This window comes from Mycobacterium sp. PS03-16 (genome assembly GCF_004570325.1).
GTDB lineage: Bacteria > Actinomycetota > Actinomycetes > Mycobacteriales > Mycobacteriaceae > Mycobacterium.
This window is the reverse complement of record NZ_SPQO01000004.1, coordinates 169,459-224,882: the sequence shown is the minus strand read 5'-3', so window position 1 is coordinate 224,882 and position 55,424 is coordinate 169,459. Positions and strand designations below refer to the sequence as shown.

57 protein-coding genes and 2 tRNA genes (2 of these 59 only partly in view) are annotated in these 55,424 nt (G+C 71.0%); 28 read left to right on the top strand and 31 right to left on the bottom strand.

What is annotated here, in order from left to right; all coding sequences use genetic code 11:
* Together recG and E4P42_RS05615 are read right to left on the bottom strand one after the other, a co-directional pair.
* Window positions 1-2,022, bottom strand: the 5' portion of a protein-coding gene (gene recG / locus E4P42_RS05620) for an ATP-dependent DNA helicase RecG (RefSeq protein WP_135123870.1). Its footprint begins 204 nt before the window's first position; 2,022 of the gene's 2,226 nt are visible here — the first part of the coding sequence; its start codon is at window positions 2,020-2,022; its stop codon lies beyond the left edge, outside the window.
* Window position 2,023: 1 nt separating this feature from the next.
* The gene (locus E4P42_RS05615) at window positions 2,024-3,634 is read right to left on the bottom strand and encodes a DAK2 domain-containing protein (RefSeq protein WP_135123868.1); all 1,611 of its coding nucleotides are present in this window, start codon (window positions 3,632-3,634) and stop codon (window positions 2,024-2,026) included.
* 224 nt (window positions 3,635-3,858) lie between these two features.
* Between E4P42_RS05615 and rpmB the strand changes: the two genes are divergently transcribed.
* The 3 genes from rpmB (at window position 3,859) to E4P42_RS26925 (ending at window position 4,820) form a co-directional block, all read left to right on the top strand.
* The gene (gene rpmB / locus E4P42_RS05610; RefSeq protein WP_135123866.1) at window positions 3,859-4,053 is read left to right on the top strand and encodes a 50S ribosomal protein L28; all 195 of its coding nucleotides are present in this window, start codon (window positions 3,859-3,861) and stop codon (window positions 4,051-4,053) included.
* A 46-nt stretch (window positions 4,054-4,099) separates the two neighbouring features.
* A complete protein-coding gene (locus E4P42_RS05605; RefSeq protein WP_135123864.1) occupies window positions 4,100-4,459 on the top strand; it encodes a hypothetical protein in 360 nt (119 codons plus the stop codon).
* 82 nt (window positions 4,460-4,541) lie between these two features.
* Window positions 4,542-4,820, top strand: a complete 279-nt coding sequence (locus E4P42_RS26925; protein WP_167759368.1) for a hypothetical protein — start codon at window positions 4,542-4,544, stop codon at window positions 4,818-4,820.
* 6 nt (window positions 4,821-4,826) lie between these two features.
* Here the strand turns inward: E4P42_RS26925 and E4P42_RS05595 are convergent, their stop codons facing one another.
* Together E4P42_RS05595 and E4P42_RS05590 are read right to left on the bottom strand one after the other, a co-directional pair.
* Window positions 4,827-5,510, bottom strand: a complete 684-nt coding sequence (locus E4P42_RS05595) for a uracil-DNA glycosylase (RefSeq protein ID WP_135123862.1) — start codon at window positions 5,508-5,510, stop codon at window positions 4,827-4,829.
* Between the two features lie 25 nt (window positions 5,511-5,535).
* Window positions 5,536-6,492 (bottom strand): thiamine-phosphate kinase, encoded by a 957-nt coding sequence (locus tag E4P42_RS05590; RefSeq protein ID WP_135123860.1) that lies wholly within the window; start codon window positions 6,490-6,492, stop codon window positions 5,536-5,538.
* A 99-nt stretch (window positions 6,493-6,591) separates the two neighbouring features.
* Between E4P42_RS05590 and E4P42_RS05585 the strand changes: the two genes are divergently transcribed.
* On the top strand, window positions 6,592-6,834 hold the full coding sequence (locus E4P42_RS05585; protein ID WP_209305700.1) for an Lrp/AsnC ligand binding domain-containing protein: 243 nt from the start codon (window positions 6,592-6,594) through the stop codon (window positions 6,832-6,834).
* Between the two features lie 49 nt (window positions 6,835-6,883).
* Complete coding sequence (locus E4P42_RS05580; RefSeq protein WP_135123952.1) at window positions 6,884-7,417, top strand: DUF3515 domain-containing protein; 534 nt, start codon at window positions 6,884-6,886, stop codon at window positions 7,415-7,417.
* On the opposite strand, the gene E4P42_RS05575 is transcribed toward E4P42_RS05580, so the two are convergent.
* From E4P42_RS05575 to E4P42_RS05565, 3 genes are read right to left on the bottom strand one after another with little or no spacing between them, the layout of a single operon-like run.
* Window positions 7,414-8,529, bottom strand: a complete 1,116-nt coding sequence (locus E4P42_RS05575) for a D-alanine--D-alanine ligase family protein (RefSeq protein WP_135123858.1) — start codon at window positions 8,527-8,529, stop codon at window positions 7,414-7,416. The genes E4P42_RS05580 and E4P42_RS05575 overlap by 4 nt on opposite strands.
* Window positions 8,530-8,587: 58 nt before the next feature.
* A complete protein-coding gene (locus tag E4P42_RS05570) occupies window positions 8,588-9,691 on the bottom strand; it encodes a cystathionine gamma-lyase (RefSeq protein ID WP_135123856.1) in 1,104 nt (367 codons plus the stop codon).
* A 6-nt stretch (window positions 9,692-9,697) separates the two neighbouring features.
* The gene (locus E4P42_RS05565; RefSeq protein WP_167759371.1) at window positions 9,698-10,678 is read right to left on the bottom strand and encodes an NAD(P)H-dependent glycerol-3-phosphate dehydrogenase; all 981 of its coding nucleotides are present in this window, start codon (window positions 10,676-10,678) and stop codon (window positions 9,698-9,700) included.
* Window positions 10,679-10,772: 94 nt separating this feature from the next.
* Here E4P42_RS05565 and cofC point away from each other — a divergent pair, with 94 nt between their 5' ends.
* From cofC to E4P42_RS05550, 3 genes are all read left to right on the top strand, one after another.
* Complete coding sequence (gene cofC / locus E4P42_RS05560; RefSeq protein ID WP_135123854.1) at window positions 10,773-11,429, top strand: 2-phospho-L-lactate guanylyltransferase; 657 nt, start codon at window positions 10,773-10,775, stop codon at window positions 11,427-11,429.
* Window positions 11,430-11,489: 60 nt separating this feature from the next.
* Window positions 11,490-13,652, top strand: coding sequence for an RNA degradosome polyphosphate kinase (locus E4P42_RS05555; RefSeq protein WP_135123852.1), 2,163 nt, complete (start codon window positions 11,490-11,492; stop codon window positions 13,650-13,652).
* A gap of 69 nt (window positions 13,653-13,721) precedes the next feature.
* On the top strand, window positions 13,722-14,648 hold the full coding sequence (locus E4P42_RS05550; RefSeq protein ID WP_135123850.1) for a bifunctional NUDIX hydrolase/histidine phosphatase family protein: 927 nt from the start codon (window positions 13,722-13,724) through the stop codon (window positions 14,646-14,648).
* Between the two features lie 57 nt (window positions 14,649-14,705).
* Here the strand turns inward: E4P42_RS05550 and E4P42_RS05545 are convergent, their stop codons facing one another.
* From E4P42_RS05545 to leuC, 3 genes are all read right to left on the bottom strand, one after another.
* A complete protein-coding gene (locus E4P42_RS05545) occupies window positions 14,706-15,401 on the bottom strand; it encodes an HU family DNA-binding protein (RefSeq protein WP_135123848.1) in 696 nt (231 codons plus the stop codon).
* A gap of 201 nt (window positions 15,402-15,602) precedes the next feature.
* A complete protein-coding gene (gene leuD / locus E4P42_RS05540; protein ID WP_135123846.1) occupies window positions 15,603-16,196 on the bottom strand; it encodes a 3-isopropylmalate dehydratase small subunit in 594 nt (197 codons plus the stop codon).
* Between the two features lie 9 nt (window positions 16,197-16,205).
* A complete protein-coding gene (leuC, locus tag E4P42_RS05535) occupies window positions 16,206-17,651 on the bottom strand; it encodes a 3-isopropylmalate dehydratase large subunit (protein WP_135123844.1) in 1,446 nt (481 codons plus the stop codon).
* Window positions 17,652-17,730: 79 nt separating this feature from the next.
* Here leuC and E4P42_RS05530 point away from each other — a divergent pair, with 79 nt between their 5' ends.
* The gene (locus E4P42_RS05530; RefSeq protein ID WP_135123842.1) at window positions 17,731-18,432 is read left to right on the top strand and encodes an IclR family transcriptional regulator; all 702 of its coding nucleotides are present in this window, start codon (window positions 17,731-17,733) and stop codon (window positions 18,430-18,432) included.
* Between the two features lie 101 nt (window positions 18,433-18,533).
* Here E4P42_RS05530 and E4P42_RS05525 read toward each other — a convergent pair.
* The 5 genes from E4P42_RS05525 to E4P42_RS05505 all read right to left on the bottom strand — a co-directional run bounded on the left by E4P42_RS05525 (window position 18,534) and on the right by E4P42_RS05505 (window position 22,370).
* Window positions 18,534-18,606 (bottom strand) — tRNA-Glu (locus E4P42_RS05525).
* A 94-nt stretch (window positions 18,607-18,700) separates the two neighbouring features.
* Window positions 18,701-18,772: transfer RNA gene (locus E4P42_RS05520), tRNA-Gln, on the bottom strand.
* Between the two features lie 145 nt (window positions 18,773-18,917).
* Window positions 18,918-20,402, bottom strand: a complete 1,485-nt coding sequence (gene gltX / locus E4P42_RS05515) for a glutamate--tRNA ligase (protein ID WP_135123840.1) — start codon at window positions 20,400-20,402, stop codon at window positions 18,918-18,920.
* A complete protein-coding gene (locus E4P42_RS05510) occupies window positions 20,399-21,184 on the bottom strand; it encodes a fumarylacetoacetate hydrolase family protein (protein WP_135123837.1) in 786 nt (261 codons plus the stop codon). The genes gltX and E4P42_RS05510 overlap by 4 nt, the downstream gene beginning before the upstream one ends.
* A 16-nt stretch (window positions 21,185-21,200) precedes the next feature.
* Complete coding sequence (locus E4P42_RS05505) at window positions 21,201-22,370, bottom strand: S9 family peptidase (protein ID WP_245233900.1); 1,170 nt, start codon at window positions 22,368-22,370, stop codon at window positions 21,201-21,203.
* A 126-nt stretch (window positions 22,371-22,496) separates the two neighbouring features.
* Here E4P42_RS05505 and E4P42_RS05500 point away from each other — a divergent pair, with 126 nt between their 5' ends.
* On the top strand, window positions 22,497-23,687 hold the full coding sequence (locus tag E4P42_RS05500) for an MFS transporter (protein ID WP_135123835.1): 1,191 nt from the start codon (window positions 22,497-22,499) through the stop codon (window positions 23,685-23,687).
* Between the two features lie 30 nt (window positions 23,688-23,717).
* Here E4P42_RS05500 and E4P42_RS05495 read toward each other — a convergent pair whose 3' ends face one another.
* On the bottom strand, window positions 23,718-24,155 hold the full coding sequence (locus E4P42_RS05495) for a MarR family winged helix-turn-helix transcriptional regulator (protein ID WP_135123833.1): 438 nt from the start codon (window positions 24,153-24,155) through the stop codon (window positions 23,718-23,720).
* A 63-nt stretch (window positions 24,156-24,218) separates the two neighbouring features.
* Between E4P42_RS05495 and E4P42_RS05490 the strand changes: the two genes are divergently transcribed.
* Together E4P42_RS05490 and E4P42_RS05485 are read left to right on the top strand one after the other, a co-directional pair.
* Complete coding sequence (locus E4P42_RS05490; protein ID WP_135123831.1) at window positions 24,219-24,542, top strand: antibiotic biosynthesis monooxygenase; 324 nt, start codon at window positions 24,219-24,221, stop codon at window positions 24,540-24,542.
* 28 nt (window positions 24,543-24,570) lie between these two features.
* Window positions 24,571-25,845 carry an amidohydrolase family protein gene (locus E4P42_RS05485; protein WP_135123829.1) on the top strand — a complete coding sequence of 425 codons (1,275 nt, stop codon included), beginning with the start codon at window positions 24,571-24,573 and terminating at the stop codon, window positions 25,843-25,845.
* Here E4P42_RS05485 and E4P42_RS05480 read toward each other — a convergent pair.
* The 3 genes from E4P42_RS05480 to serA are packed head-to-tail and all read right to left on the bottom strand — an operon-like array spanning window position 25,787 to window position 28,965.
* Complete coding sequence (locus E4P42_RS05480) at window positions 25,787-26,359, bottom strand: hypothetical protein (protein WP_135123827.1); 573 nt, start codon at window positions 26,357-26,359, stop codon at window positions 25,787-25,789. The two genes, E4P42_RS05485 and E4P42_RS05480, sit on opposite strands and share 59 nt — an antisense overlap.
* Complete coding sequence (locus E4P42_RS05475) at window positions 26,360-27,370, bottom strand: 3-isopropylmalate dehydrogenase (RefSeq protein ID WP_135123825.1); 1,011 nt, start codon at window positions 27,368-27,370, stop codon at window positions 26,360-26,362.
* Window positions 27,371-27,378: 8 nt separating this feature from the next.
* Complete coding sequence (gene serA / locus E4P42_RS05470; protein ID WP_135123823.1) at window positions 27,379-28,965, bottom strand: phosphoglycerate dehydrogenase; 1,587 nt, start codon at window positions 28,963-28,965, stop codon at window positions 27,379-27,381.
* A 22-nt stretch (window positions 28,966-28,987) separates the two neighbouring features.
* Between serA and E4P42_RS05465 the strand changes: the two genes are divergently transcribed.
* Window positions 28,988-30,493: an NAD(P)/FAD-dependent oxidoreductase gene (locus E4P42_RS05465; protein WP_135123820.1), complete on the top strand. Its 1,506-nt coding sequence runs from the start codon at window positions 28,988-28,990 to the stop codon at window positions 30,491-30,493.
* Window positions 30,494-30,558: 65 nt separating this feature from the next.
* Here E4P42_RS05465 and ilvC read toward each other — a convergent pair whose 3' ends face one another.
* Genes ilvC through E4P42_RS05450 form a run of 3 tightly spaced genes read right to left on the bottom strand, consistent with a single transcriptional unit; the run spans window position 30,559 to window position 33,981 of the window.
* Window positions 30,559-31,560, bottom strand: a complete 1,002-nt coding sequence (gene ilvC, locus E4P42_RS05460; RefSeq protein WP_209305704.1) for a ketol-acid reductoisomerase — start codon at window positions 31,558-31,560, stop codon at window positions 30,559-30,561.
* A 46-nt stretch (window positions 31,561-31,606) separates the two neighbouring features.
* Window positions 31,607-32,113: an acetolactate synthase small subunit gene (gene ilvN / locus E4P42_RS05455; protein ID WP_135123816.1), complete on the bottom strand. Its 507-nt coding sequence runs from the start codon at window positions 32,111-32,113 to the stop codon at window positions 31,607-31,609.
* Window positions 32,113-33,981, bottom strand: coding sequence for an acetolactate synthase large subunit (locus E4P42_RS05450; RefSeq protein WP_135123814.1), 1,869 nt, complete (start codon window positions 33,979-33,981; stop codon window positions 32,113-32,115). The genes ilvN and E4P42_RS05450 overlap by 1 nt, the downstream gene beginning before the upstream one ends.
* A 324-nt stretch (window positions 33,982-34,305) precedes the next feature.
* On the opposite strand from E4P42_RS05450, the gene E4P42_RS05445 reads away from it, so the two are divergent.
* Window positions 34,306-34,647: a PH domain-containing protein gene (locus E4P42_RS05445; protein ID WP_209305703.1), complete on the top strand. Its 342-nt coding sequence runs from the start codon at window positions 34,306-34,308 to the stop codon at window positions 34,645-34,647.
* Window positions 34,648-34,659: 12 nt separating this feature from the next.
* Here E4P42_RS05445 and E4P42_RS05440 read toward each other — a convergent pair whose 3' ends face one another.
* Entirely contained in the window at window positions 34,660-35,496 is an 837-nt protein-coding gene (locus E4P42_RS05440) for a DoxX family protein (RefSeq protein WP_135123810.1), read from the bottom strand.
* 127 nt (window positions 35,497-35,623) lie between these two features.
* Here E4P42_RS05440 and E4P42_RS05435 point away from each other — a divergent pair, with 127 nt between their 5' ends.
* The 3 genes from E4P42_RS05435 (at window position 35,624) to E4P42_RS05425 (ending at window position 38,556) form a co-directional block, all read left to right on the top strand.
* The gene (locus tag E4P42_RS05435) at window positions 35,624-36,745 is read left to right on the top strand and encodes a sorbosone dehydrogenase family protein (protein ID WP_167759367.1); all 1,122 of its coding nucleotides are present in this window, start codon (window positions 35,624-35,626) and stop codon (window positions 36,743-36,745) included.
* Between the two features lie 78 nt (window positions 36,746-36,823).
* The gene (locus E4P42_RS05430; protein ID WP_135123808.1) at window positions 36,824-37,606 is read left to right on the top strand and encodes an SDR family NAD(P)-dependent oxidoreductase; all 783 of its coding nucleotides are present in this window, start codon (window positions 36,824-36,826) and stop codon (window positions 37,604-37,606) included.
* Complete coding sequence (locus E4P42_RS05425) at window positions 37,603-38,556, top strand: phosphotransferase family protein (RefSeq protein WP_135123806.1); 954 nt, start codon at window positions 37,603-37,605, stop codon at window positions 38,554-38,556. Before E4P42_RS05430 ends, E4P42_RS05425 begins: the two co-directional genes overlap by 4 nt.
* Here the strand turns inward: E4P42_RS05425 and E4P42_RS05420 are convergent.
* Window positions 38,553-39,848 (bottom strand): acyl-CoA dehydrogenase family protein, encoded by a 1,296-nt coding sequence (locus E4P42_RS05420; RefSeq protein ID WP_135123804.1) that lies wholly within the window; start codon window positions 39,846-39,848, stop codon window positions 38,553-38,555. The genes E4P42_RS05425 and E4P42_RS05420 overlap by 4 nt on opposite strands.
* Window positions 39,849-39,860: 12 nt before the next feature.
* Window positions 39,861-40,682 carry an enoyl-CoA hydratase/isomerase family protein gene (locus E4P42_RS05415; RefSeq protein ID WP_135123802.1) on the bottom strand — a complete coding sequence of 274 codons (822 nt, stop codon included), beginning with the start codon at window positions 40,680-40,682 and terminating at the stop codon, window positions 39,861-39,863.
* 183 nt (window positions 40,683-40,865) lie between these two features.
* On the opposite strand from E4P42_RS05415, the gene E4P42_RS05410 reads away from it, so the two are divergent.
* The 4 genes from E4P42_RS05410 to E4P42_RS05395 are packed head-to-tail and all read left to right on the top strand — an operon-like array spanning window position 40,866 to window position 45,094.
* Window positions 40,866-41,945, top strand: a complete 1,080-nt coding sequence (locus tag E4P42_RS05410) for an LLM class flavin-dependent oxidoreductase (protein ID WP_135123944.1) — start codon at window positions 40,866-40,868, stop codon at window positions 41,943-41,945.
* Window positions 41,942-43,111, top strand: coding sequence for a sulfotransferase (locus E4P42_RS05405; RefSeq protein WP_135123800.1), 1,170 nt, complete (start codon window positions 41,942-41,944; stop codon window positions 43,109-43,111). Before E4P42_RS05410 ends, E4P42_RS05405 begins: the two co-directional genes overlap by 4 nt.
* Before the next feature lie 7 nt (window positions 43,112-43,118).
* A complete protein-coding gene (locus tag E4P42_RS05400) occupies window positions 43,119-43,883 on the top strand; it encodes a sugar phosphate isomerase/epimerase (protein WP_135123798.1) in 765 nt (254 codons plus the stop codon).
* A 2-nt stretch (window positions 43,884-43,885) separates the two neighbouring features.
* A complete protein-coding gene (locus E4P42_RS05395) occupies window positions 43,886-45,094 on the top strand; it encodes a DUF1214 domain-containing protein (protein ID WP_135123796.1) in 1,209 nt (402 codons plus the stop codon).
* Window positions 45,095-45,097: 3 nt separating this feature from the next.
* On the opposite strand, the gene gatB is transcribed toward E4P42_RS05395, so the two are convergent.
* The 4 genes from gatB to gatC form a co-directional block, all read right to left on the bottom strand.
* Complete coding sequence (gene gatB, locus E4P42_RS05390; RefSeq protein ID WP_135123794.1) at window positions 45,098-46,600, bottom strand: Asp-tRNA(Asn)/Glu-tRNA(Gln) amidotransferase subunit GatB; 1,503 nt, start codon at window positions 46,598-46,600, stop codon at window positions 45,098-45,100.
* Between the two features lie 123 nt (window positions 46,601-46,723).
* Window positions 46,724-47,755 carry an ATP-dependent 6-phosphofructokinase gene (locus tag E4P42_RS05385; protein WP_135123792.1) on the bottom strand — a complete coding sequence of 344 codons (1,032 nt, stop codon included), beginning with the start codon at window positions 47,753-47,755 and terminating at the stop codon, window positions 46,724-46,726.
* Window positions 47,756-47,858: 103 nt separating this feature from the next.
* Window positions 47,859-49,346, bottom strand: a complete 1,488-nt coding sequence (gene gatA / locus E4P42_RS05380; protein ID WP_135123790.1) for an Asp-tRNA(Asn)/Glu-tRNA(Gln) amidotransferase subunit GatA — start codon at window positions 49,344-49,346, stop codon at window positions 47,859-47,861.
* Window positions 49,343-49,642, bottom strand: coding sequence for an Asp-tRNA(Asn)/Glu-tRNA(Gln) amidotransferase subunit GatC (gene gatC / locus E4P42_RS05375; RefSeq protein ID WP_135123788.1), 300 nt, complete (start codon window positions 49,640-49,642; stop codon window positions 49,343-49,345). Before gatC ends, gatA begins: the two co-directional genes overlap by 4 nt.
* A 96-nt stretch (window positions 49,643-49,738) precedes the next feature.
* On the opposite strand from gatC, the gene E4P42_RS05370 reads away from it, so the two are divergent.
* Window positions 49,739-50,398 (top strand): amino acid-binding protein, encoded by a 660-nt coding sequence (locus E4P42_RS05370; protein WP_135123786.1) that lies wholly within the window; start codon window positions 49,739-49,741, stop codon window positions 50,396-50,398.
* A 4-nt stretch (window positions 50,399-50,402) separates the two neighbouring features.
* On the opposite strand, the gene E4P42_RS05365 is transcribed toward E4P42_RS05370, so the two are convergent.
* Complete coding sequence (locus E4P42_RS05365) at window positions 50,403-50,657, bottom strand: hypothetical protein (protein ID WP_135123784.1); 255 nt, start codon at window positions 50,655-50,657, stop codon at window positions 50,403-50,405.
* Between the two features lie 154 nt (window positions 50,658-50,811).
* On the opposite strand from E4P42_RS05365, the gene E4P42_RS05360 reads away from it, so the two are divergent.
* The 6 genes from E4P42_RS05360 (at window position 50,812) to E4P42_RS05335 (ending at window position 55,066) form a co-directional block, all read left to right on the top strand.
* Window positions 50,812-51,381, top strand: a complete 570-nt coding sequence (locus E4P42_RS05360) for a hemerythrin domain-containing protein (RefSeq protein WP_245233896.1) — start codon at window positions 50,812-50,814, stop codon at window positions 51,379-51,381.
* A gap of 95 nt (window positions 51,382-51,476) precedes the next feature.
* Window positions 51,477-52,085 carry a DUF4178 domain-containing protein gene (locus tag E4P42_RS05355; protein WP_209305699.1) on the top strand — a complete coding sequence of 203 codons (609 nt, stop codon included), beginning with the start codon at window positions 51,477-51,479 and terminating at the stop codon, window positions 52,083-52,085.
* A gap of 11 nt (window positions 52,086-52,096) precedes the next feature.
* The gene (locus E4P42_RS05350) at window positions 52,097-52,600 is read left to right on the top strand and encodes a DUF2617 family protein (protein WP_135123780.1); all 504 of its coding nucleotides are present in this window, start codon (window positions 52,097-52,099) and stop codon (window positions 52,598-52,600) included.
* Complete coding sequence (locus E4P42_RS05345) at window positions 52,597-53,028, top strand: DUF4247 domain-containing protein (protein WP_135123940.1); 432 nt, start codon at window positions 52,597-52,599, stop codon at window positions 53,026-53,028. The genes E4P42_RS05350 and E4P42_RS05345 overlap by 4 nt, the downstream gene beginning before the upstream one ends.
* A gap of 35 nt (window positions 53,029-53,063) precedes the next feature.
* On the top strand, window positions 53,064-53,519 hold the full coding sequence (locus E4P42_RS05340) for a DUF350 domain-containing protein (RefSeq protein ID WP_135123937.1): 456 nt from the start codon (window positions 53,064-53,066) through the stop codon (window positions 53,517-53,519).
* Entirely contained in the window at window positions 53,516-55,066 is a 1,551-nt protein-coding gene (locus E4P42_RS05335; protein ID WP_135123778.1) for a polyamine aminopropyltransferase, read from the top strand. Before E4P42_RS05340 ends, E4P42_RS05335 begins: the two co-directional genes overlap by 4 nt.
* Here E4P42_RS05335 and ligA read toward each other — a convergent pair.
* Window positions 55,063-55,424, bottom strand: the end of a protein-coding gene (ligA, locus tag E4P42_RS05330) for an NAD-dependent DNA ligase LigA (RefSeq protein ID WP_371286986.1). 1,762 nt of this gene lie beyond the right edge of the window; 362 of the gene's 2,124 nt are visible here — the last part of the coding sequence; its start codon lies beyond the right edge, outside the window; it ends in the stop codon at window positions 55,063-55,065. The two genes, E4P42_RS05335 and ligA, sit on opposite strands and share 4 nt — an antisense overlap.

Genomic DNA, 55,424 nt, shown 5'->3' with positions numbered 1-55,424 from the left:
CCGGCGCTCGGCGAGGTCGAGGTCGGCGAGCGCGAACCCGTCGAGCGTGCCCGCGACCGCCTTGAGCCGCGCCCCGGCCCGGGACCCCTCCGGCAACCGGGTGGCCAACAGGCAGAGGCTGGGATGACTACCGCGCCCGATCCGTCCGCGCAGCTGGTGGAGTTGGCTGATGCCGAACCGGTCGGCGTCCATCACCACCATGACGGTCGCGTTCGGCACGTCGACGCCGACCTCGATGACGGTGGTGCACACCAGCACGTCGATCTCCCCCGCCCGGAACGCCGACATGACGGCGTCCTTCTCGTCACCGGACAGCCGGCCGTGCATGAGCCCCAGCCGCAGCCCGGCGAGCGGTCCGCTGCGCAGCTTCTCCAGCAGTGCGATCACGGTGACCGGTGGCGGGCCCTGCTCGTCGGTGGCCGGCTTGTCGGTCTCGTCGATGCGGGAGGCCACGACGTAGGCCTGCCGGCCCGCCCGCACCTCCTCGGTGATGCGGGCCCATGCCCGGTCCAGCCATGTCGGGTGCTGGGAGACGAAGATGGTGTTGGTCGTGATCGGCTGACGGCCCCGGGGCAACTCCCGCAGCGTGGAGGTCTCGAGGTCACCGAACACCGTCAGTGCGACGGTGCGCGGGATCGGCGTCGCGGTCATCACCAGCAGATGCGGTGTCACACCGCCGCGGGCCTTGTCGCGCAACCGATCTCGTTGCTCGACGCCGAACCGGTGCTGTTCGTCGACCACGACCATGCCGAGGTTGTCGAACTCGACCACGTCCTCGAGCAGGGCGTGGGTGCCGACGACGATGCCGGCCTGTCCGGTCGCGATCTCGGTGCGCACCTGCTTCTTCTGCCCGGCGGGCATGGAACCGGTCAGCAGCGCCACCCGCGTCGCCGTCTCCGCGGCACCGAGCTCCCCGGCCATGGCCAGCGGGCCCAGGATCTGGCGGATCGAACGGTCGTGTTGGACCGCAAGCACTTCGGTCGGCGCCAGCAGTGCGCACTGGTAACCCGCGTCGACGACCTGGAGCATCGCCAGCATCGAGACGATGGTCTTACCCGAACCCACCTCCCCCTGGAGCATGCGGTTCATCGGACGGGTGCCCGCCAGCTCGGCCGACAGCACGTCCAGCACCTCGCGCTGCCCGTTGGTGAGCTCGAAGGGGAGGCGTTCCCGCATCGCCGCGAGGAGGCCGCCACTGCGCGGCGGCGCCGGCGGACCGGTCTGGGTGAGCTCGCCGTGGCGGCGGGATACCAGCGCCCATTGCAGACCGATCGCCTCGTCGAAGGTCAGCCGCTCCCGGGCGTCGTCGCGCTGACGCGCGTTCTCGGCCAGGTGGATGTTGCGCAGCGCGGCGTCCTCTGACGCCAAACCATGCTCGCGCACAACAGACTCCGGCAGCGTCTCCGGCACCGGGTCGAGGACCCGGAGCACCTGGCGGACGCAGGCGTAGATGTCCCAGCTCTGCACCTTGGCGCTGGCCGGATAGATCGGGAAGAACTCCTTCTCGAACGCCGCCAGGAGGTCCGCACCGGTGGCGTCCGCGGAGTCCGCGATCGTCCGCAGCGATTTCGTGCCGATGGTCTTACCGGCCGGCGATCCGAGGACGAGGAATGCCGGATGGTTCAGCTGCAGGGTCTCGCGGAAGTACTTCACCTCACCGGAGAGCATCAGCCGCGTGCCGACGGGCAGCTTCGGGATCATCCAGTCGGCGTTGAAGAACGTGGCGGTGACGGTCGGGACGCGGTGGCGCAGCGTGACCCGCAGCCACTTGCGGGGCCGCTTGCCCGGGAGCGACTTCATGTCCCCCACCTTGGTGGCCGCGATTTCGTCGACGAACGTGACGTGGTCGCCCTCTTCGAGGTCGAGGCTCTCCCCCTCGCCCCGCACCGTCATGCCGTCGCTGTACTTGCGCGGGTAGTGCCGCAGCAGGTCGTTGACGGTGTGGATGCCGAACTGCTCGGCCAGCGGCTTCGCCGATTTCGCGCCGATGACCATGTCGAGGCGGTCGGTCAGCGTGGCCATGTCACTCGACTCCGATCAGCAGCGCGTCACCGCGGTGGCCGGTGTGGTAGGTGACCAGTTCGGTGCCCAGGTGGCGGGTGTGGACGTGCTCACGCAGAACGTCGCCGACGGCCTCGTCGACGCCTTCGCCCGTCAGCACCGTGACCAGTTCGCCGCCCGAGATCAGCAGCAGGTCGATCAGGCCCGCCGCGGCCGCGCACACGTCGGGCCCGACGATCAGCACTTCGTCGCCCGAGATTCCCAGCCCGTCGCCCGGGGCGCAGGTGCCCGCCCACGTGAGCGCCTCCTCGGTGGCGACGCGGACCGTGCCGTGCCGGGCGCCGGCCGCTGCCCGCGCCATTGTGTAGCCGTCGTCGACGGCCTGACGCGCGCGGTCGTGCACGGCCAGCGCGGCCAGCCCCTGCACCATCGAGCCCGCGGGCACCGGAACCACGTCGATGCCCCAGCCGATCGCCGCGGTGCAGCCGGCCACCAGTTCCTCGGCGGCGACGTATCCGTTGGGCAGCACCATGACCTGCCCGGCGCCGGTGTCGACGAGGGCGCGCAGCAGGTGTTTGGCGCTGACCGGGCCGTCCCGGCCGGCCCGCAGCACGTGCGCCCCCTCACCCGCGAAGAGATCCGCCGCGCCCGGACCGTCGACCACGGCCAGCACGGCGCGGTCGGTGGTCCAGCTGCCCTGCGGCCGGGCGGTGGCCCCGTGCAGTGCGGTGATCTGGATCCGGCTGGGCGTGCCGACCACGAGTCCGGCCTCCACCGCGGCGCCGGCGTCATCGGAGTGGACGTGCACCGAATAGTGGCCGACTTCGGTCTCACCGGCGGCCGCGATGGCCACCGAATCGCCGAGCTGGTCGAGCCGTTCCCGCAGCGTCTCCACACCGCCGGCGTCACACCCGGTCAGCAGGTACATGACCTCGAACTGCGGTGACGTCCCGGCGGCGGGGTGTGCGAGCGGCGCGGCGGCCTCATACCTGGTGCGCCGGGGCGCCGCGCCGGTGAGAACCCGGGTGAGCGCGTCCAGAAGCACGAGCAGCCCGCGGCCGCCCGCGTCGACGACGCCCGCGTCGGCCAGCACCGACAGCTGGGCGGTGGTCTGGTCGAGCGCCACCGCAGCGGCGGCGCCGGCCTCGGCGACCACGTCGGTGAGCGCGGCGCCGTCGGCGGCGGCGCGTTCGGCGGCGCCGGCCGCTGCCGCCAGCACCGACACGATGGTGCCGGGTTTGCTGTCGGCCAGCGAGGCGACCACCAGCTCGCCCCCGCGGTGCAGCGCCACACCGAAGCCCGCGGCGTCGACGCCGCCCGGTCCGGTCGAGGCGGTGGTGTCGGCGAGGCCGCGCAGGATCTGCGACAGGATGACGCCCGAATTGCCCCGGGCCCCGTGCAGGGCGCCGGTGGCCAGCGCCGCGGCCACCGCGGCGGCGTCGTCGGCCTCGGCACACGCCTCGCCCTCGACCCAGGCCGCGCGCATGGTGAACAGCATGTTCGTGCCGGTGTCCGCGTCGGCGACCGGGAACACGTTGAGGCCGTTGATCTCGTCGGTGTGGGCGATGAGGTCTTCGACGGCGGCATGCGCCCAGCCGCGCAGCACCGCCGCGTCGAGTCGCCCAGCCGCCATCTCACCTCCCGCCCCGCGCGCCGCTCGTGCGCGTAGCCTAACGACCGCCACGGACACCGCCGCGCCCCGACGGCCGGGCTGTGGACCACCGGTCCGCACCGGTTCGCGCCGTTTTGGCGATCCCCCACCAGGCCGGTATCCTGGTCAGGTTGTCGGGTCGAGCGCCGCGCTGGTCGCGGAGAGTACGGCCCGGGCCCCAGAGACTGATCCGAGGAGTTCTAGATATGGCCGCCGTGTGCGACGTCTGCGGAAAGGGCCCCGGCTTCGGCAAGTCGGTGTCGCACTCTCATCGCCGCACCAACCGCCGGTGGGATCCGAACATCCAGACCGTGCGTGCCGTGACCCATCCGGGTGGCAACAAGAAGCGCGTCAACGTCTGCACCTCCTGCCTGAAGGCGGGCAAGGTCAGCCGCGGCTGACGCCCCCACCTGTTTGCCTGTCATGACGCCCGGGTAGCCGGGCGTCATGATTTTGCGTGCGAAGACGACATCGGCGCTGACCGCGGCCGTGGCCTCGCTGGCACTGCTGGCCACCGCCTGCGGCGGGTCGGACGACGGTGGCGAGACCTCGACGACGTCTGAGACCACCACCTCCACCACCTTTCCCACGGAGACCGGCACCGAGACCTCCCCGTCGGTGACGGTGAGCATCCCCACCGAGACGTCGGCGCCGGGCGCCACCTCACCGGGTCCGGAGGCGCCGCCCACCACCGGCGACGGCGACGTCACCGTGCAGATCCCCTCCCCGCCCGCGATCCCGGCGCCGCCGGCGATTCCGGCACCCCCGCCCATCCCGTCCCCGCCGCCGATACCCGGCGTGGGCTGACATCGGTTTCGTGGGCGCAGGCCCGGGTACCGCACCGGATGACCGGACATCCGGGTCCGGCCCCAGAGGAAGGGGTGCCCGCATGAACGCGACGACCTCCACGCCGAGGCGTCTGGTCTCCCGGTCCGCAGTCTTCGCCGCGGGCCTGAGCCTGGCGATCGCGTGGCCGCTGACGGCCTGCGGCGACAGCGGCGAGGGTGACACCGAGACGACCGCCCCGGAGACCAGCGAGACCACCGAGCCGGCGGAGACCTCGGAGAACGACGGCACGATCGAGATCCCGTCGCCGAGCATCAGCATTCCGTCGCCGAGCATCAGCGTTCCCGAGCTGCCGGACGTCACGGTCAGCCCGGCGCCCTGACACCGCCTACGGCAGCCGCCAGTCGATCGGCTCGGCGCCCATCTGCGCCAACAGCTCGTTGGCGCGGCTGAACGGCCGGGAACCGAAGAAGCCGCGCGAGGCCGACAGCGGCGACGGATGCGGTGACTCGATCGCCACACAGGCGTTGCCGGTCAGCATCGGCTTGAGCGTGGCGGCGTCGCGGCCCCACAGCACCGCCACCATCGGCTGCTCACGCGCGACCAGCGCGCGGATCGCGCACTCGGTGACCGCCTCCCAGCCCTTGCCGCGGTGGGAGGCGGGGGTGCCGGGACGCACGGTGAGCACCCGGTTGAGCAGGAGCACCCCGCGCTCGGCCCATGGCGACAGATCCCCGGAGCTCGGTGCGGGATGGCCGAGGTCGGCGGTGTACTCGGTGAAGATGTTGGCCAGGCTGCGCGGCAGCGGACGGACGTCGGGTGCCACGGAAAAGCTCAGGCCGACGGCGTGGCCGGGCGTCGGATACGGGTCCTGCCCGACGATGAGCACGCGCACCCGGTCGAACGGAAACGAGAACGCGCGCAACACGTTCGCACCCGCGGGCAGGTAGCGCTGCCCGGCGGCGAGTTCGGCGCGCAGGAACTCCCCCATCCGCGCCACCTGATCGCGCACCGGCGCCAGCGCCTGCGCCCAGCCGTCTTCGACGAGTTCCTCCAGAGGGTGTGCGGTCACGGCACGCCAACTTAGCGGGTCGGGTTCAGAACGACTGCCATCCCCGGTGCCCGGCCCAGTCGCCGCCGTCGACGAGGACGTCGGGCGGGCCGTCCACCACGCGTCCGATCGCCCGCCACCCCTGCGGTGGCGCCCCCGGGAACGTCGCGACCAGCGCGTGGTCCTCACCGCCGCCGAGCACGAGCTCCCACGCGTCCACCCCGGCGACGTCCGCCGCCGGTCCCACGGCGGCGTGGTCGTCGCGCAGCCCGTCCCGCCGGACGTCGATCCGGCATCCGGAGGCGTCGGCGATGTGGCCGAGGTCGGCCAGCAGGCCGTCGGAGACGTCGGTCATCGAGGTGGCACCGGCCTGCGCCGCCGCCGCCCCCTGCCCGTAGGGCGGGACCGGCACGAGGTGCCGTGCCCGCAGCGTCTCGAACCCTTCGATGGCTTTGTCCCACATGAGAAATCCGGCCGCGGACCGGCCGAGCTCACCGGCCACCGCCACCACGTCGCCGGGCCGCGCCCCGTCGCGGCGCACCGGTGCCCGGCCGGCCAGATCACCCAGCACCGTCACCGAGACCACCCACTGCGGCGCGGTCACCAGATCGCCGCCGACGATGCCCGCCCGCAGCGAGCGAGCCTCGTCCCACATCCCCTCGGACAGCTCCAGCGCGGCGGTGGCCGCGGTGTCGGCGGGCACACCGAACGCGACGACGAACGCGGTGGGCGACGCGCCCATCGCCTCCACGTCGGCGGCGTTCTGGGCGATCGCCTTACGGCCGATGTCATGCGGAGTGGACCAGTCCCGCCGGAAGTGCCTGCCCTCGACGAGCATGTCGGTGCTGACGACGGTGCGGCCGTCGGCGAACGCCAGCACGGCCGCGTCGTCGCCGGGTCCCACGGCCACCGACGCCGGTTGCGCGCGCCCCCGGGTCAGCGCCTCGATCACCGCGAATTCGCCCACCTCGGCCAGGCTCTCGGCGGGTTCGCGGGGCCCCATGTCGCCTCCATCCGGCGGTCGTCACGACGCGCAGCACCGGCTCGACCTGCGGTACGTTTGGTCCCCGGAGTCTATGGGGTGGGACGGAGGCGAGCACACGTGGTCGAGGCGTTCATGCTGATCCAGACCGAGGTGGGCCGTGCCGCGGTGGTCGCCGCGCAGCTGGCCGGCCTGCCCGGCGTGCGGTCGGCGGAGTACGTCACCGGCCCGTACGACGTCGTGGTGCGCGTGGGCGCCGACACCCTCGATGACCTGCAGTCGGCCGTCGTGCCGAGCGTCCAGCAGGTCGGCGGGATCACGCGGACGCTGACCTGCCCGATCGCGAACGGTGCGCACCCCTAGGGTTGCTCGTGTGAATCCCGATGTCCGCGACGGACCACCGCGAGCGCTGATGATCGCGGCGATCCTGGTGGCCGTCGCCGCCCTGGTGGTGGTGCTCGGGATCGCCGCCGTCCGCCAGGGCAGCCCGGAGCAACGGCCGGTCGCGATCGCCGCGGTGCCCGCGCCCCGGGCCGACGGGCCCGAGTGCCGGGCGCTGCTGACCGCCGTTCCGGACCTGCTCGGCGACTTCCGGCGCGCGCCGACGGCCGAGCCGACCCCCGCGGGCGCGGCGGCGTGGCAGGCCGGGCCGGACACCGAGGCGATCATCCTGCGGTGCGGGCTGGACCGCCCCGTGGACTTCGTGGTCGGGGCTCCGCTTCAGGTCGTCGACGCGGTCTCGTGGTTCCGCGTCGGCGAGGAGGCCGCCCCCGGCAGCAGGCAGGAGCCCGAGCAGACCCGCAGCACCTGGTATGCCGTCGACCGCCCCGTGTACGTCGCGCTCACACTGCCGCGCGATTCCGGGCCGACGCCGATCCAGGTCATGTCGCGGGTGCTGGCCGACACCATGCCGGCCCGCCCACTGGACCCGGGCCCGCCCCGCTAGCGCAGCCCGGTCCCCCGGGCCACCGCGGTGTCGACCATGGCCGCGAGCAGTGTCGGGTAGTCAACACCGCTGGCCGCCCACATCCGCGGATACATCGAGATGGTGGTGAAGCCGGGCATGGTGTTGATCTCGTTGACGACCGGCCCGTCGTCGGTGAGGAAGAAGTCGACCCGGGCCAGCCCCTGACAGTCGATGGCGCGGAACGCCCGGATCGCCAGGCGGCGGATCTCCTCGGCGACGTCGTCTTCGATCTTGGCGGGCACGTCGAGTTCGGCGCCCTCCTCGAGGTACTTGGTGGCGAAGTCGTAGAAGCCGTCCTCGCGGCCGCGCACCCCGGCCACGCGGATCTCGCCGACAATGCTCGCCTCGACCCGGCCGTCCGGGTACTCCAGCACGCCGCATTCGAGTTCCCGGCCGGGCACCGCGGCCTCGACGATGACCTTGGGGTCGTGCCGGCGGGCGGCCTCGACCGCGGCCGGCAGCTCGTCCCAGGTCGACACCCGGCTCACCCCGATCGACGAACCGCCGCGCGCCGGTTTGACGAACACCGGCAGGCCGAGCCGTTCGCGGTCGTCGAGACCGACCGTGGCGGTCCCGGGCCGCAGGACGACGTGGTCGCCGACCGGGAGCCCCTCGGCGACGAGCAGCTTCTTGGTGAACTCCTTGTCCATCCCGGCCGCGCTGGCCAGCACCCCGGCCCCCACGTACGGCACGCCGGCGAGTTCGAGCAGGCCCTGGATGGTGCCGTCCTCACCGTAGGGGCCGTGCAGCACGGGGAACACCACGTCGACCGAGGCGAGGACCTGGCCGGCGGCGGTGTGATCGAGCGAGACGAGCTCGCCGTGGCGGCCCGGGTCGGCGGGCAGCGCCAGCGCGGTGCCCGCCGCCGCGTCCACCTCGGGCAGCCGGCCGTCGGCGATCGCCAGCGCGTCCGGGCTGCCGTCGGTGAGCACCCACGATCCGCCCGGGGTGATACCGACCGCGACCACCTCGAAGCGTTGCGGGTCCAGGTTGCGCAGGATGCTGCCTGCGGAAACGCAGGAGATGGCGTGCTCGGAGCTGCGCCCGCCGTACACGACGGCAACGCGGGTGCGCTGGTTGGGGGCAGTCACAATCTGGAGAGGCTACCGTCCCGTTCGGTCAGGGCACGATTCGATGACGCGCCCGCGGTCAGCTCAGCGCCGCGTCCAGGTCCGCGATCAGGTCGTCGGTGTCCTCGATGCCCATCGACAACCGGGCGAACCCCTCCGGGACCGGATCCCCCCAGCGCGCCCGGCGGTCGATCGACGTGTGGATACCGCCGAAGCTGGTGGAGGCGACCAGCAGCGCGCTGCGCTCCACCAGCGCGTGCACTGCGGCCGCGTCGGCGAGTTCCATCGACACCAAACCGCCGAACCGCTTCATCTGCCTGCAGGCGACCGCGTGCGCCGGGTCTTCGGGCAGACCGGGATAGCGCACCCGCCGCACCGCCGGGTGCCCGCGCAGCAGCATCGCGACCGCCTGGGCGTTCTGGCACTGCCGCTCGAACCGCAGACCCGCGCTGCCGAGGCTGCGCAGCACCAGCCACGCCTCGAACGCCCCGAGGACCGGCCCGGCCAGCAGCCGGTCACGTTCCAGCCCGGCCATCAATTCGGGGTGGCTCCCGGCGACGTAACCGGCGATCAGGTCACTGTGACCGGACAGTGCCTTGGTGGCACTGGCCACCACCAGGTCGGCCCCCAGCGACAGTGGTTGCTGGCCCAGCGGTGTGGCGGTGGTGTTGTCGACCACGAGCGTGGTTCCCCGCCCCCGGCAGGTCATCGCCAGCCGGTGCAGGTCCACCACATCCAGGCCGGGGTTCGCCGGCGTCTCGGCCAGCACCACGTCGGCGTGCCCGGCCGCCTCGCACATTGCGTCGGCGGCCGCCTCGATCACCGTGACGCCATGTGGAGCAAGGTATTCCGCGGCATAGCGGCGCACCTGGTAGTAGCCGTCGGCCGGCACCACCAGGCGCGAGCCGGGCCGGGTCAGCACCCGCAGTGCGCAGGTGACGGCGGCCATGCCGGAGCCGAACACCAGGGCGCCGGACGCGCCCTCCAGGTCGGCGAGCGCCGCTTCGAGGCGCCGCCAGGTGGGATTGGAGCCCCGGCCGTAGGTGTCCAGCGGCTCGGCCTCGTCCGGCGACAGGTGGTAGGCCGAGACGGGCACCGGTGGCGAGCTCACCGGCTCGCCGGGAACCGCTTGCGCGGCAGTGGCTTTCACGCTGCGCGTCGAGTCGCCGTACGAGCCCGCCACGTCGCGCTACTCCGGTTTGGTGCTGCGGCCCAGCAGCAGCGAGATCGCTTCGTCGACCGACAGCCCCTTGTGGCATACCCGGTTGACCGCGTCGGTCAGCGGCATCTCGACGTCGTAGCTGGCGGCCAACGCGAGCACCGACCGGCAGGAGGTGACGCCTTCGGCGACGTGACCGCCGGCCGCGGCCAGCGCGGAATCCATGGTGCCGCCACGGCCCAGCCGCTCCCCGAAAGTGCGGTTGCGCGAATGCGGCGAGGTGCACGTCGCCACCAGGTCGCCGACCCCGGCGAGCCCGGCCAGCGTCGCGGGGTTCGCGCCGAGGGCCAGGCCCAGCCGCATGATCTCGGCGAGCCCGCGGGTGATGATCGCGGCCACCGTGTTCTCGCCCAGGCCGACGCCGACGGCCATGCCGCAGGCCAGCGCGATGACGTTCTTGCAGGCACCGCCGATCTCGGCGCCCACGACGTCGGGATTGGTGTAGGGCCGCAGGTACCCGGTGGCCAGGGCGCGCTGCAGGGTGACGGCGCGACCCGAGTCGTTGCAGGCGACCACGGTGGCGGCGGGCTGTTCCTCGGCGATCTCACTGGCCAGGTTCGGGCCGGTGATCACCGCCACCCGCGCCGGGTCGACGCCGGTGACCTGCCCGATCACCTGGCTCATCCGCATCAGCGTATCGAGTTCGATGCCCTTGGCCAGGCTGACCAGCGTGGCGTCGTCACCGATCAGTCCCTTCCACGACTCGAGGTTGGCCCGCAGCTGCTGGGCGGGGACGCCGAGCAGGACCGTGCAGGCACCGGTGAGCGCCTCGGCGGGGTCGCTGGTCGCGCGCACGGTGGCCGGCAGCGCGACGTCGTCGAGGTAGCCGCTGTTGCGGTGGGTGTCGTTGATCTCGGCGGCCACCTCAGGCCGGCGAGCCCACAGCGTCACCGAGTTGCCCGCGTCAGCGAGCACTTTGGCCAATGCGGTGCCCCACGCACCCGCACCCATCACCGCCGCAGCCACCACGGCTTCACCCTAGCGCGCAGGCCCGTTGCACCCGACGCCGTCGGCCGATCGACCGCGGGCTGGCAGGATGACGCACATGCGCGGCACCACGAGCACCGACGCCGCCCGGCCCGGAACGGACGCGGACGTGGCGGTGGTGATCGCCGTCAAACGGCTGGCCGCCGCGAAGACGCGGCTGGCGCCGATCTTCTCCTCGACGACCCGGGAGTCGGTGGTGCTGGCGATGCTCGTCGACACGATCTCCGCGGCCGCTCAGGTCGCCGCGGTCACCGTCGTCACCCCGGATCCCGTCGCCGCCGGGGCCGCCCGCGACCTGGGCGCCCAAGTCCTCCCCGACCCCACCCCCGACGGCCACCCCGACCCGCTGAACAACGCGATCGGTGCGGCCGAGGCCGCACTGCGCGCATCGGTGCCGAATGTCGTTGCCCTGCAGGGCGATCTGCCGGCTCTGCGACCGGGCGAACTGCACGAGGCGATCACCGCGGCCCGGTCCCACCCGCGCAGCTTCGTCGGCGACCGGCACGGCACCGGCACCGCCGCCCTGTTCGGGTTCGGGACCGGGCTGGCGCCGCTGTTCGGACGCGATTCGGCTCGGCGCCACCGGCATTCGGGGGCGGTCGAGCTGACCGGGGCCTGGCCCGGGCTGCGGTGCGACATCGACACCCCCGACGATCTGACGGCCGCGCGCCGGCTCGGCGTCGGCCCACGCACCGCGGTGGCCATCGAGGCGTAAAGGTGAACAACTCGGGTACGCGGTGGCAGGGCGCCCGCAGGATAGGGAAGGATCGAATCCATGACCGAAGCCGAGGCCGACATCAGGACGGAGGACGCCGAACGGGTGTCCGGTGATCCGGCGCCGGAGGCGCCACCCGCCGCTCCTCCTGCCCTGACCGCCCCCGCGATCGTCGACGCGCTGCCCGAGGACCGCTACCTCAACCGCGAGCTGAGCTGGCTGGACTTCAACGCCCGGGTGCTCGCGCTGGCCGCGGACACCTCACTGCCTCTGCTGGAACGGGCCAAGTTCCTCGCGATCTTCGCGTCGAACCTCGACGAGTTCTACATGGTGCGCGTGGCGGGCCTCAAACGCCGCGACGAGATGGGGCTGTCGGTGCGGTCGGCCGACGATCTGTCGCCGCGCGAACAGCTGCGCCGGATCAGCGAGCGCACCCAGCAGATCGCCTCCCGGCACGCGCGGGTCTTCCTCGACTCGGTCCGCCCGGCCCTGGGCGATCAGGGCATCGTGATCGTCACGTGGGCCGAACTCGACGACGCCGAACGCGCCCGGCTGTCGACCTACTTCCACGAGCAGGTCTTCCCCGTACTGACCCCGCTGGCGGTCGACCCGGCCCACCCGTTCCCGTTCGTCAGCGGGCTCTCGCTCAACCTGGCGATCACCGTCCGCCAACCCGAGGACGGCGGTCAGCACTTCGCCCGGATCAAGGTGCCCGACAACGTCGACCGGTTCGTCGAACTCGGCGCCACCGATGCCACGGTGCGCTTCCTGCCGATGGAGGAGCTGATCGCGGCGTTCCTGCCGGTGCTGTTCCCGGGGCTGGAGATCGTGGAGCATCACGCCTTCCGGATCACGCGCAACGCGGACTTCGAGGTCGAGGAGGACCGCGACGAGGATCTGCTGCAGGCGCTGGAACGGGAGTTGGCGCGCAGGCGGTTCGGCTCCCCGGTGCGCCTCGAGGTGTCCGATGACATGACCGAGAGCATGCTCGAGCTGCTGCTGCGTGAACTCGACGTGTTCCCCGGGGACGTGGTGCAGGTGCCCGGACTGCTCGACCTGTCGGCGCTGTGGCAGATCTACGCCGTCGACCGGCCCGCGCTCAAGGACCGGCCGTTCGTGCCGGCCACCCCACCGGCGTTCGGCGAGCGCGAGACGCCCAAGAGCATCTTCGCGACCCTGCGCGACGGGGACGTGCTGGTGCACCACCCGTACGACTCGTTCTCCACGACGGTGCAGCGCTTCATCGAACAGGCCGCCGCCGACCCGAATGTGCTGGCGATCAAGCAGACCCTGTACCGGACGTCGGGTGATTCGCCGATCGTCAACGCGCTCATCGACGCCGCCGAGGCCGGGAAGCAGGTGGTGGCGCTCGTCGAGATCAAGGCCCGCTTCGACGAGCAGGCCAACATCAAGTGGGCCCGCGCACTGGAGCAGGCCGGCGTGCACGTGGTCTACGGGCTCATCGGTCTGAAAACCCACTGCAAGACCGCGCTCGTGGTGCGCCGCGAGGGTTCGGTGATCCGGCGTTACTGCCACATCGGCACCGGCAACTACAACCCGAAGACCGCGCGTCTGTACGAGGACGTCGGTCTGCTGACCGCCGCGCCGGACATCGGCGCCGACCTCACCGATCTGTTCAATTCGCTGACCGGATACTCCCGCAAGGTCTCCTACCGCAACCTGCTGGTGGCGCCGCACAGTGTGCGCAAGGGCATCATCGAGCGCATCGAGCGCGAGGTGGCCGCCACCCTTGACGGCGCCGAGGGCCGGATCCGGCTGAAAGCCAACGCCTTGGTCGACGAGCAGGTGATCGACGCGCTGTACCGCGCGTCGCAGGCCGGCGTGCGCGTCGAGGTGGTGGTGCGCGGTATCTGTGCGCTGCGCCCCGGAGCCGAGGGCTTCTCCGACAACATCGTCGTGCGGTCGATCCTCGGCCGGTTCCTGGAACATTCGCGGGTGATCCACTTCCGAGGCATCGACGAATTCTGGATCGGCAGCGCCGACATGATGCACCGCAATCTCGACCGCCGCGTCGAGGTGATGGCGCAGGTGAAGGATCCGCGGCTGACCGCGCAACTCAGTGACATCTTCGAATCCGCGATGGATCCGGCGACCCGCTGCTGGGAACTCGGTCCCGACGGACACTGGACCGCCTCACCGCAGGAAGGGCACACGGTCCGCGACCACCAGGTGTCGCTGATGGACCGCCGCCGCCATCAGTGACCGCACCGCGCCGGCCCACCCGCGGTACGGCGTGTGATGGTCATTCCGAGATGATGTGCAGGAGTTGACGTGTCCAAGAATCCGGAGCCGTCCAAGAAGGCGGTGCTGGCGGCCGGCGCGGTGCTGTGGCGGTCCGACGGCGCGGACGCGCCCCCCGAGGTCGCGGTCATCCACCGCCCGCGCTACGACGACTGGTCGCTGCCCAAGGGCAAGGTGGACCCCGGGGAGACCGAGGCGGTGACCGCCGTGCGTGAGATCGGCGAGGAGACCGGGTTCTCCTGTGTGCTGGGACGTCGGCTGGTGTCGGTGTCCTACCCGGTCGAGCAGGGGTTGAAGAAGGTCCGGTACTGGGCCGCCCGCGCGGGTGACGGCACGTTCGAACCCAACGACGAAGTCGACGAGCTGATCTGGCTGCCGGTGCCGGAGGCGATCAAGCGGGTGGGGTACCCGCACGACCGGAAGGTGTTGCGACGGTTCGCCAAGCTGCCGGCCGACACCCGCACCGTGCTGGTCGTGCGCCACGCGACGGCGGGGAGCCGGTCGCGGTTCCGCGGCGATGACCGCCTGCGGCCGCTGGACAAACACGGACGGGCGCAGGCCGAGTCACTGGTCGGCCAGCTGCTCGCCTTCGGCGCCGACACGCTGTACGCCGCCGACCGCCTGCGCTGCGTGCAGACCGTCGAACCGCTGGCCGAGGAGCTGGGCCAGACGGTGCGCACCGACGAGGCGCTGACCGAAGAGGCCTACTCGAAGGACAAGAAGGGGACGCGGCGCCGGCTTCTGGACATCGTCACCGAGTCCGGCGCGGCCGGCCGGACCCCGGTGATCTGTTCACAGGGCAAGGTGATTCCGGACCTGATCGCCTGGTGGTGCGACCACGAGGGCGTCAAGCCCGATACGTCGCGCAACCGCAAGGGCAGCACCTGGGTGATGTCGCTGGCCGACGGCCGGCTCGTGGCCGCCGACCACATCGGCAGCCCGCTGGCCGGCAAGTAGACGCACCGGACCGCCGCGGGTCGAGCAGACCCCGCGGCGGTCGACGGTGTCACCGGACTACTTGCGGCCCTTCTTGGCCGGCGCCTTACGCGCCGGCGCCTTGCTGGCCGTCTTCTTCGCGGCAGTGCTCGTGGCCTTCTTGGCCGGCGCCTTGGTCGCGGCCTTCTTCGCCGGAGCGGTCTTCTTGGCGGCGGCCGTGGTCTTCTTGGCCGGCGCCGTCTTCTTGGCGGCGGCCGTGGTCTTCTTGGCCGGCGTCGTCTTCTTGGCGGCGGCCGTGGTGGTGGTCTTCTTGGCCGCGGTCTTCTTCGCCGGGGCCTTGGTGGCCGCCTTCTTCGCCGGCGCCGTCTTCTTCGCGGCGGCGGACGTGGTGGTCTTCTTGGCGGCGGTCTTGCGGGCCGGCGCCTTCTTCGCGGTGCGCTTGGCCGGGCCGGCCGCCACGCCGCGCTTGACCGCCGGGCCCTCGGCGGCGAGCCGCTGGGAGCCGGCGATGATCGCCTTGAACTGAGCGCCGGGCCGGAACGCGGGGACCGACGTCGGCTTCACCTTGACCGTCTCACCCGTACGGGGGTTGCGCGCGACGCGGGCTGCGCGCCGGCGCTGTTCGAACACACCGAAACCGGTGATGGTCACACTCTCGCCCTTGTGCACCGCGCGCACGATGGTGTCCACGACGTTCTCCACCGCGGCGGTGGCCTGCCGGCGGTCGGTGCCCATTTTGGTTGTCAGTACGTCGATGAGCTCCGCTTTGTTCATCCAAACCTCCGAGACCAGTGGTCCTCGTTGGACCGACTAGTGGACACGGTAAACCCACTGACCATTGATTTCCAAGAGCCACGCGCGGTTTCAGCGGTAGCTGGCGAACTTTTCGGCAATTCGCTTGCCTCCCTTAACGACCTGCCGGGCGCTCGGGAACGGGGTGTGGAGGCGGCGATTTCGCCGCCTCCACCGTCGAGATCAGGCCGGCAGCGTGCGCGGTTTCCAGCTCGGCCTGCGCCGCTCGTAATCTTCGATGTCGGCGAGTTTCCGCAGCGTAAGGCCTATATCGTCGAGCCCTTCAAGCAGCCGCCACGCGGTGTAGTCGTCAATCTTGAACGGCACCACGACCGTTCCCGCGACAATGTTTCGATCTTGAAGGTCGACAGTGAGTTCCAGCCCCGGGTTCTGCTCGATGAGTTTCCAGAGCAGTTCCACATCGTCCTGGTTCACTTCCGCGGCCAACAACCCCGCTTTGCCGGAATTGCCGCGGAAGATGTCGGCGAACCGGGACGAGATCACCACCCGGAACCCGTAGTCCATCAGCGCCCAGACGGCGTGCTCGCGCGAGCTGCCGGTGCCGAAGTCCGGTCCGGCGACCAGAACCGAGCCCTTGTCGAACGGCGGCAGGTTCAGCACGAAGGACGGGTCGCTGCGCCAGGCGGCGAACAGACCGTCCTCGAAACCCGTTCTAGTCACCCGCTTCAGATAGACGGCGGGGATGATCTGGTCGGTGTCGACGTTGGACCGGCGCAGCGGCACGCCGATTCCGGTGTGGGTGCGAAAGGCGTCCATCGGGTCTCCTCAGCGGGTCGGGACGGCGGCCAGATCGGCCGGGGAGGACAGGGTGCCGCGCACGGCGGTGGCGGCGGCCACGGCAGGCGAGACGAGATGCGTACGGCCGCCCTTGCCCTGGCGCCCCTCGAAATTGCGGTTCGACGTCGACGCACAGCGCTGCCCCGGCGAGAGCTGATCGGGATTCATGCCCAGGCACATCGAACAGCCGGCCTGCCGCCACTCGGCCCCCGCGCCGGTGAAGATCTCGTCGAGGCCTTCGGATTCGGCCTGCGCGCGCACCCTCATGGAGCCGGGCACCACGAGCATCCGGACACCGTCGGCGACACGACGGCCGCGCAGCACGTCGGCGACCACGCGCAGATCCTCGATACGCCCGTTGGTGCACGACCCGACGAACACGGTGTCGACCGCGACGTCGCGCATCGCCGTACCGGCCTCGAGACCCATGTACGCCAACGCCTTTTCGGCGGCCTGACGCTCCCCCTCGTCGACCATCAGCTCCGGGTCGGGCACCGCGCCGGCCAGCGGCACACCCTGGCCGGGATTGGTGCCCCACGTCACGAACGGGCTCAGCTCCGCCGCGTCGAGGTAGACCTCGGTGTCGAATTCGGCCCCCGGGTCGGTACGCAGTTCGCGCCACGCGGCGACGGCGGCATCCCAGTCGGCGCCCGTCGGGGCGTGCGGCCGGCCGCGCAGGAACTCGAACGTGGTGTCGTCCGGCGCCACCATGCCGGCACGGGCGCCGGCCTCGATGCTCATGTTGCAGATCGTCATCCGGCCCTCCATCGACAGCGATTCGATGGCACTGCCCCGGTATTCGATGACGTGGCCCTGGCCACCGCCGGTGCCGATCTTGGCGATCACGGCCAGGATGATGTCTTTCGCGCTCACCCCCGGCGGCAGTTCCCCGTCGACGTTGACCGCCATGGTCTTGAACGGACGCAGGGCCAGGGTCTGGGTGGCCAGGACGTGTTCGACCTCCGAGGTGCCGATGCCCATGGCCAGCGCGCCGAAGGCGCCGTGGGTGGAGGTGTGGCTGTCCCCGCACACGACCGTCATGCCGGGCTGGGTCAGCCCGAGTTGCGGTCCGATGATGTGCACGATCCCCTGTTCTGCGTCGCCCATCGGGTGCAGCCGGATGCCGAACTCCGCGCAGTTGCGGCGCAACGTCTCGACCTGGGTGCGAGACACCGGGTCGGCGATCGGCTTGTCGATGTCGACGGTGGGGACGTTGTGATCCTCGGTGGCGATCGTGAGATCCGGCCGGTGCACCGGTCGGTTGGCCAGCCGCAGACCGTCGAAGGCCTGAGGGCTGGTCACCTCGTGCACGAGGTGCAGGTCGATGTAGATCAGGTCCGGTTGGCGCGCAGCGCCTTCTCCGGGGCCGGGAACGACGACGTGGTCGTCCCACACCTTCTCTGCCAGGGTGCGTGGCGTGGCGGGCTGTGCCATTACCTTCTCGCTTCTTCGGGTTCCTCGGCCTGCGACGTTGCGCTGGCATTCTCACATTTCGGGACGTTAGTATCTCCCTGTGAGACAGGATAGCGGCATCGGCGTGCTCGACAAAGCGGTGGGCGTACTGCACACGGTGGCGGAGTCGCCCTGTGCGCTGGCGGAATTGTGCGAACGCACCGGGCTGCCCCGCGCCACCGCGCACCGCCTGGCCGCGGGCCTGGAAACACACCGGCTGCTGGCCCGTGACGCCGACGGCCGGTGGCGGCTCGGTCCCGCGCTGACCGAATTGGCCGGCCACGTCAACGATCCGCTGCTGTCGGCCGGCGCGCTGGTCCTGCCGCGGCTGCGCGAGATCACCGGGGAGAGCGTGCAGCTCTACCGCCGGGAGGGCACCGCCCGCGTCTGTGTGGCGGCTCTGGAACCGCCCGCGGGCCTTCGTGACACCGTGCCGGTGGGCTCCCGGATGCCGATGACGGCGGGCTCCGGCGCCAAGGTGCTGCTCGCCTACGCCGACGCCGCGACCCAGCAGGCGGTCCTGCCGACGGCGATGTTCACCGACCGCACGCTGGCCGAGGTGCGCAAGCGCGGCTGGGCCCAGAGCGCCGCCGAGCGTGAGCCGGGGGTCGCCAGCGTCTCCGCTCCGGTGCGCGACGGCCGCGGGGCCGTCGTCGCGGCGATCTCGGTGTCTGGTCCGATCGACCGGATGGGCCGACGGCCCGGCGCCCGCTGGGCGGCCGATCTCCTGGCGGCGGCCGAGGCGATGACCCGGCGTCTGTGACCGTGCGCCCGGCGGCCGTGACGAAGATCTCGCCATCTCGGGCGCCGAAGCCGGAGACGCAAAAGGCGCCTGTCCGACGGACCAGGCGCCTTGTCGCGTTGTACCCCCGATGGGATTCGAACCCACGCTACCGCCGTGAGAGGGCGGCGTCCTAGGCCGCTAGACGACGGGGGCTAGAACTTCCGGGAGGTCAGCATAGCTCAGCCGAACACGCTGACCTAATCGCCGGGACGGGCCCCGGCGCCTGGTGACGCCGGTGCTCGCACAGCTGGGGTACCAGGACTCGAACCTAGAATGGCTGAACCAGAATCAGCTGTGTTGCCAATTACACCATACCCCATTGGCCGCCTGTCACCGCAGGTCACAGACGCTTTCCGGGCCGGATACGCGATGAGGATCGCCCTCGCGCACCGTTCCGGGGCCGACGTGCACACTACCAAAGATTTCCGGCCGCTTTCGCCACGGTACCTCGACCCGGCCCGTGCTCAGCCCGCGGACGCCGCCGCATGGTCGCGTCCGGCGCGCAGCCGTCCCAGGCTGCGGTCGCGGCCCAGCAGTTCGAGCGACTCGAACAGCGGCGGGCTCACCGACGCGCCGGTGGCCGCGACGCGCAGCGGACCGAACGCTTTGCGCGGCTTGAGCTCGAGGCCCTCGAGCAGCGCCTGTTTGAGCGCCTCCTCGATCGCCGTGGTGGTCCACTCCCCGACCGCCTCGAGGGCGGCCAGCGCGGCGTCGAGCACCGGCACCGCGTCGGCCTTGAGCTCCTTGGCGGCGGACCTCTCGTCGAGGGCGAACGACGCCTCGTCGAGGAACTTGAGCAGATCCCAGGCGTCACCGAGCACCACGATGCGGGTCTGCACCAAGCGGGCGGCCTCGGCGAAATCGGCGTCGTCGAGGCCGGTGTCGTGGCCGTGGGCGACGAAGTAATCCCGCAGCCGGGCGGTGAAGTCGGCCTCGTCGAGCATCCGGATGTGCTCGGCGTTGAGCGCGTCGGCCTTCTTCTGGTCGAAGCGCGCCGGATTGGAGTTGACGTCGGCGACGTCGAAGGCGGCCACCATTTCCTTGATGCTGAACACGTCGCGGTCGTCGGCGATGCCCCAGCCCAGCAGCGCGAGGTAGTTCAGCAGGCCCTCGGGAATGAACCCGCGGTCGCGGTGCAGGAACAGGTTCGACTGCGGATCCCGTTTGGAGAGCTTCTTGTTCCCGTCGCCCAGGACGCTCGGCAGGTGCGCGAACTCCGGCACCCGCTCGGCCACCCCGAGGCGGATCAGCGCCTGGTACAGGGCGATCTGGCGCGGCGTGGACGGCAGCAGATCTTCACCGCGCAACACATGGGTGATGTTCATCAGCGCGTCGTCGACGGGATTGACCAGCGTGTACAGCGGCTCACCGGTCCCGCGGGTCAGCGCGAAGTCGGGGATCGAGCCCCCGGCGAACGTGGTCTCCCCCCGCACCAGGTCGCGCCAGGTGATGTCCACATCGGGCATCCGCAAGCGGATCACCGGGTTACGGCCCTCGGCACGGTACGCCGCGCGCTGCTCATCGGTGAGGTCGCGGTCGAAGTTGTCGTAGCCCAGCTTGGGGTTTCGTCCGGCGGCCACGTGCCGCGCCTCGACCTCCTCGGCGGTGGAGAACGCCTCGTAGGCCTCCCCCGCCGCCACCAGCCGCGCCACCACGTCGGAGTAGAGCTCCCGGCGCTGCGACTGCCGGTACGGCGCGTAGGGCCCGCCGACCTCGGGACCCTCGTCATAGTCGAGCCCCAGCCAGCTCAGGGCGTCGAGCAGCGCCAGATAGCTTTCCTCGCTGTCGCGCTGGGCATCGGTGTCCTCGATGCGGAACACGAACGCCCCACCGGTGTGGCGGGCGTAGGCCCAGTTGAACAGCGCGGTGCGGATCAGGCCGACGTGCGGCGTGCCGGTCGGCGACGGGCAGAAGCGGACCCGGACGGTTTCCGGCGACGCGGCGGTCATGACTTTCCTTTGCGTACAACGGGATTGGACAACGTGCCGATACCCTCGACGGTGATGGCGACGGTGTCGCCGTCCTCGATCGGCCCCACGCCCTCCGGTGTGCCGGTGAGGATCAGGTCACCGGGCAGCAGGGTCATCACCGCCGAGACCCACTCCACGATGGCGCCCACGTCGTGCATCATCAGCGAGGTCCGGCTGTGCTGCTTGAGCTCCCCGTTCACCTCGGTGCGCAGATCCAGATCGGCCGGATCGAGGTCGGTGGCGATCCACGGGCCCACCGGGCAGAAGGTGTCGTGGCCCTTGGCCCGGACCCACTGGCCGTCCGCCTTCTGCTGGTCGCGGGCCGACACGTCGTTGGCGATGGTGTACCCCAGGATGTTCTCGGCCGCGCGCGCCGCGGGCACGTCCTTGCACGGCCGTCCGATCACCACGGCCAACTCACCCTCGAAGTGCACCGGGTTCGCGTTGGCAGGCAACTGGATCGGCACGTTCGGCCCGACGATCGCGGTGTTGGGTTTGAGGAAGATCACCGGGTCGGGGAAGTGCCCGCCGCCCATCTCCTCGATGTGCGCGGCGTAGTTCTTCCCGATCGCCACCACCTTGCTGGCCAGGATCGGCGCGAGCAGCCGGACGTCGGCGAGCGGCCACGACCGGCCGGTGAAGGTGGGGGTGCCGAAGGGATGCTCGGCGATCTCCTTGACCACGGTCTCGGGATCGTCGGGCGCTCCCTCGATGCTGACAAAGGCCACCCCGTCAGGGCTGGCGATTCGACCAAGGCGCATGGCTGCCAGCCTAGTGTCAGCCGCCTGCGCCCCCGCCGAGCGCGGTGCGCAGGAACGCGGTGGAGTCCGGCAGCGACGCCAGCACCGTGCCGCCGTGGTCCTGATCGGGGTAGACCCGCAGCGTCACGTCCTGGCCGTTGGCGGTCAGTTCGTCGGCGAAGCTCAGCGTCGAGTTCGGCGGGACGTCGCGGTCGCGCAGGCCGACTCCGAGCAGCAGGGGCCGGTCATAGCCGTCGGTCGGGATGCCGAGGTACCGGTCGAGCGCGTCGGCGGCGCCGGGCAGCGAGGTCAGCGGCGCGCTGAAGAAGTCCGCCGGGGTGCGGGCGCGCAGCGCCTCGTCGAGCGCCGGTGTGCACAGGGTTTCGGCCAGCCGCGCGGCGTCCCGCCCGGCCGGGGTGAGCACGCCGTCGACGTCGAGCTCGGGGTGCGCCTCTGCGAATCCGGCCACGATGTAGGCGGCGTAGCTGTTGGCCGCGGGGCCGAGCTCCGGCGGCAGCACCATGTCGGGGCCGGCGTGCTTGACCACCCGCTCGATGTTGGCGGGGGTCCCGGTGGCCACGACCCCGCGGTAGTCCAGCCCGCTGCCGCGGCTGAACTCGGTGGCCCAGCGCGCGCCGCTGACCGCCGCGGCACCGCCCTGGGACTGGCCGACGATGGCCCACTTCGCCGACAGCGGCACCGCCAGGCCGTGCGCGGCCACCACGGAGTCGACGAGGGCGCGCGCCGAGGCGACGCTGTTGAGGTAGCTCATCAGCCCCGGGGTGCCCAGGCCGGTGTAGTCGGTACCGACGACGGCGTAGCCCTGCTCCAGCCAGTGCGTCAGGTACTCGTCGTCCCGGGGGCTGCGCGGCAGCGCCGAGGGCGTGCAGTCGTCGCCGAGCCCGACGGTGCCGTGCGCCCAGGCGATCACCGGCCAGCCGCCCCGCGGAGCCTCGCCCGGCGGGACGAACACCGCCGCGGTGCTCACCGCGGGCCGGTCGTGCTGGTCGACGGTGGCGTAGGCGATGCGATAGGCATGCCCCGCGCCGCGGACCCACAGCGGGCGCGCCAACGGCACCTCGGTGATCAGCGTGCCCGCCGGGGGCCGCGCGCCGTCGTAGGAGCGGGCGTCGAGCCCCGACCAGTCGGGCGTGGCCGCCACCGCCGGCACCGGCGGTGCGGCCACCGCCAGACCGCCCGCGAGCATCACCGCCGCCACGCCACGCACCATCCGTGTCCCGATCACGGCCGCCACGGTACGCAGCACGATCGACGCTCTCGGATGCTGAGACGATGGTTCAAGTATCTGAGATGGACGTGTCACCATGGAGCGATGGAGGCAACCGGCATCGGCACGCTACGGCGGTGGTCGATGCTGATGCTCGCCCTCACCTCGACGATGTGTGCCAACGTCTTCATCAACGGTGTGGCGTTCCTCATCCCGACGCTGCACACCGAGCGCGGCCTCGACCTCGCGCTGGCCGGCCTGATGTCGTCGATGCCGAGTTTCGGCATGGTGGTGACGCTGATCGCGTGGGGCTACGTGGTGGACCGGTTCGGCGAACGTCTCGTGCTGACCCTGGGTTCGGTGCTCACCGCGGCGGCCGCCTTCGCCGCGGCGGCCGTCGACTCCCTCCCCGCCGTGGGAGCTCTGCTGTTCCTCGGCGGAATGGCCGCCGCGAGCAGCAATTCGGCCAGCGGCCGTCTGGTGGTCGGCTGGTTCCCGCCCGACAAGCGCGGTCTGGTGATGGGTATCCGGCAGACCGCGGTGCCGCTCGGGGTGGGCCTGGGGGCGTTGGTGATTCCGCGGGTCGCCGAGAGCCACGGCGTCTCCGCGGCACTGCTGTTCCCCGCCGTCGTGTGCGCGATCTCGGCCGCGCTCTGCCTGATCGGCGTCCTGGACCCACCACGCCCGCCGCGTGCCCAGGCACCGGCCGAACACCTGGCCAATCCGTACCGCGGGGCCGCCGTGCTGTGGCGGATCCACGCCGCATCCGTGCTCCTGGTGATACCGCAGGCGGTGATCTGGACCTTCACGCTGGTGTGGCTGATGGCCGAACGACAGTGGTCCGCGGCGTCGGCCGGCGCCCTGGTCACCGTCGCCCAACTCCTCGGCGCCGGTGGCCGGATCGCCGCCGGGTACCTGTCCGACCGGGTCGGGCGCCGGCTGCGGCCGATCCGCTGGATCGCCTCGGCCGCCGCGCTGACGCTGGCCCTGCTCGCGGTGACCGATGCGTTCGGTTCCCCGGTGGCCGTGGCGCTGATGGTCGTCGCCTCGATGATCACGGTGTCCGACAACGGGTTGGCGTTCACCGCGATCGCCGAGATCGCCGGTCCGTTCTGGAGCGGCCGGGCACTGGGCACCCAGAACACCAGCCAGCACCTCGCCTCGGCCGTATCGGCGCCGGTGTTCGGCGGGCTGATCGGCGTGGCCGGGTATACCGCCGCGTTCGGCGTGCTGGCGGTGCTGCCGCTGATCGCACTGCCCCTGGTTCCGGTGCATTCCGAACCCGACCCCGTCTGACCGACCGGCCGGGCATCGCCGCGAAAGGTCTCAGTCGCAACGACCTTCGAGGTTGTCCGCACACCGGGCCAGCAGCCGGGCCAACTGTATGCGCGCCCGGGCGGTGAGCCCGGCGAGCATCTCGTCCTCCACGGCGAGCACCGCGCTGTGCGCGGCGCCGAGCCGACGGCGACCGGCCGGCGTCAACGCCAACGCCCTCGCCCGCCCGGGCATCTGCGTCGGGGAGTCGTCCACCCACCGCGCGGCGCGCAGATCCGAGAGCACGCCCTGTAACGACTGGCGCGTCACGAAACACAGCCTGGCGAGCTCCGCGCCCGAGGCGTCCGGATGGTCGGCCAGCGCGCGCAGCACGGCGTACTGCGACATCGACAGGCCCGTCGGCCGCAACGCCGCATCGCAGCGCCTCCGAAGCGCCTGCTGCACCCGCTTGACGCCGTATCCGACACCGCTCTCCACCTCCGCGGACATGTCAGGAACCTTACACAGTGCTACGGTCTGCGTGTAAGGAACCTGACATAGAAGGGGACAGCGATGACCACGATCGTCCGACACAGCCCGGTCGCCACCCTGATCAACGTCTTCACCGTCGAACCACACCGCGCCCGGGAACTCGCCGATCTGCTCGACCGCGCGACCGAGGACGTGATGCGCCACATCGCCGGATTCCGGTCGGCCAACATCCACGTCGCGGTCGACGGGACCCGCGTCGTCAACTACGCCCAGTGGGACAGCGCCGAGGAGTACCGGGCGATGCTGTCCGACCCGGTCGCCCGCGACCACATGGCCAGGGCCGCCGAGCTCGCACTCGGATTCGATCCGCACCTGTACACAGTCGACTCGGTGCACGCCCCGTAGCGACCGGCCACGCGGTAGGTTGGCCGCGATGCGACGCCTACTGCTGCACCACGCCACCCTCATCGACGGCACCGGCGCCGAACCTCTGACCGACGCCGCGGTCCTGATCGAGGACGGTCAAATAACCTGGGTGGGCACGCTTTCCGATGCGCCCACGACCGACGCACCCCGCGTCGACGTGGGCGGTCACACCATCTGCCCCGGGTTCTTCGACTGTCACGTCCACTTCACCCTGCCCGGCGCAGGCGTCCCGCCACTGGACCTCGCGCTGCGTCCACCGTCCTACCGCCACTTCGAGCTCATCGAGCGGCTGCGCACCACGCTGCACAACGGGGTCACCACGGCGCGCGATCTCATGGGGATCGACGCCGGGGTCCGCGACGCGGTGGCCGACGGCCTCATCCCCGGCCCGCGACTGCTGGTGGCCGTCGACATGATGAGCCAGAGCTGCGGACACGCCGACTTCCGCCTGCCGTCCGGACTGGACCTCACGCCGTTGATCGGTGGGTCACTGGTCGACACCGTCGACGAGGCACGCCGGCGCACCCGCGAACTCATCGCGGCGGGCGCCGACGTCATCAAGGTAGCCTCCAGCGGCGGGGTCAGCTCGCCCAGCGATCAACCGGACTGGCTCGGCATGCGGACCGAGCTGATCGCCGCGGTGGTCGCCGAGGCAACCGCCCATGGGCACAAGCGAGTCGCGGCGCACGCGATCGGCCGCGTGGGGATCGAAGCGGCCGTCGACGCGGGCGTCACCAGCATCGAGCACGGCTACGCACTCGATGACACCCTGCGCCGCCGGATGGTCGACGCCGGCATCTTCCTGGTGCCGACCCTGCTCGAGACGATGGCGGAGGTGACCTCCTCGCCGGCCGGCCGCGAGAAGAGCGCCCACTGGCACGGTCTCGCGCACGAGTCGATCGCCGCGTCGGCAGCGGCCGGGGTGAAGATCGCCGTCGGCACCGACGCCGGGCTGGGCCCCCGGCACGGCAGCAATCTCGCCGAGCTCGGGTTGCTGGTCCGCTTCGCCGGTCTGACACCGATGCAGGCCATCGTGGCGGCCACCGCGACCTCGGCCGAGCTGTGCGGGCTGTCGGACCGGCTGGGCACCGTCGAGGCCGGTAAGGTCGCCGACCTCGTCGTCGTGGCGGGCGATCCGCTCACCGACATCGACGCGCTCGCCGAACCGGCCAACATCCTGCTGGTCCTCAAGGACGGTGCGGTCGCCGTGGACCGCGCCGGCCTCATGCCCGGCGCGGCAGCACCAGCAACGCCGCGGCCAGAAAGCACAGTGCCCCGGTGAACGTGCCGGTGTTGGCCAGCAACGCATCCGCGGTCACGCCGGTGGGTCTGACGAAGGCGCCCACCGCGGAGACCCCGAACGCCACACAGCCGATCATGTTGATCCACTGCGCCTGCCAGTCCCGCGACCGCGCCGCGACCAGCCCGGCGCTCGCGCTCACCGCCACGATGCCCAGTGCCCCGCTGACGAGGAACGCCGCCGAACCGGTCGCGTCCGGCGCCCACACCAGCCGCCGCTCGGCGGCGACCGCGTGCGCCCACACCGCCGCGCCGGTGCTCACGTTGAACAGCAGCGTGCCCATGAACTGGGTGGCCGCCGAGAGCCATTCGGCCCGCGGCCGGTCCCGCGACCGCGACAGCTGAATCCACGCCGCGCTGGTGAAGAAGAAGGAGCCGGCGAAGCACAGCACGTTGGCCGCGCCGGCACCGGCGAGCGGGGCGAAGCCCGGCGCGGTCGCCAGCGCGAACAGCGACGAGCCGATCGCGAACAGCCAGCACTGCCGCGCCGGCGTCACCTACAGCAGACCGGCGATCCGGTCACCGATCGCGGAGGTCGACATCTTCTCGTCACCGCGGCTCGACAGGTGCTCGGCCACCGCCTTGTCCACCCGCGCCGCCGCCTCGTGGTCGCCCACGTGCGAGAGCAGCAGTGCCACCGACATGATCGCCGCCGTCGGGTCCGCCAGCCCCTGCCCGGCGATGTCGGGCGCGCTGCCGTGGACGGGTTCGAACATCGACGGGTTGGTGCGGGTGGCATCGATGTTGCCGCTGGCGGCCAGCCCGATGCCGCCGCACACCGCGGCGGCCAGATCGGTGACGATGTCGCCGAACAGGTTGTCGGTGACGATCACGTCGAAGCGGCCCGGATCGGTCACCATGTGAATGGTCGCGGCGTCGACGTGCTGGTAGGCGACCTCGACGTCCGGATATCCGGCGGCCACCTCCTGCACGGTGCGCCACCACAGCGCACCGGCGAAGGTCAGCACGTTGTTCTTGTGCACCAGCGTCAGGTGTTTGCGGCGCTGCTGCGCGCGCCGGAACGCGTCGTCGACCACGCGGCGCACCCCGAAGGCCGTGTTGAGGCTCACCTCGGTGGCGACCTCGTGCGGGGTACCGACCCGGATCGCACCGCCGGTGCCCGTGTACGGGCCCTCGGTGCCCTCCCGCACCACGACGAAGTCGATGGCGGGATCGCCGGCGAGCGGGCTGGCCACCCCGGGGTAGAGCCGGGCCGGGCGCAGGTTGATGTGGTGGTCGAGTTCGAACCTGATGCGCAGCAACAGGCCCCGCTCGAGCACCCCGCTGGGCACCGACGGGTCGCCGATCGCACCGAGCAGGATCGCGTCGTGGGAACGCAGTTCCCCGAGCACCGAGTCGGGCAGGATCTCGCCGGTGGCGTGGAAACGCCGCGCTCCCAGGTCGTAGCTCGTCTTCTCGACGTTCGGCCGCACCACGTCGAGCACCTTGACGGCTTCGCCGATCACCTCGGGCCCGATGCCGTCGCCGGCGACGATCGCCAGTCTCATCGCGGATGTCACGACAGATCAACCACTTCCAGTGTCTTGGCGCCGACCGAGTCGGCGATGGCGGTCCGCACCTCGGCAGGCACGTCGCGGTCGAGGCGCAGCAGGATCGTCGCGCCGGGGCCCTCGGCGTCCTGACTGAGCTGCGCGGCGAGGATGTTGACGTCGGCGGCGCCGAGCAGGGTGCCGATCTTGCCCAGCGCGCCCGGCTGATCGGCGTAGTTCACGATCAGGTTCACCCCTTCGGCGCGCAGATCGAAGTTACGGCCGTTGATCTGCACGATCTTCTCGACCTGCTGCGGCCCGGACAGCGTCCCCGCGACGTTGCACACCGAACCGTCGGCACACACCGCCCGCACGTCGACCACGCTGCGATGGTTCGGGCTCTCCGAGGCGGTCGAGATGCTCGCCTCGACACCGCGCTCGGCGGCCAGCGAGGGCGCGTTGACGAACGTCACCGGATCTTCGATGACGGCCGAGAACAGCCCGCGCAGTGCCGAGAGGCGCAGTACGCCAACGTCTTCGGAGGCCAGCTCACCGCGCACCTGCACGGCCAGCGACGCCGGCAGCTCCGAGGACAGCGCACCGATCAGCAGGCCCAGCTTGCGGACCAGGTCCAGCCACGGCGCGACCTCCTCGCCGACCACGCCGCCGCCGACGTTGACCGCGTCGGGCACGAACTCACCGGCCAGCGCCAACCGCACGCTGGCCGCCACGTCGGTGCCGGCCCGGTCCTGCGCCTCGACGGTCGAAGCTCCCAGGTGCGGGGTGACCACGACCTGCGGCAGCTCGAACAGCGGGCTGTCGGTGCAGGGTTCGGTGGCGAACACGTCGAGCCCGGCGGCGCGGACGTGCCCGCTGGTGATGGCGTCGGCCAGCGCCTGCTCGTCGATCAGCCCACCGCGCGCGGCGTTGACGATGATGACGCCCGGCTTGGTCTTGGCGAGCGCCTCGGTGCCGATCAACCCGGCCGTCTCCGGCGTCTTGGGCAGGTGCACCGAGATGAAGTCGGCGCGGCCCAGCAGCTCGTCGAGGGTCAGCAGTTCGATGCCGAGCTGGGCGGCCCGCGCCGGCGACACGTACGGGTCGTAGGCGACGACGTGCGTGCCGAACGCGGCCAACCGGGCCGCGACCAGCTGGCCGATGCGGCCGAGGCCCACCACACCGACGGTCTTGCCGAAGATCTCGGTGCCCGAGAACGACGACCGCTTCCAGGTGTGCGCGCGCAGGGTCGCGTCGGCGGCGGGGACCTGGCGGGCGGCCGACAGCAGCAGCGCGAGCGCGTGCTCGGCGGCGCTGTGGATGTTGGAGGTGGGCGCGTTGACCACCAGCACACCGCGGGCGGTGGCGGCGTCGACGTCGACGTTGTCCAGACCGACACCGGCCCGGGCCACGATCTTCAGTCGAGGCGCCGCGGCCAGCACCTCGGCGTCGACGGTGGTCGCCGAACGCACCAGCAGAGCGTCGGCCTCGGGCACGGCGGCCAGCAGCTTCTCGCGGTCCGGACCGTCGACCCAGCGCACTTCCACCTGGTCACCGAGGGCGGCGACGGTGCTCTCGGCGAGTTTGTCGGCTATCAGTACAACGGGGAGACTCACGCGGTCAGCCTAAAGGTCGGCGATCCGCCACCGGCGGGCAGGAGCGCCGTGCCCGGCCACCCGTAGGGTATTTTCCGACCCCGGGAGGGTAACTGTGGTGGACGTCACGGTCATCGGTAGCGGACCCAACGGGCTGGCGGCCGCCGTCATCTGCGCCCGGGCCGGGCTCAGGGTGCAGGTGCTCGAGGCCCAGCCCACCGCGGGCGGCGGCGCCCGCACCGCGCCCGACCCGCAGTATCCGCAGGTGCGCCACGACGTGTGTTCGGCGGTGCATCCGCTCGGTGTCGCATCGCCGTTCTTCGCCGAATTCGATCTGGCGGCCCGCGGCGTGGACCTGGTGTCCCCCGAGGTGTCCTACGCCAACCCGCTGCCCGGCCGGCCGGCCGCGGTCGCCTACCGCTCGCTCGAGCGCACCTGCGCCGAACTCGACCACGGGGGCTCGTGGCGGCGGCTGTTCGGCCCGCTGGTCTCGCACGTCGACGGCGTGCTCGGCTTCTTCCTCGGCGACAAGCGTTCGCTACCACCGGATCTGCCGACGACCGTGCGCACCGGCCTGCGGGTGCTGGCCCAGGGCAGCAGGCTGTGGGGACTGCTGCGCGGCGAGGACGCCCGCGCGCTGTTCACCGGCGTTGGGGTGCATGCCATCTCAACCATGCCGTCCCCGGTGAACAGTGGCGCCGGACTGATGCTGGGCACCGTCGCCCACACCGCGGGCTGGCCGGTGCCCGTCGGCGGGACGCAGCGCATCGCCGACGCACTGGTCGCCGACCTCCGAGCGCACGGCGGCGAACTGGTGCTCGACTCCCCCGTCACCGCGCCGCCGGCCGGGGTGGCCATCTACGACACCGCCCCCACCGCGCTGCTCGACATCTACGGCGACGCCGTACCGCCGCGCTACGGCCGGGCGTTGCGCCGCTACCGGTACGGGCCCGGCGTCTGCAAGGTCGACTTCGTGCTGTCGGGCGAGATCCCCTGGCGCGACCCCCGTGTCGGCAACGCCGTGACCGTGCACATGGGCGGCAGCCGCGCGCAGATGGCGCTCGCCGAACGCGAGATCGCCGCCGGCCGGCACGCCGAATGGCCGATGACGCTGGCGTCGCTGCCGCATCTGGCCGATCCGACGCGCATCGACGCCGAGGGCCGCCGGCCGCTGTGGACCTATGCCCACGTCCCGGCGGGCTCGACCGCCGACCTCACCGAGACCATCACCGCGATGTTCGAACGCGTCGCGCCCGGATTCCGCGACCTGGTGGTCGCCGCGCGCTGCGTTCCGGCCGCCGAGATGTCCCGGCACAACGCCAACTACGTCGGCGGCGACATCATCGTCGGCGGCGCCACGCTGTCGGCCGCGATGATCGGGCCCACCCCGCGGCTCAACCCGTGGACGACGCCCATCCCCCGGGCCTATCTGTGCTCCTCGGCCACGCCGCCCGGTACCGGGGTGCACGGCATGGCCGGCCTCTACGCCGCGCGCACCGTGCTGCGGCGCGAGTTCGGTATCCGGGATCTGCCGTCGCTCGCGCCCTGAAAACGCGAATTCGGTGCAGCCGGTCGCGTTGATCGCGACCGACTGCACCGAATCCGCAAGTGTGACTAGGCCGTCTCGGTGATCGGCCGGTCGACCCAGCTCATCAGGTCGCGCAGCTGCTTGCCGGTGACCTCGATCGGGTGCTCGGCGTTCTTCTTGCGCAGATCCTCGAGCTCCTTGTTGCCGCCCTCGATGTTGGCCACCAGGCGCTTGACGAACGTGCCGTCCTGGATGTCCTTGAGGATGGCGCGCATGCGGTCCTTGGTGCCTGCGTCGATGACGCGGGGCCCGGAGATGTACCCGCCGAACTCCGCGGTGTCCGAGCAGGAGTAGTTCATCCGGGCGATGCCGCCCTCGTACATCAGGTCGACGATCAGCTTGAGCTCGTGCAGCACCTCGAAGTACGCCATCTCCGGCGCGTACCCCGCCTCGACCATGACGTCGAAGCCGGCCTTGACCAGTTCCTCGGTGCCACCGCAGAGCACGGCCTGCTCACCGAACAGGTCGGTCTCGGTCTCTTCCTTGAAGTCGGTCTTGATGACGCCGGCGCGGGTGCCGCCGATGGCCTTGGCGTAGGACAGCGCGAGTGCCTGCCCCTCACCGGTGGGGTCCTGGTGCACGGCGATGAGCGCGGGAACGCCCTTGCCGTCGACGAACTGGCGGCGCACCAGGTGGCCGGGGCCCTTGGGGGCGACCATGCCGACCGTGATGTTGTCCGCCGGCTTGATCAGGCCGAAGTGGATGTTGAGGCCGTGGCTGAAGAACAGCGCGTTGCCGTCGGTGAGGTTGGGCTCGATGTCGTTCTTGAAGATCTCGGCCTGGGCGGTGTCGGGCGCGAGCAGCATGATCACGTCGGCCCACTTGGCGACCTCGGCGGGCGTGTCGACCTCGAGACCCTGCTCGGTCACCTTCTCGCGCGACTTCGAGCCCTCGCGCAGGCCGACCTTCACCTGCACACCGGAATCGCGCAGGCTCAGCGAGTGCGCGTGTCCCTGGCTGCCGTATCCGATGACGCCGACCTTGCGTCCCTGGATGATCGACAGATCGGCATCGTCGTCATAGAACATCTCAACTGCCACGTTCGGGTCTTCTCTCTCTGTTGTGCTTGTTCAGCTATTTGACTGCGCCAATGCCCCGTGGGCCCCGCGACAGCGACACCACACCGGACTGCACGATCTCACGGATCCCGTACGGCTCCAAAACCCGCAACAGGGCTTCGAGCTTGCCGGGCGTGCCCGTGGCCTCGACGGTCAACGACTCGTTGGAGACGTCGACCACCTTGGCGCGGAACAGGTTCACCGCCTCGATGACCTGACCGCGGGTGGTGGCGTCCGTGCGCACCTTGATCAGGGCGAGTTCCCGGGCCACCGAGTTGTCCTCGTCCTGCTCGACGATCTTGATCACGTTGATCAGCTTGTTGAGCTGTTTGGTGATCTGCTCCAGCGGCGCCTCGTCGACACTCACCACGATCGTCATCCGCGACATGTCCTTCTGCTCCGTCGCGCCGACGGCCAGGGACTCTATGTTGAAGCCGCGGCGCGAGAACAGCGACGCGACGCGGGCCAGGACGCCCGGCTTGTCCTCGACGAGCACCGACAGGGTGTGGGTTCGAGTGGCCATCAGGCGTGCCCTTCCTCGTTGTCGTCGAACAGCGGCCGGATGTCGCGCGCGGCCATGATCTCGTCGTTGCTGGTGCCTGCGGCGACCATCGGCCACACCTGGGCGTCGGCGCCGACGGTGAAGTCGATCACCACCGGGCGGTCGTTGATCTCGCGCGCCTGGTTGATCACGTCCTGCACGTCTTCGGCACGCTCACAACGCAATCCCACGCAGCCCAGCGCCTCGGCGAGCTTGACGAAGTCCGGGATGCGACGCGAATGCGTCGCCAGATCGGTTTGGCTGTACCGCTCTTCGTAGAACAGCGTCTGCCACTGGCGCACCATGCCGAGGTTGCCGTTGTTGATCAACGCCACCTTGATCGGGATGCCCTCGATCGCACACGTCGCCAACTCCTGATTGGTCATCTGGAAGCAGCCGTCGCCGTCGATCGCCCACACCTCGGTGTCGGGGCAGCCCATCTTGGCGCCCATGGCCGCGGGCACCGCGAAGCCCATGGTGCCCAGACCGCCCGAATTCAGCCACGTCTTGGGCTTCTCGTAGGAGATGAACTGCGCCGCCCACATCTGGTGCTGACCCACGCCGGCGACGTAGATCGCGTCCGGCCCGGCCAGCTTGCCCAGCGATTCGATGACGTACTCGGGCGAGAGGCTGCCGTCGCTCTGCGGGCCGTAGCTCAGCGGATAGGTCTCCTGGACGTTGTTCAGGTAGGACCACCACTTGCCGATCTCGATGTTGCCGATCGTGCCGTCGCGGCGCAGCGCCTCGATCAGGTCGGCGATCACGGCCTTCACGTCGCCCACGATCGGGACGTCGGCGTGGCGGTTCTTGCCGATCTCGGCGGGGTCGATGTCGGCGTGGATCACCTTGGCCTCGGGGGCGAAGGAATCCAGCTTGCCGGTCACCCGGTCGTCGAAGCGGGTGCCCAGCGCGATCAGCAGATCGCTGCGCTGCAGCGCGGCCACCGCGGCCACGGTGCCGTGCATCCCCGGCATGCCGAGGTTCTGGGCATGGCTGTCAGGGAACGCGCCGCGGGCCATCAGCGTGGTCACCACGGGGATCCCGGTCAGCTCGGCCAGCTCGAGCAGCTGCTCGCTGGCCTCACCGCGGATCACACCGCCGCCGACGTAGAGGACCGGCTTGTTCGCCGCGGCGATCAGCTTGGCGGCCTCCCGGATCTGCCGGCTGTGCGGTTTGGTGTTCGGCTTGTAGCCGGGCAGGTCGATCTGCGGCGGCCAGGCGAAGGTGCACTGCCCCTGCAGGATGTCCTTGGGGATGTCGACCAGCACCGGACCCGGCCGCCCGGTCGCGGCGATGTGGAACGCCTCGGCCAGCGCGCGCGGGATGTCGTCACCGTTGCGCACCAGGAAGTTGTGCTTGGTGATCGGCATGGTGATGCCGGAGATGTCGGCTTCCTGGAAGGCGTCGGTGCCGATCAGCCCGCGGCCGACCTGCCCGGTGATCGCCACGACGGGGATCGAGTCCATGTGCGCATCGGCCAGCGGGGTCACCAGGTTCGTCGCTCCCGGGCCGGAGGTCGCCATGCACACGCCGACCCGCCCGGTGGCATGGGCGTAGCCGCTGGCGGCGTGGCCGGCGCCCTGCTCGTGGCGCACCAGCACGTGGCGCAGCTTGCGGGAGTCGAAGAGCGGGTCGTAGACGGGCAGCACCGCACCACCGGGGATACCGAAGATCGTGTCCACGTCGAGTTCCTCGAGCGAACGGATGACCGCCTGGGCTCCGGTCATCTGCTCCGGCGCGATCTCGCGAGGCCGGATCACCTTGGGGCTGGTGGACTGTACCGCCGCCACGGCCTGCTCACCGTTGGGTGTCGCCGGGCGGTGCGGTGGTCGCGTGGTCGGTGCGCTCACGGTGTCCTCTTGTCGTGTTTCGTGGGTGGTCGGACGCGTTCTCGGGCAGAAAAAAACCCCCGACAGCGGAGTCGCTGTTCGAGGGTGGCGCGTCGATGCTGGTGGCTATGCCCGGCAAAGGGCTAGCGCGGCATCAACGCGCCAACCAATTACTACGAGCATTCCCGGGGTCTGCATGACACTCGACGGTAGCCTCCGCACTGGTCATCGGTCAAATTCACCGACTCGGGAACCGGGTGGGTGCGCCGCGGTGCCAGAATCGGACCTGTGAGTTCCTCCCCCGCCCCGGCGCCCACGGCCCCGGTCGTCATCCGGATCTCGCCGATGGCCTACGTCGCGGTGGGGTTCTTCACCCTCGGGCTGATGTCGATGGTGCTGGCCAGTCCCCGCTGGTTCGCGCCGCTGCTGGTGCTGCCGGTGCTGGCCGCGCTGATGATCATGCGGTTGCGCACCGTGGCCGACGCGGAGACCGTCACCGCCCGGTCGGTGCTGGGCAGCACGACGATGACGTGGGACGACATCGTGGGGCTGCGCTTCGACCGGGCCAAGTGGGCGCGGGCGACGCGGCGCGACGGCACCGAGGTGCGGCTGCCCGCGGTCACGTTCAACACGCTGCCGCGGCTGACCGCCGTCAGCGGCGGCCGGGTGCCCAACCCCTACGAGTAGCCGGACCGGCGGTCAGGCCAGCGGGTTGGCGCCGTTGAGCAGCACCCACACGCCGATGCCCAGGCCGATCCCGAGCATCAACGCGACGAACGATCCGACGAACGGCCGGCGCGCCCAGCCGCGGCCGGCGTCGAATCCGTAGCGGCCGGGGCCGGTGAGGACCAGCGCCGCGGCCACCACGATCAGCGTCACCTGGAATTCGAAGCCGCCGGGCAGGAAGAACGGGAACCCGCCCTGCTCCTGCGCGGCGACTCCGGCCAGCAGGGCGTTGATCAGGTAGGCCAGGGCGACGGCCGCCGCCACCGGCGTGAACAGGCCGAGCACGAGCAGCAGGCCGGCGCCGATCTGCCCGACCGCGCCGACATAGGTCAGGATGCTCGCGTGCTGGAAGCCGGCCTCGGCCAGCGAGTCCCGGAACCCGCCGAGTCCCGGCCCGCCCCACCAGCCGAACGTCTTCTGCAGGCCGTGCGCGATCAGCAGCACACCCAGGCCGACGCGCAGCAGCATCAGCCCCAGATGCTGGGTGCCGCGCCGGTGCGCCGCGCGGATGCGCTCGTCGGTGGCCTCGTCGTAGCCGACCTCGACCGGCTCGGCGCCGAAGGGCGCCATGGGTTGCCGGCCGGCCGGGTGCACATACGGCAGCGGCTCGGGGTCGTTGATCAACCCGAACGCCGGCGCCGCGGGCGCCGCCTTGTTCGCGTCGTAGCGCGGGATCGCGGTGGTCTCGAAATCGCCGCCGTAGTTGGACGTCGGCAGGTCGTCTTCGGGGTCGACCAGGCTCGCCGAGGCCGGCCGGGCCGGATCGTCGGGGCGTTGCCAGGTGCGCGCGTCCGCGTGATGACTGGTCACGGGCGCCAGCGTAAGTGCTGATCACCGGCGAATCGCGCATTTACCACGGCGGTGCCGCGGCTGTCTTGCGATTGTTACCCACCTGTGCCGTGGCGCGTATCGCCGGGCGATCCGTAATCTGGCCAGCATGACAACGCGCCGGCCACTTCTCGGGGTGGCAGCACTGCTGTGCGCTGCGGTGCTCCTCGGGTCGGGCTGCGCGCGTTTCGACGCCGCACAGTCGCAGCCGTTCACCACCGAGCCGGAGTTGCGTCCGGGCCCGACCTCGTCGGAACCGCCGCCCCCGCCGCTGCCCGCCAAGCCGTTCCCCAAGGCGTGCCCGGCGCCCGGTGTGATGCAGGGCTGTCTGGAGAGCACCAGCGGGCTGATCATGCTGCCCGACAGCCAGTCGGCGCTCGTGGCCGAGCGCACGACGGGCGCGGTCAAAGAGGTGTCGGTGCGCGCCGAGCCGAAGGTGAAGACCACGATCCCGGTCGACCCGTCCGGTGACGGCGGCCTGATGGACATCGTGCTGTCCCCCACCTACGCCCAGGACCGGTTGATGTACGCCTACGTCTCCACCCCGACCGACAACCGGGTGGTGCGCATCGCCGACGGTGACGTGCCGAAGCCGATCCTGACCGGGATCCCCAAGGGCGCCACCGGCAACATGGGATCGTTGATCTTCACCAGCCCGACCACGCTGCTCGTGCATACCGGCGACGCCGGCAATCCGGCGCTGGCCGCCGACCCCGCCTCGACGGCGGGCAAGGTGTTGCGCATCGAGCAGCCGACCACGGTCAACCAGGCACCCACCACCACTGCGATGAGCGGCATGGGCCCCGCGGGCGGCATGTGCATCGATCCGTCGGACGGGTCGCTGTACGTCACCGACCGCACCCCGACCGCCGACCGGCTGCAGCGGATGACCAAGGACTCCAAGGTCTCGACGGTGTGGACCTGGCCGGACCGGCCGGGGGTGGCGGGCTGCGCGGCGCTGGACGGCACCGTGCTGGTCAACCTCGTCAATACGAAACAGACCGTCGCGGTGCGGCTCTCGCCCGACACGGGCGCGGTGACCGGGCAGCCCGAGGTGATCCGGCAGGACACCCGCGGCCACGCCTGGGCGCTGCAGCTGTCCCCCGACGGCAACGTGTGGGGGGCGACGGTGAACAAGACCACGGGCGACGCGGAACGCCTCGACGACGTGGTGTTCCCGCTGTTCCCGCAGGGCGGCGGCTTCCCGCGCACCAACGCCGACAAGACCTGATCCGCGTTCTGCCCCCGTGCGGGCGCCGCGCCGATAATGTCGTTCTCGTGAGTCGAGAACGCATTTTCGGAGGTGGCGGTGACGGGGCGGTGTGAGGGCAGGGTGGCGCTGGTGACCGGCAGCAGCCGCGGGCTCGGCAAGGCGATCGCCGCGCAACTGGCCGCCGAGGGGGCGACCGTCGCGCTCACCGCCCGCACCATGGAACCCGACCCCCGCTACGACGGCTCGCTGCGCCAGACCCGCGACGAGATCACCGCCGCCGGCGGCACGGCCGTCGCGATCGTCGCCGACCTGTCCGTCGCCGCCGAGCGCGACCGCCTGTTCGCCGAAACCGTCGACACCGTCGGCAGTCCCGACATCCTGGTCAACAACGCGGCCGTGACGTTCCTGCGCCCACTCGACGGCTTCCCGGACAAGCGCGCCCGGCTGATGCTCGAGATGCATCTGTTGGCGCCGCTGCACCTGTGCCAGCTGGCGATTCCGGCCATGCGCGCACGCGGCGGCGGGTGGATTCTCAACGTCACCTCCGTCGGTGGGGACCTACCGGGCGGGCCACCGTTCTCCGAATTCGACCGCACCGCCGGATTCGGGATCTACGGCACCGCCAAGGCGGCGCTGAACCGGCTGACGAAAAGCCTTGCCGCCGAGCTGCACGACGACGGCATCGCGGTCAACGCGGCCGCGCCCACCAACCCGGTGGCCACGCCGGGGGCCGGCACCCTCGATCTGGCCAAGACCGACACCGAGGACATCGCGCTGATCACCGAAACCGCAATGAGGCTGTGCACCGGCGATCCGAAGACGATGACCGGCCGCATCGCCCACACCCAGTCGTTCCTGCGCGAAGCCACGACCGGGTGACCGAGCTCGACCTCGACGCACTGCGGGACCGCCTGTCGAAGGCCGGGATCCGCGGCGTGCGGCCGCTGGCCGGCGGGGCGTCGAGCCTGACCTTCGCCGCGCAGCGGGGCGGCACATCCGTGGTGGTCAAGGTGGCCCCGCCGGGACACGCCCCGACCGGGCACCGGGACGTACTGCGGCAGGCGCGGATCCTCGCCGCGCTGTCCGGAACCGAGGTGCCGGTCCCCGAGCTGCTGTGGCAGGACGCCGGCGCGCCACCGCTGTTCGTGATGTCCCGGGTCCCCGGCGAGTGCATGGAACCGCTCTTCGACCCGCCGCCGGGCGCCGTTGATCCCACTGTGCGGCAACGGTTCGGTGCTGCCGCCGGCATCCTGGCCGCACTGCACCGCCACGATCCCGGCGCGCTCGGACTCGGCGCCGAACCGGTGGTGGACGCGGCCGCCGAGATCGACCGGTGGTGCGCGACGCTGGACACCGTCGACACGACGCTGGCGCCCGGCTGGGCCGAGGTCGCCGCCGCGCTGCGCGCCGATGTGCCGCCGGCCGTGGGGCCGGCCGTCGTCCACGGCGACTTCCGGCTGGGGAACCTGCTGGCCGACGGCCCGCGGATCAGCGCGGTGATCGACTGGGAGATCTGGTCGGTCGGCGATCCGCGGATCGATGTCGGCTGGTTTCTGGTCAACGCCGATCCGCGCACCTACCGACGCCCATCGCCCTACGCCGCCAGCGTGCCGCCGGTCGACGACCTCGCCGGCTGCTACGCCGACGCGCTCGGCGCACAGGTGCCCGACCTCCAATGGTTCATGGCGCTGGCGTGTTTCAAGTCGACGGCGACATGGGCGCTGATCGTCAAACACAACCGCAGGCGGGCACGGCCGCATCCGGACCTCGAGGCGATGGCGCGGGAGTTGCCGCACCTGCTGGCCCGGTCGAGGGCGCTGCTCGGTTAGCGCGGGATGCCCGCGAGCCGGTCGGCGAACTTGGCCTCGGCCGCCGCCCGCAGCCGCAGCAGGTGTTCCGACGGGAACGCGTCGGGGGCGGGTTCGACGTCTTTGAGCAGCTGGCGGGCCAGCGTCACCTTGTGCACCTCGGTGGGGCCGTCGGCCAGGCCGAGCACGAACGACTCGGTCAGGTACTGCACGAACGGCATCTCGTGCGACGTGCCGAGGGAACCGTGGATCTGCAGCGCCCGCGCCGAGACGTCGTGCAGCACCTTCTGCATCATCGCCTTGACTGCGGAGATGTCCGCGCGCACGGCCTTGTAGTCGTTGAACCTGTCGATCTTCCAGGCGGTCTGCAGCGTGAGCAGGCGGAAGGCCTCGATCTCCATCCACGAGTCCGCGATCATCTCCTGCACCATCTGCTTGTCGGCGAGCACGCTGCCCTGGGTGTAGCGGGACACGGCCCGCTCGCAGATCATGTCGTAGATGCGCCGGACCAGCCCCACCGTGCGCATCGCATGGTGGATGCGGCCGCCGCCCAGCCGGGTCTGGGCGACCACGAACGCGCCGCCGCGCGGCCCGAGCATGTGATCGCCCGGCACCCGGACGTTCTCGTACCGGACGTAGCCCTCGCGGCCCCCGCCACCGAGCGGCTGGTATCCGAGGCCGACGTCGCGCAGCACGGTGATGCCCGGGGTGTCGCCGGGCACCACGAACATCGAATACCGTTCATACGGCGGGGCATCCGGGTCGGTCATGGCCATGACGATGAGGAACGACGCCATCGAGGCGAACGACGAATACCACTTCTCCCCGTTGATCACCCAGTGGTCGCCGTCGGGAACCGCGGTGGTGGTGAACACCTTCGGATCGGCGCCGCCCTGCGGTTCGGTCATCGAGAAGCACGACACGATGCGGTTGTCGAGCAGCGGTTCGAGATAGCGCTCCTTGAGCTCCGGTGTGCCGTAGTGGGCGAGGATCTCGCTGTTGCCCGAATCCGGCGCCTGCGAACCGAAGACGATCGGTGCGCACTCCGACCGGCCGAGGATCTCGTTGAGCAGCGCCAGCTTCACCTGCCCGTAGCCGGGACCGCCGAGGTGCGGGCCGAGGTGGGTGGCCCACAGTCCGCGCTCCTTGACGATGTCCTGCAGCGGCGGGATCAGGGCCTGGCGCACAGGGTCGTTGAGGTCGTGGGATTCGGTGACCACATAGTCGACCGGTTCGCACTCCTCGCGCACGAACTCCTCGACCCACTTCAGCTGCGCCGCCCATTCCGGGTCGGTGGTGAAGTCCCACGCCATCGTCGTCGCCTCTCAGTCCTCGCCGCGCCCGGACCACCGGTGCCGGCGCGCCGCGGCGTCATCGGTGGCGTGGGTCAGCACCTGGTTGCGGTTCTCGAGTTCCAGCGCCGCGTCGAAACCCGCCGCGTCGGTGTTGACCTGCAGTGCGCGTTTGGTCAACTCCAACCCCAACGGCGCCAGTCCGGCGACCTGCGCGGCGAGGGCGACGGCGGTCTCGACGAGGAGGTCGGCTTCGACCACCTGGCTGACCAGTCCCCGACGGTCGGCTTCGTCGGCGGACACGGTGCGTCCGGTCAGCATCCAGTCGGCGGCCACGCTGGTGCCGACGATGCGGGGCAGGTGGTAGCTCATGCCCATCTCGGCACCCGACAGGCCCAACAGGATTGCGGCGTTGCCGAAACTCGCTGTGCTTGAACAGATCCGGATGTCCGACGCGAGGCACAGGGCCAGCCCGGCGCCGACGCAGGGTCCGTTCACCGCGGCGATCACCGGCTGCGGCAACGCGCGGACGGCCCGGGGCAACGCGGCCATCGCCTCCTGGAAGCGCATGCGCTCGATCGCCGGAGCGGTGGCAGCGAGCATGCCGGATCCGAAGTCCCGCACGTCGATTCCTGAGCAGAACCCGCGCCCCGAGCCGGTCAGCACCACGGCGCGCACCGCCCGGTCGGCCCCCACCACGCCCAGCGCGGCGGTCAACGCGTCGCGCATGACCCCGTTGATCGCGTTGAGCCGGCCGGGCCGGTTGAGTCGCAGCACGACGACGCCCTCGACCGGGGTGTCCACCACAACAGCCTGCGACGCGCGACCCGCTGCGGCGGCGTCGGCATCCGTCATCGGGCACCCTTTCCGTCGCCACCCCCAGCGTCGGCGAGAATGCCTTCGCGTCAAGCGAGAAGGGTATTCTCCAAAACCACCCGGCGCAACGATCGGGCCGCTTAAGCTGAGCGAGTGCCCAGCAAGTCGACGGCGCCGGCGGTGCAGCCCGCGGCGTTCCTGCGCACCACGCTGCCGCTCGACATGTCGGCGCTGAAACGCCTCGACAGCGGTCGCTACCACTCCATCTGGCTGCCCGACCACATGGTCAGCTTCTGGCCCGACTCGATCTGGACGCCGGAGTTCACCGACCTCGCCACCACGTCGCCGTCCCCCCACCGCCACCTCGACGGCATGGCGGTCGCCGCCGCGGCGGCCGTCCTGACCGAGCGCACGCCGCTGGCCACCGCCGTCGTCGACACGGTGCGCCGCCATCCCGCCTCGCTGGCGCAGTCGGCGCTGACCATCGACCACCTGGCCGAGGGCCGCTTCATTCTCGGCCTCGGCAGCGGAGAGCGCGAGAACATCGTGCCCTACGGTTTCGACTTCTCCCGCGCGGTCAGCCGGTTCGAGGAGGCCCTTCAAGTCATCCGGATGCTGTGGGAGTCGACCGGTCCGATCGACTTCACCGGCCGGTTCTACCGTCTGCACCAGGCTCGGCTCGACACCGAACCGTATGCGGGCCGGGCACCCAGGATCTGGATCGGCGCCAGCGGACCCCGGATGCTCGACCTCGCCGGCCGCTACGCCGACGGCTGGTGGCCCGCCGGCGCGTGGACACCCGAGCATTACGCCGACATGCTCGGCGCCGTGCGCGCGTCCGCGGACCGCGCCGGCCGTGACCCGATGGCCATCACCCCGTGCTACATCCAGGTCTGCCTGATCGCGCCCGACGAGGCGGCTCTGGCCGACATCCTGGCCGCACCCCTGGTCAAGGCCTTCCTGCTGCAGGTGTCCGCCGACACGCTGCGCTCGTTCGGCCACCGGCATCCCCTCGGAGACGATTGGCGCGGATTCCACGACATCGACCCGGCGACCATGACCCGCGAGCGCATCATCGACTTCCTCGACCGGGTGGACCCCGAGGCCATCCTGGCGGTCGTACCCCACGGCACCCCCGCCCAGGTCGCCCGCACGGTCAAGGCGTACGTCGACGCGGGCCTGCAGGTGCCCAAGATCCTCGACTACGGCGCGATGGCGGGGCTGCGGTACGCGGCCGCATCGGCCGACGCTGTTCGCGAGGCGGAGGACGAGTTGATGAGACTGTGCGGGATCGCGCCGTGACCGCGGCGCTGGATGCCGGGGAGATGCTGACCCGGGCGCAGGACGCCACCGGCCTGCACGACTACGGCGATCCGACACTGCCCGACCGGTTCGCCGTGGCGGTCGAACACCTCAACGGTGTGGGCCTGGACGCGGCCGGCAGGCGGCGCGCCGCCGAGGTGTGTCACTGGCTGCTGACCTCCCGGCTGGAGTTCTTCGCCGACCGCGACCGGTACCGCCTCGCCGACGAGGTGATCGAGGCGCCGATGTTCGTCACCGGCGAACCCCGTTCGGGCACCACGCTGATGCACGCGTTGCTGTCGGTGGATCCCGGCGCCCGCGCCCTGCGGTTCTGGGAGGTGATGTACCCGTCGCCCCCGCCCGGCCTGGCCGGCGCGGACGATCCGCGCCGCGCCCGCGCGGACGACGACTGGCGGGAGATCAACGCGAAGCTGCCGAAGTGGCTGCACAGCCACCCTTACAACGACATGCTCGGCGACGGGCTGCCCGAGGACGAACGCACCTGGGCGTTCGACTTCCGGGTGATGACGCCGACGGCGTGGTGGCGGGTGCCGATGCAGACCGTGGTGGGCGGGCTGCCGACCGATCCCGCCGCGCAGTACCGGATCCACAGGGCGATGCTGCAGCACTGCCAGTACCGGCGCCCACCGAAGTACTGGGTCTGCAAGGGGTTTCACGGCTCGCGGCTCGACGATTTCTTCGCCACGTACCCCGACGCCCGGCTGATGTGGCTGCACCGCGATCCGGTGCAGGTGGCCGCGTCCCGCACCATGATGATGGCTGACATCGGTGAGGGCATCGTCGGGCCCGTCGACCTGAAGGCGGCCGCGAAGATGCACCTCGACCTGACCCGCGCGAGCATCGCCAACACGATGAGCCACCCGCTGGTCGACGATGCGCGGGTGCACCACGTCCGCTATTGCGACTTCATCGCCGATCAGGTCGGCACCGCGCGGAAGTTCTACGAGTTCTGCGGCCGCGAACTGTCTCCCGCGGCGGAGCAGGCGATGCGCGCGTACCTGGCCCGCAACCGCGGCGATCGGTACGGCAAGTTCCGCTACTCGACGTCGTTGCTCACCGACATCGGCGAGGACATCGATGCGCTCAACGAGGAGTTCCGGCCGTTCCGCGACCGCTTCGGCGTCGCGATCGAGAAGCGGGACTGACGATCTCATGCACGACCGGATCTCGGTGCACAGTGTGACGTTCTCCGGTGCGCCGCTGCCCGAACTCGACCGCTTCTGGTCCGAGACGGGCCTGCGGCGGCTCAGCCTCATCGACTCTGAGCTGTTCGATCCCGCCCTGGCCCCGCTGATCGCCCAGCACGACTACCGCACGCAAGCCGTCTGCCACGTCTTCTCGACGGCCGACGCACTGCTGCGGGTCATCGACGCGGCAGCCGGCATCGGCGCCACGATGGTGTATCTGCTGACCGGCGGGCGCGGCCACCTGACCTGGCGTCAGGCCGCCGACCGGTTCAGCGAGGCGGTGGGCCCGTGCGCGGCGGCCGCGCGGGAGGCCGGCCTGTCGTTGGCCGTCGAGAACGCCTCCAGCCTGTACGCCGACATCCACATCGCGCACTCGCTGCGCGACACGATCACGCTCGCCGAGGCGGCCGGCCTCGACATCTGCATCGACCTCTTCCACTGCTGGGCCGAGGCGGATCTTGACGCGCTGGTGGACCGGGCACTGCCGCGGACGCGGTTGATCCAGCTCAGCGACTACGTCCTCGGTGACCGGTCGTTGCCCGCCCGCGCCGTTCCCGGCGACGGCGCGATTCCGATCGCACCGTTCGTCGAGCGGGTGCTGGCCGCCGGCTACCGGCACGGCTTCGATCTGGAATTGATCGGCCCGCGGATCGATGCCGAGGGCCGCGCCGAGGCCGCACGCCGGGCCTGCCGAACGGTGACCGCGATGCTCGAGCGGCTGGGCGCGTAGCAGTGGCGTTCGGTGACGGCCCTGACGACGAGGCGCTCGCGGCCGCGTGGGAGCGGTTCTGCGACCGGTTGAACGCCGCAGGCGCCCAGGCGTTCAAAGACCACAACGCCACGTCCGGCGCCCAGCGCGTCGACGCGCTGCGCTTCCTCACCCAGAACCTCGGACAGGCCTTCGATCTCGCGTTGGAGACCGCCGACACCCGCTACCCGATGGTGCACGCCTTCGTGACGCCGCTGCGCAAGCTGGGCGGCGACTGCGCGGATTTCACCTATCACCAGGCGTGGATCAACGGTGTCGACACCTACCGCATCACCGGAACACGCGGCGACGCACCGTTTATCAACATCACCGTGCAGGGCCCGCGGCCCGGCGGGCCCGATGTGCTGCATGAGCCGTTCGGGGACGTGCCGGAGGCCAATCTGTCCGGCGAGCAACTGTCCACCGGCCCCGGCGGGGAGGTCGAGATCCACATCGGCGGACCGGCGCGCGACGGGAATTGGCTGCCCACCACCGCCGGCTCGCGAAAGCTGTTCATCCGCCAGGGTTTCGACCAGTGGGACGAACGACCGGCCGAGTTGCGGATCGAGCGGGTGGGCATGGACGCGCCGCGCCCGCTGCCCACGGTCGCCGACATGCTCGCCGCGATCGACTGGGCGGGCGACTTCCTCACCGGCGCGATGGCCGACTGGCCGGACTACCCGTTCACCTACGGCGGCGTCGACGCCCGCCGGCCCAACCGGTTCCCGGCCGTCGACGTGACCGACGGGGATGACAAGCGGGGCCGGGCGGCGGCGAACATGTACTGGGAGCTCGATCCCGGCGACGCGCTGATCATCGAGTTCCCGGCTCACGAGGGACTCTGGTCGCTCACCAACATGGGCGTGTTCTTCACCAGCATGGACTACCTGTACCGGCCGGTGAGCTACACGCCGGGCCGGACCGCCGTCGACGGCGACGGCCGCATCCGCATCGTGCTGGCCCACGACGACCCGGGCTGCCACAACTGGATGGACACCCAGGGTTTCAGTCGCGGCAACGTCACCTACCGCCACATGCTCGACGGACAGCCGGCCGTGCTGACCACCCGGGTGGTCCGGCGCACCGAGTTGGCCGCGGCGCTACCGGCGGACACCGCCACCGTCACCGCCGACGAGCGCACGGCCCAGCTGCGGGCGCGCTTCGACGGCGTCCGGCGCAGGCACCGGATGTGACGCTCAGCTGCAGGCCGCGATCACCATCTCCTTGACCTGCGCGGCATCGGCCTGCCCCCGGGTGGCTTTCATCACCGCACCGACAATCGCACCCGCGGCCGCCACCTTGCCGCCGCGGATCTTCTCGACGATGTCAGGGTTGGCCGCCAGCGCCTCGTCGACCGCGGCCTTGATCACCGAGTCGTCGCGCACGACGGCCAGTCCGCGGTCGGTCATCACCTGCTCGGGCTCACCCTCGCCGGCCAGCACCCCCTCCACGACCTGGCGGGCCAGCTTGTTCGACAGCTTCCCGTCGTCGACCAGCTTGACCACCGCGGCCACCTGGGCCGGGGTGATCGGCAGCGCATCGAGTTCCACGCCACTCTCGTTGGCCTTCTGCACCAGGAAGTTGCCCCACCATGCGCGGGCGGCCTCGCTGGAGGCGCCGTGCTCGACGGTGGCGGCGACGAGGTCGATGGCGCCGTTGTTCACCAGGTCGCGCATCACCTCGTCGGAGATGCCCCACTCCTGCTGAATCCGCTTGCGGCGCAACCACGGCAGCTCGGGCAGCGTCTGGCGCAGCTGTTCGACGAGCTCGGCGGGCGGCGCGACCGGTTCCAGGTCCGGCTCCGGGAAGTACCGGTAGTCCTGGGCGGTCTCCTTGCTGCGGCCCGGCGAGGTGTAGCCGTCCTCGTGGAAGTGCCGAGTCTCCTGCACGATCCGGCCGCCGGCCTCCAGCACCGCGGCCTGGCGGCGCATCTCGTAGCGCACCGCCACCTCCACGCTCTTGAGCGAGTTGACGTTCTTGGTCTCGGTACGGGTGCCGAACTCGGCCTGGCCGGCGGGTCGCAGCGACAGGTTCACGTCGCAGCGCATCGACCCCTGATCCATCCGGACGTCGGACACGTCGAGCGCACGCAGCAGATCGCGCAGGGCGGTCGTGTAGGCGCGGGCGATCTCGGGGGCCCGGTCACCGGTGCCCTCGATCGGCTTGGTGACGATCTCGATCAGCGGCACCCCGGCCCGGTTGTAGTCGGCCAGCGAGTTCGTCGCCCCGGCGATCCGGCCGGTCTCGCTGCCCAGGTGGGTCAGCTTGCCGGTGTCCTCCTCCATGTGCGCGCGCTCGATCTCCACCCGCCAGGTGGTGCCGTCATCGAGCGGCACGTCGAGGTAGCCGTTGACCGCGATCGGCTCGTCGTACTGGGAGATCTGGTAGTTCTTGGGCTGGTCGGGATAGAAGTAGTTCTTGCGCGCGAACCGGCCCCAGGGCGCGATGTCGCAGTTCAGCGCCAGACCGATGCGGATCGCGGACTCGACGGCGGCCTGGTTGAGCACCGGCAGCGACCCCGGCAGGCCCAGGCAGACCGGGCACACCTGGGTGTTGGGTTCGGCGCCGAACTCGTTGGCGCAGCCGCAGAACATCTTGGTGGCCGTCGACAGCTCGACGTGCACCTCGAGGCCCATGACGGGATCGAAGCGTGCGACGACCTCGTCGTAGTCGAGCAGTTCGGCGGTGGCGACAGACATGCCACCGATCCTAGTGGGTCGCCTTCTGCCGGCGAGCAGACGCAAAGTCGCACGATCTCGGCCCGGGAAGCGCGACTTCGCGGGGGGTACCTCCCGCTTGCGGGGGCCTGCTCGCGGGGGACGTCAGCCGAAGAACTCCGCGGCGTCGTCGTAGCGGGACTGCGGGACCAGCTTCAACTGCCTGGTGGCATCGGCCAGCGACACCCGGCCGATCTCCTGGCCGCGCAGCGAGACCATCATCCCGTACTCGCCGGCGTGTGCCGCGTCGGCGGCGTTGACGCCGAACCGGGTCGCCAGCACCCGGTCGTACGGGGTGGGCGTGCCGCCGCGCTGCACGTGGCCGAGCACGGTGACGCGGACGTCGCGTTTGACGCGCTGCTCCACCTCGATCGCCAGCTGCTGGGCCACGCCGGTGAACTTCTCGTGGCCGAACTCGTCCATCCCGCCCTGGCGCAGTTGCATCGAGCCCTCGGCGGGTTTCGCGCCCTCGGCCACCACGCAGATGAAATGCGAGTCGCCGCGCACGAAGCGCTGTTTGACCAGCCGGCAGACCTCTTCGACGTCGAAGGGTTGCTCGGGGATCAGGGTCATGTGGGCGCCCGAGGCCAGACCGGCGTTCAGCGCGATCCACCCGGCGTGGCGGCCCATGACCTCGACCAGCATCACCCGCTGGTGCGATTCGGCGGTGGAATGCAGCCGGTCGATCGCCTCACTGGCCACGGTCAGCGCCGTGTCGTGACCGAAAGTCACGTCGGTGCAGTCGATGTCGTTGTCGATGGTCTTCGGTACCCCCACCACCGGCACGTTCTCCTCGGACAGCCAGTGCGCCGCGGTCAGCGTGCCCTCCCCGCCGATGGGGATCAGCACGTCGATGCCGTTGTCATCGAGGGTCTGCTTGATCTGGTCCAGGCCGGCGCGCAGCTTCTCCGGGTGGACCCGGGCGGTGCCCAGCACCGTGCCGCCCTTGGCGAGCAGCCGGTCGTTGCGGTCGTCGTTCTTGAGCTGGATCCGCCGGTTCTCCAGCAGCCCCCGCCAGCCGTCCTGGAACCCGACCACCGACGAGCCGTAGCGCTCATCACAGATGCGGACCACCGCGCGGATCACCGCGTTGAGGCCGGGACAGTCACCACCGCCGGTGAGAACTCCAATGCGCATGGCTTCCATCTTGCCCGTCGCCCCAGTGACATGCGCGAGCAGACGCAAAAGTGCCCTTTACGCCGCAGAAATGGGCACTTTACGTCTGCTCGGCACCGGACAGCTAGAGCGCGGTGGGCAGGGCGCCCCGGGCGGCCTCGTAGGCCGCGCCGACCCGGTACAGCCGGTCGTCGGCCAGCGCGGGCGCCATGATCTGCAGCCCCACCGGCAGGTTGTCGTCGGGCGACAGCCCCGAGGGCACCGACATCCCGCAGTGCCCGGCCAGGTTCAGCGGCAACGTGCACAGGTCGAACAGGTACATCGCCAGCGGATCGTCGACCTTCTCCCCCAGGGCGAACGCCGTCGTCGGCGTCGCCGGCGACACCAGCACGTCGACCTTCTGGTAGGCGGCGTCGAGGTCGCCCGCGATCAGCGTGCGGACCTTCTGCGCCTGGTTGTAATACGCGTCGTAGTAACCCGCCGACAGCGCATAGGTGCCGATCATGATGCGGCGCTTGACTTCCGGGCCGAACCCGGCGGCCCGCGTGAGCGCCATGACCTCCTCGGCGCTGTGCGTGCCGTCGTCCCCGACGCGCAACCCGAACCGCATCGCGTCGAAACGCGCCAGGTTCGACGACACCTCCGACGGCAGGATCAGGTAGTAGGCCGCCAGCGAGTGATCGAAGTTCGGGCAGTCCACCTCGGTGACCTCGGCGCCCAGCGCGGTCAGCTGGTCGACCGCCGCGGTGAACGACGACAGCACGCCGGGCTGGTAGCCCTCCCCGCGCAGCTGTTTGACCACACCGACCCGCACACCCTCGAGGTCGCCGGTGGCGCCGGCGCGGGCGGCCGCGACGACGTCGGGCACCTCGGCGGGCACCGACGTGGAGTCCTTCGGGTCGTGTCCCGCGATGACCTGGTGCAGCAGCGCGGTGTCGAGCACCGTGCGCGCACACGGCCCGCCCTGGTCGAGCGACGACGCGCACGCGATGAGCCCGTAGCGCGACACCGTGCCGTAGGTGGGTTTGACCCCGACCGTCGCGGTCAGCGCGGCGGGCTGACGAATCGAGCCGCCGGTATCCGAGCCGATCGCCAACGGCGCCTGGAAGGCGGCGAGCGCGGCGGCACTGCCGCCACCGGACCCGCCGGGCACCCGCTCGACGTCCCACGGGTTGCGAGTGGGCCCGTACGCGGAGTTCTCCGTCGAGCTGCCCATCGCGAACTCGTCCATGTTGGTCTTGCCGAGGATCGGGATACCCGCCGCCCGCAGCCGCACCGTGACGGTGGCGTCGTACGGCGAGCGCCACCCCTCGAGGATCTTCGACCCGCAGGTGGTGGGCATGTCGGTGGTGGTGAAGACGTCCTTGAGCGCGACCGGCACGCCGGCCAGCGGGGACGGCAGCGCCTCACCGGCGGCCACCGCGGCGTCGATGCGGGCCGCCTCGCCCAGCGCCTCGTCGGCGGCGACGTGCAGGAAGGCGTGATAGCGCTCGTCGGTCGCGGCGATCTGGTCCAGGCAGGCCCGGGTCAGCTCGGTCGACGAGACCTCCTTGGCGGCGATGCGGCCGGCCAGCGTGGCGGCGTCCTCGCGGATCAACTCGCTTGCGCTCATTCCGCCTCCCCCAGGATCCGCGGGACCGCGAAGCGGCCGTCGACGGCCTTGGGCGCCGCGTCGAGCGCCTCCTCCTGGGTGAGGCAGGGCTCCACCACGTCGGGCCGGGTGACGTTGACGTCGGTCAGCGGGTTGCCGGTGGGCCGCACCCCGGTGACGTCCACCGCCTGGATCGCGCCGACATGGGCCAGGATGGCGTCCAACTGCCCGGCGAAGCTGTCGAGTTCGTCCTCGGTCAGCGCCAGGCGGGCGAGTCGGGCGAGGTGGGCCACCTCGTCGCGGGAGATCTGTGACACGACCACGCAGCCTAGTCGTGGCGGCCGGACCGCACGTCGGCGGCGCTGGGAGTGCTCGAGTCGCTTCCCCACAGGGTCCGTGCGACAGTGATCGCCGTGCCCTCCTATCTGCTGCGGGTCCAGCTCGAGGACCGGCCGGGCCGCCTCGGCTCGCTGGCCGTCGCCCTCGGCTCGGTGGGCGCCGACATCCTGTCGCTCGACGTCGTCGAGCGCGGCGCCGGCTACGCGATCGACGACCTCGTGGTGGATCTGCCTGCGGGAACCATGCCGGACATGGTGATCACCGCCGCGGAAAGCCTGACCGGCGTGTACGTCGACACGATTCGTCCGCACACCGGGTTGCTCGAGGCGCACCGCGAGCTCGAACTGATCGACCACGTCGCCGCGGCGCCGGGCCGGACCGCGAAGCTGCAGGTGCTCGCCGACGAGTCGCCGCGCGTCTTACGGGTCGGGTGGTGCACGGTGGTGACGCTCGACGGATCAGCGCTGCGCCGCGTCGTCGGCAGTCACGGGGCGCCGGAGACCCAGGCCACCGAGGCCCCCTGGCTACCGCTGACGCACGCCGACGCGCTCGACGCCACCGCCGACTGGGTGCCGCAGGTGTGGCGCGACATGGACACCACGCTCGCGGCCGCACCGCTGGGCGACCCCGGTACCGCTGTGGTGCTGGGCCGACCGGGCGGACCGGCCTTCCGGCCGTCGGAGGTTGCCCGCCTCGGCTACCTCGCCGGGATCGTGGCGACCATCGTGCGCTGAACGCTCAGGCGCCCGCAGGCGTGGGATAACGGTCGTTGACGTCGGCGTTGGTGTCCTTGCGCGCGCAGTGCGCACAGCAGAAGATCGCCTCCTCGGTCTCGACGCCGTGGCCGAGGATCCGGCAGCCGCAGTGTGCGCACTCGGGCGCCACCTGCACCGCCGCGCATTCGATGCTGTCGAACGTCGCGCTGCGCCCGTCGGCCCACGTCACGGTGAACGCCTTGTCGTAGTGGTTGCCACAGGTGTCGCAGGTCGCCATGGATTCCCTCCTCTGTCGTCTCGGGCGAGGGTTCCCAGGCGGCGTCGGACCAAACCCGGTGCGCTGTTTCACCGATCGGCGCCGCGGGTATCGAAAGGCCTGGCGCGCAGCCCCTGCGCCAGGCAACCCACACCCGACATGCGGAGGTTCTCGCGTGGCATCCGAAAGCACATCCATCAGCACCGGCCAGGACGTCGTCGACTACCTGGTGGCCCAGCACGAGTCGATCCGGAAGCTGTTCATCGAGACGCTCGACGCCGCCGACGCCGACACCCGCCGCGCCGCGTTCACCCGGCTGCGGACCATGCTGGCCGTGCACGAGACGGCCGAGGAGATGATGGTGCACCCGCGGGTGCGGCGGAAGATCGACGGAGCCGACGCGGTGGTCGACGCGCGGCTGGCCGAGGAACACGACTCCAAGGTCGCGCTGTCCGAGCTGGAGAAGCTCGACATCGACAGCGCGGAGTTCTCCAAGGCGCTGATCCACCTGCAGGCCGCCGTCCTCGAACACGCCGAGAAGGAGGAGACCGAGGAATTCCCGCTTCTCGCCGAGCATCTCGACGCCGAGGAGCTGCAACGCATGGCCGTCTCCGTCCAGGTGGCCGAGCGCATCGCCCCCACCCACCCGCACCCCGGTGTGGAGTCCGCGGCGGCGAACTTCGCGGTCGGCCCGTTCGCCTCGCTGCTCGACAGGGCGCGCGACGCGCTGCGCGGCGCCGCCTGATACCCGACCGGCACATTCGCGGCGACCCCGACGGACGACGGCTGTTACGGTCGATTCAGACCGATTGAGCCTGCCGCCGTCCGGAAGGATCCCGTGTGGGAACGCTGTTGATCGTGCTGGCCATCCTGCTGCTCGCGGGGGCGGTGATCGCGCTGGTGCTGGCGATCAGGAAGCAGAACAAGCCCAAGACGCCTGCCGCGCGGACCGACCCGCTGCAGTTCTCGACGCCGCAGGAGTTCGGTCCGCGCCAGCTCGGTCCGGGCGCGATCGTCAGCCACGGCGGCATCGACTTCATCGTGCGCGGATCGGTCACGCTGCGCCAGGGCCCGTTCGTCTGGTGGGAACACCTGCTCGAGGGCGGTCCCGAACCGCTGTGGTTCAGCGTCGAGGAGGACGAGGGCCGGCTCGAACTCGCGTTGTGGACCCGTCGCAGCGATCTGGCGCTGCAACCCGGCGGCCCACTCGCCGCCGACGGCATCGCGTTCTCCGAGGTGGAACGCGGACGCGCGTCCTACACCACCGAGGGCACCACCGGTCTGCCCGCGGGCGGTGACATGGAGTTCGTCGATTACGCCGACGCCTCGGGCGACACCATGCTCGGGTTCGAGCGCTGGGCGCCGTCCATGCCGTGGGAGATCTCGATCGGCCGCACCGTGCTGCCCGGTGAACTCACCGTCTACCCGGCTCCCCCGGCCGGCTCCTAGAGGCGCACGCGTTGCCGTTCTACGAACTCGCGGTCGCCCACACCGACGTCGACGGCGCCGCCCTCGGACTGGCGCTCGACGCACCCGCCCCCGAACCGCTGGCCGGCCTCGTGCTGACCCATCCGGCGGGCGGCACCCTCACTCTCGGCGTCCTCGGCGCCTCCCATGTCATCACCGCCGAGCACGCCGGCCGCCGCTTCAGCGAGGAGGTGTCGTGCTCCGCGCAGGCGCGCGGCGGTGCCCTCCCCGCCCGTCATGACGCGCCAGGGTACGCCCTGACCAGCATGCTGAAGCGTTGTGGCGCAACGGAATTCGACGCACTGGTCGCCTCCCTGCGAGACCGGTGCGGCCGCGACCCCCATTGCCTGGGTGGCCGCTTCCCCGGTGACGACGCGGCGCTGACGGTGCTGGCGGCCGAGCCCGACGGCGCCGGCTGGCAATGGCACACCTGGCACCTGTACCCCAGCGCGGTCGGCGGCACCGCGGTCACCACGATCAGTCGGTGGCGCCCGTGAGCCGCGGCGGGCTGTTCACGCTGTCGGGCATCCTCGCCGTCGCGGGGGTGATCTTCCTGTTCCTGGGCGTATCGCTGATGGGCGGCAACATCCGCACATACGTGGCCGAGAACTATCAGGAGTACGCCAGCGACGGTGACGGCATCAATTACGTGTGCACGGGATCTCCCGCCACGGTGGCCGACGACCTGGCCGAGCACGTCCCCCCGGAGGCCCGGACCACCGACCAGGGCAGAACCTACCTGCGTTACGACGACGACATCGTCATCGTCGGCCCCGACGGCGCCCGGCCGTGCACCATCCGCGTCGAGGACCTCGGCGCGCGCTACAGCCGCGGCGGGTTCATCTTCCTCGGCCCCGGCTTCTTCCCCGGCTCACCGTCGGGGGGCGCCGGCGGCAGTTCCGGCGGCCCGGACGGTGCGAAGTAGCGCTCGCCATGACACCCACCACGAAGGAGAATCCGATGAACCTGGCCGTCGAGTTCGGCACCATCAGCGGTGAGAGCCTGGCCCAGAACGTGGTCGCCGCGCTGCTGTACTTCCTCGTCGGCGCCGTGGTGCTGGTCGCCGGTTTCGTGCTGGTCGACGTCCTCACGCCCGGCAACCTGCGCCGGATGGTGTTCGTCGAGTACCGGCCCAACGCCGTCGCCGTCGCCTCGGGCATGTACGCCGCACTGGCCATCGTGGTGGTCACCGCGATCGTCGCCAGCTCCGCCGAGCTCGGGCAGGGGCTGCTCGACGCCCTCGTGTACGGCATCGTCGGGGTGCTGTTGCAGGGCGTGGCGCTGGTGGTGCTCGAGGCGGCCGTGCCCGGCCGGTTCCGCGACCTGATCGAGGCCGAACGGCTGCACCCGTCGGCGATCGCCACGGCCGTCGTGCTGCTCGCGGTGGGAGGGGTGAACGCCGCCGCGCTGTCATGACCGTCACCGCCGCTTCCCCGGCGACCCGCTCGACCACGCGTTGGCGGGCGCTGCTGCTGGCCGCGGTCGCGGCCTGCGCGGCGTGCGGGCTGGTCTACGAGCTGGCCCTGTTGACGCTGTCGACCAGCCTGCACGGCGGCGGCATCGTGGCGACGTCGCTGATCGTCGCCGGCTACGTCGCCGCCCTCGGTGTGGGCGCCCTGCTGGTCAAACCGCTCCTCGGCCATGCCGCGATCACGTTCATCGCGGTCGAGACCCTGCTCGGGGTGATCGGCGGTCTGTCCGCGGTCGCGCTGTACGTCGCGTTCGCGTTCATCGGCGGCTCGACGTGGGTTCTGGTGATCGCCACCGCGGTGATCGGCTGCCTGGTGGGGGCCGAGGTGCCGCTGCTGATGACGCTGCTGCAACGCGGCCGCACCGCGGGCGCCACCGACAGCGGGCGGGTGCTGGCCAACCTCAACGCCGCCGACTATCTGGGCGCGCTGATCGGCGGGCTGGTCTGGCCGTTCCTGCTGCTCCCCCAGCTGGGCATGATCCGCGGTGCCGCCGCCACCGGCATCATCAACCTCGCCGCGGCCGCCGTGGTCGCGGTGTTCCTGTTGCGCCACATCATCTCCCGCCGGCAGCTCGCGGTCGCGCTCGGCGTGCTGACGGCCGCGCTGGCGGTGTTGATCACGCTGCTGGTCCGCGCCGACGGGATCGAGACGACGACCCGCCAGCGGCTCTACACCGACCCGATCGTCGCGTTCGACCGGTCGCCGTACCAGGAGATCGTGGTGACCCGCCGCGGCGACGACATGCGGCTGTACCTCGACGGCGGGCTGCAGTTCTCCACCCGCGACGAGTTCCGCTACACCGAGAGCCTGGTCTACCCCGCACTCGGCGCGCACGCCCGGTCCGTACTGATCCTCGGCGGCGGCGACGGACTGGCGGCCCGGGAAGTGCTGCGCGACAACCGGGTTCAGTCCATCACTCAGGTCGAACTGGACGCCGCGGTGGTCGACCTGGCCCGCACCACCCTGCGCGCGGCGAACGACGGTGCACTCGACGACCCCCGGGTGAGCGTGGTGATCGACGATGCGATGACCTGGCTGCGGACCGCGCATCAGGACTTCGAGGCGGTGATCGTCGACCTGCCCGACCCCGACAACCCGGCGTTGGGCCGGTTGTACTCAACGGAGTTCTACGCGCTGGTCTCGCGGGTGCTGACCCCCGACGGCCTGATGGTGGTGCAGGCCGGTAGCCCGTTCTCGACGCCGACGGCGTTCTGGCGCACCGTCACCACCATCGAGTCGGCCGGGTTCGCGGTGACGCCCTACCACGTGCACGTGCCGACGTTCGGCGACTGGGGTTTCGCGCTGGCCCGGCGCGGCGCGGACCCGCCGACCCCCATGATGCCGGAAAACGTTGCGCCGTTGCGATTCCTGAATCAGCAGGTGCTCGACGCGGCGACCGTGTTCTCCGCCGACGTCGCCCGTCGTCCGCTGGAACCGTCGACGCTGGAACACCCGCGCATCGTCGAGGACATCCGCCGGGGCTACCGCTAGCCGTCCCGCTGCGCGTCGCCGGCTTCGTGCTCCGCGTCCTCGGACGCCCGCGGACCGTTGGTCAGCAGTTCGCGGAAGCCGTCCTCGTCGAGGACCGGCACCCCGAGATCGATCGCCTTGTCGTACTTCGACCCCGGCGAGTCGCCGGCCACCACGTAGGCGGTCTTCTTCGACACCGAGCCCGCGGCCTTGCCGCCGCGGGCGATGATCGCCTCCTTGGCCTCGTCGCGGGAGAACCCGGTCAGCGATCCGGTGACCACGATCGACAGCCCCTCCAGGGTGCGGGCGATGCTGGCGTCGCGTTCGTCGGCCATCCGCACCCCGGCGTCGCGCCACTTCTCGACGATCGCGCAGTGCC

Excerpts from the sequence above, each read along its gene's own strand:
- gatA (WP_135123790.1), bottom strand. The coding sequence starts at position 49,346 with ATGAGCGCAAGCGAGTTGATCCGCGAGGACGCCGCCACGCTGGCCGGC.
- E4P42_RS05410 (WP_135123944.1), top strand. The coding sequence starts at position 40,866 with ATGTCGGCGCTGAAACGCCTCGACAGCGGTCGCTACCACTCCATCTGG.
- E4P42_RS05605 (WP_135123864.1), top strand. The coding sequence starts at position 4,100 with ATGATTTTGCGTGCGAAGACGACATCGGCGCTGACCGCGGCCGTGGCC.
- E4P42_RS05485 (WP_135123829.1), top strand. The coding sequence starts at position 24,571 with ATGCGACGCCTACTGCTGCACCACGCCACCCTCATCGACGGCACCGGC.
- E4P42_RS05335 (WP_135123778.1), top strand. The coding sequence starts at position 53,516 with ATGACCGTCACCGCCGCTTCCCCGGCGACCCGCTCGACCACGCGTTGG.
- E4P42_RS05500 (WP_135123835.1), top strand. The coding sequence starts at position 22,497 with ATGGAGGCAACCGGCATCGGCACGCTACGGCGGTGGTCGATGCTGATG.
- E4P42_RS05400 (WP_135123798.1), top strand. The coding sequence starts at position 43,119 with ATGCACGACCGGATCTCGGTGCACAGTGTGACGTTCTCCGGTGCGCCG.
- E4P42_RS05545 (WP_135123848.1), bottom strand. The coding sequence starts at position 15,401 with ATGAACAAAGCGGAGCTCATCGACGTACTGACAACCAAAATGGGCACC.
- E4P42_RS05615 (WP_135123868.1), bottom strand. The coding sequence starts at position 3,634 with ATGGCGGCTGGGCGACTCGACGCGGCGGTGCTGCGCGGCTGGGCGCAT.
- rpmB (WP_135123866.1), top strand. The coding sequence starts at position 3,859 with ATGGCCGCCGTGTGCGACGTCTGCGGAAAGGGCCCCGGCTTCGGCAAG.
- gltX (WP_135123840.1), bottom strand. The coding sequence starts at position 20,402 with ATGACCGCCGCGTCGCCGGAAACCGTCCGGGTCCGCTTCTGCCCGTCG.
- leuD (WP_135123846.1), bottom strand. The coding sequence starts at position 16,196 with ATGGACGCCTTTCGCACCCACACCGGAATCGGCGTGCCGCTGCGCCGG.
- E4P42_RS05590 (WP_135123860.1), bottom strand. The coding sequence starts at position 6,492 with ATGGGGCCCCGCGAACCCGCCGAGAGCCTGGCCGAGGTGGGCGAATTC.
- E4P42_RS05565 (WP_167759371.1), bottom strand. The coding sequence starts at position 10,678 with ATGGGTGCGGGTGCGTGGGGCACCGCATTGGCCAAAGTGCTCGCTGAC.
- E4P42_RS05490 (WP_135123831.1), top strand. The coding sequence starts at position 24,219 with ATGACCACGATCGTCCGACACAGCCCGGTCGCCACCCTGATCAACGTC.
- E4P42_RS05385 (WP_135123792.1), bottom strand. The coding sequence starts at position 47,755 with ATGCGCATTGGAGTTCTCACCGGCGGTGGTGACTGTCCCGGCCTCAAC.
- E4P42_RS05420 (WP_135123804.1), bottom strand. The coding sequence starts at position 39,848 with ATGGCGTGGGACTTCACCACCGACCCGGAATGGGCGGCGCAGCTGAAG.
- ilvC (WP_209305704.1), bottom strand. The coding sequence starts at position 31,560 with ATGTTCTATGACGACGATGCCGATCTGTCGATCATCCAGGGACGCAAG.
- E4P42_RS05435 (WP_167759367.1), top strand. The coding sequence starts at position 35,624 with ATGACAACGCGCCGGCCACTTCTCGGGGTGGCAGCACTGCTGTGCGCT.
- cofC (WP_135123854.1), top strand. The coding sequence starts at position 10,773 with ATGCGCGGCACCACGAGCACCGACGCCGCCCGGCCCGGAACGGACGCG.
- E4P42_RS05505 (WP_245233900.1), bottom strand. The coding sequence starts at position 22,370 with ATGCTCGCGGGCGGTCTGGCGGTGGCCGCACCGCCGGTGCCGGCGGTG.
- E4P42_RS26925 (WP_167759368.1), top strand. The coding sequence starts at position 4,542 with ATGAACGCGACGACCTCCACGCCGAGGCGTCTGGTCTCCCGGTCCGCA.
- E4P42_RS05365 (WP_135123784.1), bottom strand. The coding sequence starts at position 50,657 with ATGGCGACCTGCGACACCTGTGGCAACCACTACGACAAGGCGTTCACC.
- gatB (WP_135123794.1), bottom strand. The coding sequence starts at position 46,600 with ATGTCTGTCGCCACCGCCGAACTGCTCGACTACGACGAGGTCGTCGCA.
- leuC (WP_135123844.1), bottom strand. The coding sequence starts at position 17,651 with ATGGCACAGCCCGCCACGCCACGCACCCTGGCAGAGAAGGTGTGGGAC.
- E4P42_RS05445 (WP_209305703.1), top strand. The coding sequence starts at position 34,306 with ATGGCCTACGTCGCGGTGGGGTTCTTCACCCTCGGGCTGATGTCGATG.
- E4P42_RS05580 (WP_135123952.1), top strand. The coding sequence starts at position 6,884 with ATGATCGCGGCGATCCTGGTGGCCGTCGCCGCCCTGGTGGTGGTGCTC.
- ilvN (WP_135123816.1), bottom strand. The coding sequence starts at position 32,113 with ATGGCCACTCGAACCCACACCCTGTCGGTGCTCGTCGAGGACAAGCCG.
- E4P42_RS05555 (WP_135123852.1), top strand. The coding sequence starts at position 11,490 with ATGACCGAAGCCGAGGCCGACATCAGGACGGAGGACGCCGAACGGGTG.
- E4P42_RS05495 (WP_135123833.1), bottom strand. The coding sequence starts at position 24,155 with ATGTCCGCGGAGGTGGAGAGCGGTGTCGGATACGGCGTCAAGCGGGTG.
- E4P42_RS05510 (WP_135123837.1), bottom strand. The coding sequence starts at position 21,184 with ATGCGCCTTGGTCGAATCGCCAGCCCTGACGGGGTGGCCTTTGTCAGC.
- E4P42_RS05340 (WP_135123937.1), top strand. The coding sequence starts at position 53,064 with ATGAACCTGGCCGTCGAGTTCGGCACCATCAGCGGTGAGAGCCTGGCC.
- E4P42_RS05475 (WP_135123825.1), bottom strand. The coding sequence starts at position 27,370 with ATGAGACTGGCGATCGTCGCCGGCGACGGCATCGGGCCCGAGGTGATC.
- E4P42_RS05415 (WP_135123802.1), bottom strand. The coding sequence starts at position 40,682 with ATGACGGATGCCGACGCCGCCGCAGCGGGTCGCGCGTCGCAGGCTGTT.